General features: G+C 42.8%; 58 protein-coding genes and 2 riboswitches (1 of these 60 running past the window's edge). Of the genes, 43 read left to right on the plus strand and 15 right to left on the minus strand.

Going from position 1 to position 57,671, the window contains the following annotated elements:
- The first annotated feature begins 467 nt into the window (after positions 1-467).
- Positions 468-579, plus strand: a riboswitch (SAM riboswitch).
- A 98-nt stretch (positions 580-677) separates the two neighbouring features.
- The 10 genes from N8M93_RS12060 (at position 678) to N8M93_RS12105 (ending at position 12,018) form a co-directional block, all read left to right on the plus strand.
- Complete coding sequence (locus tag N8M93_RS12060) at positions 678-1,760, plus strand: homoserine O-acetyltransferase (protein ID WP_261132168.1); 1,083 nt, start codon at positions 678-680, stop codon at positions 1,758-1,760.
- 34 nt (positions 1,761-1,794) lie between these two features.
- Complete coding sequence (locus N8M93_RS12065) at positions 1,795-3,114, plus strand: O-acetylhomoserine aminocarboxypropyltransferase/cysteine synthase family protein (RefSeq protein ID WP_261132170.1); 1,320 nt, start codon at positions 1,795-1,797, stop codon at positions 3,112-3,114.
- A gap of 54 nt (positions 3,115-3,168) precedes the next feature.
- Positions 3,169-4,404, plus strand: coding sequence for a homoserine dehydrogenase (locus tag N8M93_RS12070; RefSeq protein WP_261132172.1), 1,236 nt, complete (start codon positions 3,169-3,171; stop codon positions 4,402-4,404).
- 444 nt (positions 4,405-4,848) lie between these two features.
- Positions 4,849-6,288, plus strand: coding sequence for an MDR family MFS transporter (locus tag N8M93_RS12075; RefSeq protein WP_261132174.1), 1,440 nt, complete (start codon positions 4,849-4,851; stop codon positions 6,286-6,288).
- 367 nt (positions 6,289-6,655) lie between these two features.
- Positions 6,656-8,275: a PhoX family phosphatase gene (locus N8M93_RS12080; protein WP_261132683.1), complete on the plus strand. Its 1,620-nt coding sequence runs from the start codon at positions 6,656-6,658 to the stop codon at positions 8,273-8,275.
- Positions 8,276-8,293: 18 nt separating this feature from the next.
- On the plus strand, positions 8,294-8,476 hold the full coding sequence (gene tatA / locus N8M93_RS12085; protein WP_221563447.1) for a twin-arginine translocase TatA/TatE family subunit: 183 nt from the start codon (positions 8,294-8,296) through the stop codon (positions 8,474-8,476).
- A 221-nt stretch (positions 8,477-8,697) separates the two neighbouring features.
- Positions 8,698-9,429, plus strand: coding sequence for a twin-arginine translocase subunit TatC (tatC, locus tag N8M93_RS12090; RefSeq protein ID WP_261132177.1), 732 nt, complete (start codon positions 8,698-8,700; stop codon positions 9,427-9,429).
- A gap of 338 nt (positions 9,430-9,767) precedes the next feature.
- On the plus strand, positions 9,768-10,274 hold the full coding sequence (locus N8M93_RS12095; protein WP_261132179.1) for an SRPBCC domain-containing protein: 507 nt from the start codon (positions 9,768-9,770) through the stop codon (positions 10,272-10,274).
- Between the two features lie 150 nt (positions 10,275-10,424).
- Positions 10,425-10,862: an NUDIX hydrolase gene (locus N8M93_RS12100; protein ID WP_261132181.1), complete on the plus strand. Its 438-nt coding sequence runs from the start codon at positions 10,425-10,427 to the stop codon at positions 10,860-10,862.
- Positions 10,863-11,037: 175 nt separating this feature from the next.
- Complete coding sequence (locus N8M93_RS12105) at positions 11,038-12,018, plus strand: aldo/keto reductase (RefSeq protein ID WP_261132183.1); 981 nt, start codon at positions 11,038-11,040, stop codon at positions 12,016-12,018.
- A 296-nt stretch (positions 12,019-12,314) separates the two neighbouring features.
- Here N8M93_RS12105 and N8M93_RS12110 read toward each other — a convergent pair whose 3' ends face one another.
- Both N8M93_RS12110 and N8M93_RS12115 read right to left on the minus strand, forming a co-directional pair.
- Positions 12,315-13,007 carry a diphthine--ammonia ligase gene (locus N8M93_RS12110; RefSeq protein ID WP_261132186.1) on the minus strand — a complete coding sequence of 231 codons (693 nt, stop codon included), beginning with the start codon at positions 13,005-13,007 and terminating at the stop codon, positions 12,315-12,317.
- 241 nt (positions 13,008-13,248) lie between these two features.
- Entirely contained in the window at positions 13,249-13,875 is a 627-nt protein-coding gene (locus N8M93_RS12115) for a metal-dependent hydrolase (protein WP_261132189.1), read from the minus strand.
- Positions 13,876-14,164: 289 nt separating this feature from the next.
- On the opposite strand from N8M93_RS12115, the gene N8M93_RS12120 reads away from it, so the two are divergent.
- Positions 14,165-14,422 (plus strand): hypothetical protein, encoded by a 258-nt coding sequence (locus N8M93_RS12120; RefSeq protein WP_261132192.1) that lies wholly within the window; start codon positions 14,165-14,167, stop codon positions 14,420-14,422.
- A gap of 420 nt (positions 14,423-14,842) precedes the next feature.
- On the opposite strand, the gene N8M93_RS12125 is transcribed toward N8M93_RS12120, so the two are convergent.
- Positions 14,843-15,265: a hypothetical protein gene (locus N8M93_RS12125; RefSeq protein ID WP_261132194.1), complete on the minus strand. Its 423-nt coding sequence runs from the start codon at positions 15,263-15,265 to the stop codon at positions 14,843-14,845.
- Positions 15,266-15,458: 193 nt separating this feature from the next.
- Between N8M93_RS12125 and N8M93_RS12130 the strand changes: the two genes are divergently transcribed.
- The 6 genes from N8M93_RS12130 to N8M93_RS12155 all read left to right on the plus strand — a co-directional run bounded on the left by N8M93_RS12130 (position 15,459) and on the right by N8M93_RS12155 (position 22,332).
- On the plus strand, positions 15,459-16,700 hold the full coding sequence (locus tag N8M93_RS12130) for an MFS transporter (protein ID WP_261132685.1): 1,242 nt from the start codon (positions 15,459-15,461) through the stop codon (positions 16,698-16,700).
- A gap of 13 nt (positions 16,701-16,713) precedes the next feature.
- Positions 16,714-17,850 (plus strand): serine hydrolase, encoded by a 1,137-nt coding sequence (locus N8M93_RS12135; RefSeq protein WP_261132196.1) that lies wholly within the window; start codon positions 16,714-16,716, stop codon positions 17,848-17,850.
- Between the two features lie 14 nt (positions 17,851-17,864).
- Entirely contained in the window at positions 17,865-18,425 is a 561-nt protein-coding gene (locus tag N8M93_RS12140) for a pyridoxamine 5'-phosphate oxidase family protein (RefSeq protein WP_261132198.1), read from the plus strand.
- A gap of 107 nt (positions 18,426-18,532) precedes the next feature.
- Positions 18,533-19,786 (plus strand): MFS transporter, encoded by a 1,254-nt coding sequence (locus tag N8M93_RS12145; RefSeq protein ID WP_261132200.1) that lies wholly within the window; start codon positions 18,533-18,535, stop codon positions 19,784-19,786.
- A gap of 20 nt (positions 19,787-19,806) precedes the next feature.
- A complete protein-coding gene (locus N8M93_RS12150) occupies positions 19,807-20,520 on the plus strand; it encodes a hypothetical protein (protein WP_261132202.1) in 714 nt (237 codons plus the stop codon).
- Positions 20,521-21,063: 543 nt separating this feature from the next.
- The gene (locus N8M93_RS12155; protein WP_261132204.1) at positions 21,064-22,332 is read left to right on the plus strand and encodes a glycosyl hydrolase family 18 protein; all 1,269 of its coding nucleotides are present in this window, start codon (positions 21,064-21,066) and stop codon (positions 22,330-22,332) included.
- Between the two features lie 218 nt (positions 22,333-22,550).
- On the opposite strand, the gene bioB is transcribed toward N8M93_RS12155, so the two are convergent.
- From bioB to N8M93_RS12170, 3 genes are all read right to left on the minus strand, one after another.
- Entirely contained in the window at positions 22,551-23,543 is a 993-nt protein-coding gene (bioB, locus tag N8M93_RS12160; protein ID WP_261132206.1) for a biotin synthase BioB, read from the minus strand.
- A 14-nt stretch (positions 23,544-23,557) separates the two neighbouring features.
- Entirely contained in the window at positions 23,558-24,136 is a 579-nt protein-coding gene (locus N8M93_RS12165) for a biotin transporter BioY (protein WP_261132208.1), read from the minus strand.
- A gap of 331 nt (positions 24,137-24,467) precedes the next feature.
- On the minus strand, positions 24,468-25,331 hold the full coding sequence (locus tag N8M93_RS12170; protein WP_261132210.1) for a LysR family transcriptional regulator: 864 nt from the start codon (positions 25,329-25,331) through the stop codon (positions 24,468-24,470).
- A 106-nt stretch (positions 25,332-25,437) separates the two neighbouring features.
- Here N8M93_RS12170 and N8M93_RS12175 point away from each other — a divergent pair, with 106 nt between their 5' ends.
- A complete protein-coding gene (locus N8M93_RS12175; RefSeq protein ID WP_261132212.1) occupies positions 25,438-26,751 on the plus strand; it encodes an MFS transporter in 1,314 nt (437 codons plus the stop codon).
- 24 nt (positions 26,752-26,775) lie between these two features.
- Positions 26,776-27,384 carry a class I SAM-dependent methyltransferase gene (locus tag N8M93_RS12180; RefSeq protein ID WP_261132214.1) on the plus strand — a complete coding sequence of 203 codons (609 nt, stop codon included), beginning with the start codon at positions 26,776-26,778 and terminating at the stop codon, positions 27,382-27,384.
- Between the two features lie 30 nt (positions 27,385-27,414).
- On the opposite strand, the gene N8M93_RS12185 is transcribed toward N8M93_RS12180, so the two are convergent.
- The 3 genes from N8M93_RS12185 to N8M93_RS12195 all read right to left on the minus strand — a co-directional run bounded on the left by N8M93_RS12185 (position 27,415) and on the right by N8M93_RS12195 (position 31,192).
- Positions 27,415-28,146 (minus strand): DUF4396 domain-containing protein, encoded by a 732-nt coding sequence (locus tag N8M93_RS12185; protein WP_261132216.1) that lies wholly within the window; start codon positions 28,144-28,146, stop codon positions 27,415-27,417.
- Between the two features lie 185 nt (positions 28,147-28,331).
- Positions 28,332-30,260: an LTA synthase family protein gene (locus tag N8M93_RS12190; protein WP_261132219.1), complete on the minus strand. Its 1,929-nt coding sequence runs from the start codon at positions 30,258-30,260 to the stop codon at positions 28,332-28,334.
- A gap of 359 nt (positions 30,261-30,619) precedes the next feature.
- On the minus strand, positions 30,620-31,192 hold the full coding sequence (locus N8M93_RS12195; protein ID WP_261132220.1) for a TIGR00730 family Rossman fold protein: 573 nt from the start codon (positions 31,190-31,192) through the stop codon (positions 30,620-30,622).
- A 255-nt stretch (positions 31,193-31,447) separates the two neighbouring features.
- Between N8M93_RS12195 and N8M93_RS12200 the strand changes: the two genes are divergently transcribed.
- Positions 31,448-32,011, plus strand: a complete 564-nt coding sequence (locus tag N8M93_RS12200) for a carbonic anhydrase (protein ID WP_261132222.1) — start codon at positions 31,448-31,450, stop codon at positions 32,009-32,011.
- A gap of 138 nt (positions 32,012-32,149) precedes the next feature.
- Here the strand turns inward: N8M93_RS12200 and N8M93_RS12205 are convergent, their stop codons facing one another.
- The gene (locus N8M93_RS12205) at positions 32,150-32,953 is read right to left on the minus strand and encodes an MBL fold metallo-hydrolase (protein WP_261132223.1); all 804 of its coding nucleotides are present in this window, start codon (positions 32,951-32,953) and stop codon (positions 32,150-32,152) included.
- A gap of 465 nt (positions 32,954-33,418) precedes the next feature.
- Positions 33,419-33,569, plus strand: a riboswitch (cyclic di-AMP (ydaO/yuaA leader).
- A gap of 129 nt (positions 33,570-33,698) precedes the next feature.
- Here N8M93_RS12205 and N8M93_RS12210 point away from each other — a divergent pair.
- The 9 genes from N8M93_RS12210 to N8M93_RS12250 all read left to right on the plus strand — a co-directional run bounded on the left by N8M93_RS12210 (position 33,699) and on the right by N8M93_RS12250 (position 45,587).
- Positions 33,699-34,364 carry a TrkA family potassium uptake protein gene (locus N8M93_RS12210; protein ID WP_261132225.1) on the plus strand — a complete coding sequence of 222 codons (666 nt, stop codon included), beginning with the start codon at positions 33,699-33,701 and terminating at the stop codon, positions 34,362-34,364.
- Between the two features lie 15 nt (positions 34,365-34,379).
- Positions 34,380-35,696 (plus strand): TrkH family potassium uptake protein, encoded by a 1,317-nt coding sequence (locus tag N8M93_RS12215; RefSeq protein ID WP_261132228.1) that lies wholly within the window; start codon positions 34,380-34,382, stop codon positions 35,694-35,696.
- Between the two features lie 285 nt (positions 35,697-35,981).
- Positions 35,982-37,334, plus strand: coding sequence for an aspartate aminotransferase family protein (locus tag N8M93_RS12220; protein ID WP_261132230.1), 1,353 nt, complete (start codon positions 35,982-35,984; stop codon positions 37,332-37,334).
- 42 nt (positions 37,335-37,376) lie between these two features.
- Positions 37,377-38,897 (plus strand): pyridoxal phosphate-dependent decarboxylase family protein, encoded by a 1,521-nt coding sequence (locus tag N8M93_RS12225; protein ID WP_396125580.1) that lies wholly within the window; start codon positions 37,377-37,379, stop codon positions 38,895-38,897.
- A complete protein-coding gene (locus N8M93_RS12230) occupies positions 38,894-40,675 on the plus strand; it encodes an IucA/IucC family siderophore biosynthesis protein (protein WP_261132234.1) in 1,782 nt (593 codons plus the stop codon). The genes N8M93_RS12225 and N8M93_RS12230 overlap by 4 nt, the downstream gene beginning before the upstream one ends.
- A 22-nt stretch (positions 40,676-40,697) precedes the next feature.
- Positions 40,698-41,264 carry a GNAT family N-acetyltransferase gene (locus N8M93_RS12235; protein ID WP_261132687.1) on the plus strand — a complete coding sequence of 189 codons (567 nt, stop codon included), beginning with the start codon at positions 40,698-40,700 and terminating at the stop codon, positions 41,262-41,264.
- Positions 41,227-42,573 carry a lysine N(6)-hydroxylase/L-ornithine N(5)-oxygenase family protein gene (locus tag N8M93_RS12240; RefSeq protein ID WP_261132236.1) on the plus strand — a complete coding sequence of 449 codons (1,347 nt, stop codon included), beginning with the start codon at positions 41,227-41,229 and terminating at the stop codon, positions 42,571-42,573. Before N8M93_RS12235 ends, N8M93_RS12240 begins: the two co-directional genes overlap by 38 nt.
- The gene (locus N8M93_RS12245) at positions 42,552-43,754 is read left to right on the plus strand and encodes an MFS transporter (protein WP_261132238.1); all 1,203 of its coding nucleotides are present in this window, start codon (positions 42,552-42,554) and stop codon (positions 43,752-43,754) included. The genes N8M93_RS12240 and N8M93_RS12245 overlap by 22 nt, the downstream gene beginning before the upstream one ends.
- Before the next feature lie 24 nt (positions 43,755-43,778).
- Positions 43,779-45,587: an IucA/IucC family siderophore biosynthesis protein gene (locus N8M93_RS12250; RefSeq protein ID WP_261132239.1), complete on the plus strand. Its 1,809-nt coding sequence runs from the start codon at positions 43,779-43,781 to the stop codon at positions 45,585-45,587.
- A gap of 410 nt (positions 45,588-45,997) precedes the next feature.
- Here the strand turns inward: N8M93_RS12250 and N8M93_RS22805 are convergent, their stop codons facing one another.
- Entirely contained in the window at positions 45,998-46,237 is a 240-nt protein-coding gene (locus N8M93_RS22805) for a hypothetical protein (RefSeq protein ID WP_314728282.1), read from the minus strand.
- Positions 46,231-46,614 (minus strand): class I SAM-dependent methyltransferase, encoded by a 384-nt coding sequence (locus N8M93_RS22810; protein ID WP_314728283.1) that lies wholly within the window; start codon positions 46,612-46,614, stop codon positions 46,231-46,233. Before N8M93_RS22810 ends, N8M93_RS22805 begins: the two co-directional genes overlap by 7 nt.
- A gap of 102 nt (positions 46,615-46,716) precedes the next feature.
- On the opposite strand from N8M93_RS22810, the gene N8M93_RS12260 reads away from it, so the two are divergent.
- Genes N8M93_RS12260 through N8M93_RS12275 form a run of 4 tightly spaced genes read left to right on the plus strand, consistent with a single transcriptional unit; the run spans position 46,717 to position 47,900 of the window.
- Positions 46,717-47,214 carry a DinB family protein gene (locus tag N8M93_RS12260; protein WP_261132241.1) on the plus strand — a complete coding sequence of 166 codons (498 nt, stop codon included), beginning with the start codon at positions 46,717-46,719 and terminating at the stop codon, positions 47,212-47,214.
- Positions 47,186-47,326 carry a hypothetical protein gene (locus tag N8M93_RS12265; RefSeq protein WP_261132243.1) on the plus strand — a complete coding sequence of 47 codons (141 nt, stop codon included), beginning with the start codon at positions 47,186-47,188 and terminating at the stop codon, positions 47,324-47,326. The genes N8M93_RS12260 and N8M93_RS12265 overlap by 29 nt, the downstream gene beginning before the upstream one ends.
- Before the next feature lie 3 nt (positions 47,327-47,329).
- The gene (locus tag N8M93_RS12270) at positions 47,330-47,719 is read left to right on the plus strand and encodes a hypothetical protein (RefSeq protein WP_261132245.1); all 390 of its coding nucleotides are present in this window, start codon (positions 47,330-47,332) and stop codon (positions 47,717-47,719) included.
- Entirely contained in the window at positions 47,712-47,900 is a 189-nt protein-coding gene (locus tag N8M93_RS12275; protein ID WP_261132246.1) for a hypothetical protein, read from the plus strand. Before N8M93_RS12270 ends, N8M93_RS12275 begins: the two co-directional genes overlap by 8 nt.
- 28 nt (positions 47,901-47,928) lie before the next feature.
- Here N8M93_RS12275 and N8M93_RS12280 read toward each other — a convergent pair whose 3' ends face one another.
- Entirely contained in the window at positions 47,929-48,381 is a 453-nt protein-coding gene (locus N8M93_RS12280) for a flavodoxin (RefSeq protein ID WP_261132248.1), read from the minus strand.
- A gap of 281 nt (positions 48,382-48,662) precedes the next feature.
- Entirely contained in the window at positions 48,663-50,162 is a 1,500-nt protein-coding gene (locus tag N8M93_RS12285) for a flavin monoamine oxidase family protein (RefSeq protein WP_261132249.1), read from the minus strand.
- 342 nt (positions 50,163-50,504) lie between these two features.
- On the opposite strand from N8M93_RS12285, the gene N8M93_RS12290 reads away from it, so the two are divergent.
- The 8 genes from N8M93_RS12290 to N8M93_RS12325 all read left to right on the plus strand — a co-directional run bounded on the left by N8M93_RS12290 (position 50,505) and on the right by N8M93_RS12325 (position 55,145).
- The gene (locus tag N8M93_RS12290; protein ID WP_221563517.1) at positions 50,505-50,603 is read left to right on the plus strand and encodes a putative holin-like toxin; all 99 of its coding nucleotides are present in this window, start codon (positions 50,505-50,507) and stop codon (positions 50,601-50,603) included.
- 156 nt (positions 50,604-50,759) lie between these two features.
- Complete coding sequence (locus N8M93_RS12295; protein ID WP_261132252.1) at positions 50,760-51,035, plus strand: hypothetical protein; 276 nt, start codon at positions 50,760-50,762, stop codon at positions 51,033-51,035.
- A 64-nt stretch (positions 51,036-51,099) separates the two neighbouring features.
- Positions 51,100-51,321: a hypothetical protein gene (locus N8M93_RS12300; protein WP_261132253.1), complete on the plus strand. Its 222-nt coding sequence runs from the start codon at positions 51,100-51,102 to the stop codon at positions 51,319-51,321.
- A gap of 333 nt (positions 51,322-51,654) precedes the next feature.
- Complete coding sequence (locus N8M93_RS12305) at positions 51,655-51,843, plus strand: hypothetical protein (protein ID WP_261132255.1); 189 nt, start codon at positions 51,655-51,657, stop codon at positions 51,841-51,843.
- A gap of 37 nt (positions 51,844-51,880) precedes the next feature.
- On the plus strand, positions 51,881-52,753 hold the full coding sequence (locus N8M93_RS12310) for a CPBP family intramembrane glutamic endopeptidase (RefSeq protein ID WP_261132256.1): 873 nt from the start codon (positions 51,881-51,883) through the stop codon (positions 52,751-52,753).
- A 28-nt stretch (positions 52,754-52,781) separates the two neighbouring features.
- Complete coding sequence (locus N8M93_RS12315; RefSeq protein ID WP_261132258.1) at positions 52,782-53,315, plus strand: GNAT family N-acetyltransferase; 534 nt, start codon at positions 52,782-52,784, stop codon at positions 53,313-53,315.
- A gap of 455 nt (positions 53,316-53,770) precedes the next feature.
- Entirely contained in the window at positions 53,771-54,343 is a 573-nt protein-coding gene (locus tag N8M93_RS12320; RefSeq protein WP_261132259.1) for a competence protein ComK, read from the plus strand.
- Positions 54,344-54,884: 541 nt separating this feature from the next.
- Entirely contained in the window at positions 54,885-55,145 is a 261-nt protein-coding gene (locus tag N8M93_RS12325; protein ID WP_261132260.1) for a VVA0879 family protein, read from the plus strand.
- A 360-nt stretch (positions 55,146-55,505) separates the two neighbouring features.
- Here N8M93_RS12325 and N8M93_RS12330 read toward each other — a convergent pair whose 3' ends face one another.
- Positions 55,506-56,741, minus strand: coding sequence for an aminopeptidase (locus tag N8M93_RS12330; RefSeq protein WP_261132261.1), 1,236 nt, complete (start codon positions 56,739-56,741; stop codon positions 55,506-55,508).
- A 147-nt stretch (positions 56,742-56,888) separates the two neighbouring features.
- Between N8M93_RS12330 and N8M93_RS12335 the strand changes: the two genes are divergently transcribed.
- A complete protein-coding gene (locus N8M93_RS12335) occupies positions 56,889-57,212 on the plus strand; it encodes a hypothetical protein (protein ID WP_261132263.1) in 324 nt (107 codons plus the stop codon).
- An 18-nt stretch (positions 57,213-57,230) separates the two neighbouring features.
- Positions 57,231-57,671: the 5' portion of a DUF402 domain-containing protein gene (locus N8M93_RS12340; RefSeq protein WP_261132265.1), read on the plus strand. 114 nt of this gene lie beyond the right edge of the window; only the first 441 of its 555 coding nucleotides appear in the window; its start codon is at positions 57,231-57,233; its stop codon lies off the right edge, out of view.

Raw genomic sequence — 57,671 nt, forward strand, 5'->3', positions numbered from 1 at the left:
CCTGTCCCTTAAAGAGCTGTTAAGGGACAGAGATACGCATTTTGCCCTTGCCCCTGTCCCTTAAAGAGCTGTTAAGGGACAGAGATTTGCATTTTGCCCTTGCCCCTGTCCCTTAAGGAGCTGTTAAGGGACAGGGTTATGCTTATTCCTCTTGCTCTTGTCCCTTAATGAACTGACTTCGGCCAGAGTGGAGCTTGAATCCTTTGATCGTGTCCGAAGAAGGTCCACCTTCGGACGGAGTGCAGCTGAAATCTCTCCACTGTGTCCGAAGTTGGTCCAACTCCCTCATTCTTTTTTTAAAAATTAATTTTCTGAGCTCTATAAAGACTAAGAATCCCCCTTTAAAACTACGGAAGGACAAGGATGACAAACGCTAACGATCTGGATAAAAAACATAAATTCGATATTGACACGTTTTTTGTAGCATGCTAAGATTCAAATAATTTAAAAATTAAATTGATTATCAACTCTTATCAAGAGAGGCAGAGGGACTGGCCCGATGAAGCCCGGCAACCATCAAACTTCGGTTTGAAAGGTGCTAATTCCTGCGAAGCGTTTGTGCGCTTCGGAAGATGAGAGAGACAAATGTATTTATAATTTGGCCTCTCTGTCTTTATCAGAGAGGCTTTTTAATTTGCAAAGAAATGTTCAAATCCAAGTAAAGGAGGCACCTTGCAGTGGGGAACCCTAATTTTTATAAAACTGGCGCGGTTCAAATCCCGAATTTCACACTGGAATCCGGTAAAAAGCTTGATGAGATCGAGCTCGCCTATGAAATATGCGGGCTTCGTAATGCCCCCGTCATCCTGGTCTGTCATGCGTTGACCGGTAATCAATACACTGTCGGTACAAAAGATGATCCAGGCTGGTGGGATGGCTTGGTCGGTGATGGAAGTTATATCGATACGAGACGTTATCAGGTCATCACATTCAACGTGCTCGGCGGTTGTGACGGATCAACCGGACCGGCGTCCACGAATCCTGATGACGGTGAAATTTATCGAGGAAAATTCCCTGGTTTGACAGTTCGCGATCTGGTTGAAGTGCAGTTCGTAGCATTGAATATACTAGGAATCAATCATTTGAGAGCGGTTATTGGCGGTTCGCTCGGTGGGATGCAGGTGCTTGAATGGGGAATCATGTATCCAGATTTCCTCGACAGCATCTTTCCGATTGCGGTCACACCAAAGTTCAGTGATTACGCCATTGCATTCAATCATATTTCGAGCGTAGCGATCCAGCAAGATCCAGCCTGGGATGAAGGACAGCTTCCGAAACATGGGTTGAGTCTGGCGAGGATGATTGGGATGATCACATACCGATCCGACGTACTTTTTGAAGAGCGTTTCGATCGGAATCATATCATAAAAGATGGCCTGTCCACCTATGACATTGAATCATACTTATCCTATCAGGGAGAGAAGTTGACCGAGCGTTTTGATGCGCATAGTTATCTCCGACTTCTTGAAGTGATGAACAGTCATGATCTGGGTCGTGAGCGAGGCGGTCTCGAAAATGCATTGCATCATCTTCATGTTCCAGTGTTTGCGATCAGTTTTACACGGGATTTGCTCTATCCGCCTGAAAAAATGCAGGAGTTCGTTACAAGGATCCAACAGTTAGGTGGTGCTGCTGAGTTTTATGAAGTGGATTCGAAATTCGGTCATGATGGATTCCTGGTCGAGTTCGAGAAATGGGGGCACATCATAGAGGACCGATTGGCTGAACTAGCCGTTGAGGATACAAGATTAGAAGCATAAGTGATTTTAAAAATAATTATGAGGAGTGATTGAGATGAGTGAAAAGAAAAAGTATCGTTTTGAAACAGTCGGGGTACATGGAGGTCTTGAAGCGGATCCGGTAACAGGAGCGAGAGCACTGCCGATCTACCAGTCGAACGCCTACAAATTCCAGGATACCGACCATGCTGCAAATCTTTTCGGACTGCAAGAAGAAGGCTATATCTATTCACGGATCGGGAATCCAACGGTCAATGTAGTGGAGGAGCGGGTTGCAGAGCTTGAAGGAGGACCTGCGGCATTAGCTTTCGCAAGCGGTATGGCAGCGATTTCGGCTGCGATATTCAATGTTGCGGAGTCCGGTGATGAAATCGTATCGGCATCCACGTTATACGGAGGAACGTACAATCTGTTTTCGACGACACTGCCGAAACATGGGATTACAACGCATTTCGTCGATCCAAAAGAACCAGAGAATTTCCGTCGTGCCATCACTCCGAATACGAAAGCGATTTTTGCTGAAACGCTTGGAAATCCAGGGCTGCATGTCCTCGATATCGAAGCGGTCGCGAAAGTCGCGCATGAAGCTGGCATTCCGCTTATCGTCGACAACACACTAGCAACACCTTACTTGTTAAGACCGATTGAACATGGTGCAGATATCGTTGTCCATTCAGCAACAAAATGGCTTGGCGGAAACGGAACAACAATGGGAGGAATCATTGTCGATGCTGGGAAATTCGATTGGAATTCTCCGAAGTTCCCTGGATTTACAGAACCTGACCATAGTTATAACGGAATCGTGTATGCCGAAGCGCTACCGGAACTTGCCTTCATCATAAAAGCACGCGTCCAACTGTTACGGGATACTGGGGCAGCGTTAAGTCCTTTCAACGCTTTCCAACTGGCACTTGGCCTGGAAACGTTGCATGTGCGAGTGAAAGAACATGTTGCGAATACTCGGAAAGTCGTTGCGTATCTCGAGGAGCATCCGGGAGTCGATTGGGTGCTTTATCCAGAGCAGGAAAATCATCCGTCCAAGCAGCTTGCCAATAAATACTTACCGAAGGGCGCTGGCTCGGTGGTCGTTTTCGGAATCAAAGGTGGTCGGGATGCAGGTGCAGCGGTGATCAACAATGTCGAGTTATGGTCACACCTTGCGAACGTCGGGGATGCGAAAAGCTTGATCATACATCCGGCAAGTACGACGCACCAACAGCTGCGACCGGAAGAACTTCCATCCACTGGCGTTACAGAAGACCTCATCCGTTTGTCTGTCGGCATCGAAAACGTCGACGATCTGATCGAAGACCTTGAACAAGCGATTGAAGCAGCAACAGGATTAACATCCAAGGTTCAACAAGTGAACAGCTGAACTTTTTGAAAAAATATCTGCCAAAACAATCACACTGATATAGGAGGGGAAAGAGTGGGGAGCATTAAAGTTGGGCTGCTTGGATTTGGAACAGTCGGCAGCGGGGTTTATGAAATCATCGAAAACTATCAGGAACGTTTGGAGTCACTTCTTGGCAAGAAGGTGGAATTGGCAGGGATTCTAGTCAATGATATTACGAAGGAAAGAGGAATTGCTCCAGAGATTCTCGTAACAACTGATTTTGACGAAATCCTCGCTATTCCCAATCTAGATGTCGTAATCGAGGCGATTGTCGGGATCGAGCCTGGTTATACCTACCTATCGAGAGCGATTGACAAAGGCTGCCATATCATTACTGCGAACAAGGAACTGTTTGCACATAAGGGGCGCGAACTAAAGCAAAAAGCGCAAGAGAAGAATGTGGAAATCTCATATGAAGCCTCTGTTGCCGGCGGCGTTCCTGTCATCGGGACACTCCATCAATTGCTGCAGGTAAATTCCGTGGTGAAAATCGAAGCGATTCTGAACGGCACGTCCAATTACATTTTGAGTGAAATACGCAATAAACGGTCGGCCTTTTTGGACGCGCTGCAGTCAGCACAGAACAAGGGTTACGCCGAGGCTGATCCATCAAATGATGTGGATGGATACGACGCTTTCTATAAAATCGTCATCCTTACTGAATTATTGTTCGGACAGCGGCCAGAATGGAAATGGATTGAACGGAAAGGGATAAGAAAGGTTTCCCTGAACCATATCCGGTTAGCCGAATCGTTCGGTTTCCGGTTGAAGCATGTCGCTTCGCTGGTTTATAAAGATGGTGCTTTGAAAATTGATGTGGAACCGAAAATCGTTTCAGAAGACCATCCGCTTTTTTCGGTGGAAGGTGTAGATAACGCTGTTGTCATTACGGGGGATCTCGTCGGGCAGTTGAAGCTGCAGGGACCAGGTGCAGGAAAGCTGCCGACTGCAAGTGCGATCATCGAGGATCTTGTGAACGTGTTCAATTCCGTCCATCATGCACCGGTTGCAAAAGTAGTGAAGCTCCTGCATGATGTGGATGAGCAAGAACAGACATGGTTCGTGATCGGCAATTCCACTGAACAATTCGAAGGGATTACACTTGTGGAGGAAACAATCAAAGATCAGAATGATTTGGTTACCGGAAAACTCATCCAGGCGACAGGGCGTGAAATCAAAAAACTGAAAGCAAAGGACAATGACCTGACAGTCTACCCGTTCTCAGGCACACCAACACAACCAGTAAAAAAAGCTATCGCAACAGCATGACGAAAGAACAGCTCTTCATTCTCGGATGAACGAGCTGTCTTTTTTATTTACCTAGCGTTAGTGCATAAGGAGAGCGGTAAATAAAAGGGAAAATCGACCTATCATTCAAGATTGACTTTATTGGTGAATGTCTTTATCATGGAACTATCAAAAAATGGAAGGGTGAAAAAGTACATGATTTCATAATCCTATTGACAGGAAAAACTTCGTCACCGATACGAAATGATTCTGAATAGGATTAATCTGTACTTTTTTCATGCAAATATATTCAATAAGGAAGTGAACTTCGAACTTAGCTTTCTTGTTGTTGTATATTCGTTTGACCTCCTATTCAGATTGAATAGGAGGTTTTTATAATGATTGAGGTTTATTACTTGCAGTCCGGATTGAAATAATGGATTATGGATAAGTGTTTAATTATGGTAAAACGTTTCGGGGGATAATATGGAAACAAAAATCAATACGAGAATCATTCTTGTCACCTTCATGATTGGTGCTTTTTTCGCTGTTCTTAACGAGACGCTTCTTAATATCGCCTTGACCGAGCTGATGCATGTATTCAACATCAAAGCCCCTACTGTCCAGTGGATGGCGACGGGATTCATGCTCGTAATGGGTGTGTTGATGCCGATTTCCGCATTGCTGATCCAATGGTTCACGACAAGGCAGATGTTCATTGGGGTCATGTCGATCTTTTTAGCGGGGACGGTGATAGCTGCTTGTGCAATGAATTTTCCTATGCTGTTGACGGGACGGATGGTCCAGGCGGTCGGAACGGGCTTGTTGATTCCTGTCATCATGAATGCCTTGCTGTTGCTGTACCCGCCTGAGGTACGCGGGCGGATCATGGGGATATTCGGCCTCGTCATCATGTTCGCACCAGCCATTGGACCGACTCTTTCTGGCGTTATCGTCGATTTCTTAGGTTGGCGTTGGCTGTTCATCACTGTCATCCCTTTCGCAGTATTTTCAATTCTGTTTGCAATGAAATACTTAGAAAACGTTGGGGAAGTCACACGCCCTAAGGCGGATGTGCTGTCGATCATCCTTTCCACGATCGGGATCGGCGGAATCGTCTATGGGTTCAGCAGTGCAGGGGAAAGTGGAGAAGGTTTTTCATCTGTCAAAATCCTTTTAATCATAGGGATCAGTTTAGCAAGCATCGTTTTATTCGTTTGGCGGCAATTGAAAATCGATGAGCCGTTGCTGGATGTCAGGGTTTTTGCTTATAAAAATTACGCGCGTGGTGTCACAATCTTTGTGGTTGTCATCATGGCGATGTTCGCCTCTGAAATCGTCATGCCGATGTACCTTCAGGGACCTCTCGGATATTCGGCTAAAATTGCGGGATTATTGCTGTTGCCTGGTGCCTTGTTGAATGGTTTGATGTCCCCTGTAATGGGGACGTTGTTCGATAAATTCGGGCCAAGAAAGCTGATCATTCCGGCTTCGCTCGTTTTGGTTGGCGTGATGATTTTCTTCAGCAACATCAATCCGTCCATTCCAATCTGGTGGTTCATCGTTGCATATATCGTCTTGATGCTGTCAATCTCAGCAATCCTGATGCCGGCCCAAACGAATGGACTGAATGAATTGCCGAAACATCTGTATCCACATGGCACGGCGATTGCGAATACGTTGCAGCCGATAGGCGGTGCGCTTGGTGTATCGGTTTTCGTCAGTATCATGAGCCAGGGACAAACGAGTTATCTTGAAAGACAAACAGGTCGAATCACACAAGAAGTACTGGATAAAGCGATGACAGCAGGTGTACATCACGCCTATTGGTTCGCACTTGCGTTGTGTATCGGAACATTTGTGGTTGCACTCTTCATCAGAAAAGCCATTGCACCAGATTTTACAACAACAGAAGTGAATCGGTAATGATTAGACCACCTTCACAAAGTGAGGTGGTCTTTCCTCTTAAAGGAGTGAACAGAATATCCAGAAAAGCGAACAGATTAATCGATTTCCCAAGTGTTCTACGCAATATTAGTAATCCTTTCTTAAGAATTCCTTTACGTTCTAAACAATAGCTGATAGATTTTTGGACAAAAATCCTCTGATAGAATTTTTTTCAAAAAAATACCGGAGCTGAAACCCTGATTCTGCCTTGAATCTGGTAAAAAAATACCCACAACACCCTCCATCCATCAATCTTTTAAACTTCCTCAACATGTACTTAACAACTTCACTCTATCATTTGATTTGTAAGACATAGAATAAGGAGTGGATAAGGTTGTCAACAAAAATGGATCGAAAAAAATTCCTCACATATCTAGGTACTGGTTCGGTGGCGTTAGCTGCAGCCAGCACTGGACTAGATGGAATCGCAGATAAAGTCAATGCACGGCAAGGCAATTTCCACAAACCGAATAAAAAGATACCGAAGATGGGTCCTTTGAAGTTCAAACCGATCGAACCGACAAGTAAGGACGACCTCGTTTTACCAAAAGGATTCTCTTATAACGTCGTCGCGGCTTATGGTGACAGGATCAACTCAAAAGGTGACACTTTCGGGTTCAACAATGATTTCACATTATTTTTCCCGATTGAAGCTGAAGACGAGCGCGGACTGTTATGGGTAAACCATGAATACGTCGATGACAAGTTCGTGTTCGGTAAAGAAATAGAAGATGGCTACTCGAAAGCACAAATTGAAAAAGCACTCTACAACCAGGGTGGATCAATCATTGAAGTCGTCAAAGGTAATGACGGATGGAAAATGGATACTGCTTCACAATATGCCCGCCGTGTTACTGGTTTGACACCAATTGCCCTCACCGGTCCTGCAAAAGGATCAACAGCGGTTGGAGGAGCTTCGAAAGTACAAGGGACATTTGCGAATTGTTCCGGCGGAAAAACACTTTGGGGCACGTTGCTTACTTGTGAAGAGAACTACGAGGATACTGCGGAAGCAGCAAACCTCGATGACACACATTACGGCTGGGTCGTTGAAGTGGATCCTTTCGATGATAAATTCCAGGTCCGCAAACACACGGCACTTGGTCGTTTCAACCACGAAAATGCAAGCATGGGACTCGCGAATGATGGTCGTGTCGTCGTTTACATGGGTGATGACAAGAAGGATGCTTGCGTGTACAAATTCATCAGTGAAGGAAAATACGATCCGAAGGCTGGTAAAAAGAACGCGAAACTTTTAGAAAAAGGAACGCTGTATGTTGCTGATTTCAGTAAAGGCGCGTGGGTTCCGCTCACGATTGAAGAAGTCAAAAAAGCGGCAGGAAATGACAAATCAGCATTGGACAAGTTCCATACCCAGGCTGATGTAGTCGTCAATTGCCATGATGCTGCGCTTCTAGTTGGTGGTACACCGACGGATCGTCCTGAAGATGTGGAAATCAGTCCGTTTGACGGGACGATCTTCATCGCTCATACAAACAATGATAACCACGGAAACATGCACGGACACATTACAAGATTTTTTGAGAAGAATGAAGATCACTGTTCGCTTGAATTCCAATTCTCGATTTTTGCTGCAGGTGGAATCCAGAGCGGGTTCAGTGCACCTGATAATCTGACATTTGATGAAGATGGAAACCTTTGGACAGTCACTGATATTTCAAGCAGCAAGCTGAACAGTACGATTTGGGAGCCTTTCGGGAACAACGGCATGTTCGCAATCCCGACACAAGGGCAAGATGAAGGTGTTGCGTACCAGTTCGCTTCAGCCCCGGTTGAAGCGGAGTTGACAGGACCATCATTTACTCCTGATGAGAAAACATTGTTCCTATCTATTCAGCACCCAGGTGAAGAAACCGAAGACCTTACAAAACCGACAAGCAAGTGGCCGCATCGAGCTGGGGATTCTATGCCTCGTCCTGGTGTTGTCGCAATCACAGGCTTTTAATAGAAAGGAGAATGCATCATGCCATTCAATATAGGAATTCCAGGATTGATCCTGATCTTGATCATTGCACTCGTCATATTCGGACCAGCTAAATTGCCAGAAATCGGACGCGCATTCGGAAACACTTTGAAAGAATTCAAAAACGCGACGAAAGACCTCGTCTCTTCAGATGACTCCAGCGCAAAAGAAAAGAAAAATTAACTCTAATCTGTGAGAAAAGAGGGCATCCTCTTTTCTTCTTTTACACTTGAAGAAAGTATGAAAGTACTTTCTTCAGTATAAGTACACAAGATGGTGGCTTCGGAAGCAATACAAAGCACGAAGGAAAAGCAATTGCTTTTTCGAGGAACTTATGGCTCAGCCTAAGGCTTGGCCAAGCTCGAGTTTTCTTTATAAGGTACAGGTAGAAAGGAGCTGAGAAGATGGCTCAAGAATTGGAACTTGTCGATCATCTTGGCGAGTTGAGGAAACGGATCCTCATTGTCGGAGCAAGTTTCCTGGCATTTTTCATAATTGGATTCATTTTCGTTGAACAAATCTATCAATGGCTTGTACGAGATTTGAATACGGAGCTTGCCCTGCTCGGTCCGACTGATATTCTATGGATCTATTTTAAGATTGCCGGCGTGGTGGCGATCAGCCTCACGATCCCGATGGCCGCTTATCATACGTGGCGATTCGTTGTTCCAGCTTTAGAGGCAACCCAGCAGAAGGCGACGCTGATGTTGATTCCTGCATTATTCCTATTGTTCATCGTCGGGATCGGATTCGGTTATGCGATCGTATTTCCAACGGTGCTCAATTTCCTGCAAGGACTATCGGATGATGGATTCCAGATGTTCTATACGACAGAAAAATATTTCAATTTCCTTTTCCAAATGACGGTGCCATTCGGGTTCCTGTTTGAAATGCCAGTGGTCGTCCTTTTCCTGACAGCATTGGGGATCTTGAATCCTGCACGTCTGAAAAAATCAAGAAAGATCTGTTATTTCGTCTTTACGGTTCTAGCGGTTGTATTGACACCGCCAGACTTTTTATCTGATATCTTAGTACTCGTCTGTCTTGTCGTTTTATTCGAAATCAGTATCACGATCTCTGCTTTCGTCTATCGGAAAAAAATAAAGCGTGAACAAGAATGGAACGCGGAATACTAAAGGAATATGTACAATTTCACCCAATACGCAGGTGGTTTCACTACGAAATCACTTGCGTTTTTTTGTGCGGGGAAACTTTCTGCAATAAAGGGCAACAAAGGCTCAGCCAACGCTAAGACTTGGTTTTGCCAAGTTTTCTTCTAGCATTTAATCCGGACAACTTATATAAAATTCCTTTACGGGAATATTCCCTTAGTGGTATATTAAATATGTAGAAAAATATTTAAAAAAGGTAGGTGTTGTATGGAAAGTGAAAACTAGAAGAAAATTCGACAGCTTTGTTTTTTATTTTTTGAGTTTACAAGAATGTGAAAACTAAAATTACTGGAGGAAACACAATGTCAACTCAAGTCAAAATCACTCATACTTTCAATGCTCCACGTGAACTTGTGTTCAAGGCATTCACCGAATCAGAACATTTACAGAATTGGTGGGGGCCAAAAGGATGGACGTTTAATGTTTATAAATCGGATTTCCGTGCGGGGGGTGTGTTCCATTACAGCCAGAAAACTGCTGACGGTGATGAAATGTGGGTCAAATTTGTATACCGTGAAATTATTGTACCAGAGAAAATCGTCTATACCAGTTTCTTTTCTGATGAGGAAGGTAACATTGTACGTGCGCCCTTTAACGCAGATTGGCCTTTGGAAACCTTGAATAGCATGACTTTCATCGAGGACGAAGGGAAAACAACGGTTACAGCGATTGTGACTCCTTTATCAGCAACCGAAGGGGAACTTAAAACCTTTGAAGAATCTCAAGATATGGTTCATGAAGGATTTTCAGGTACTTTTAATCAATTAGAAAATTATCTGTCAGAGGAATCAGAAGCAAACCTGTGGTAAGCAATGGTGGACCACCGGGCGCAATTCAAGATTCGGATTGCGTCCATTTTTCTTATTTACGATTAAGTAGTTTTGTAACTAATTAAACATAGTTTCGTCTATCTATAGAGACAAAAAAACGAAATTCACTTAAAAGGATGGGGACGTTTCATGATTTCCAAACAAAATATTCAAAATACATATTCACCACCAAAACATATCGTTTCAGCAGCAACGATCGTGATCAATGAAAAAGGGGATATTTTATTGATCAAGGGTCCTAGAAGAGGCTGGGAAATGCCTGGTGGACAAGTTGAAGAAGGAGAGTCTCTAAAAAAGGCTGCAATCAGGGAAACTAAAGAAGAAACAGGTATTGATATTGAAGAATTAGAATTTTGTGGCGTGTTTCAAAATGTCAACCGTTCAATTTGTAACACATTGTTCTTAGCTAGACCAGTGGGTGGTAAACTGACTACGTCTCCAGAAAGTTTGGAAGTTGGTTTCTTTCCCATTGAGGAAGCTTTGGAAATGGTGACCTGGGGAAACTTCAAACAAAGAATCGAGTACAGTTTGAATAAAAACAAACACCCATTTTATGTAGAATTTTAAATCTGTTTTCCAGATGTGGCGTTGATCTAAAAGGATCACGCCTTTATTTTTGGCAGGATTATGGAGATGTCTAACGTTTAATTATTTGGCTGAGCAGGTATAAAAACTAAACAGGCTTCTATTAATAAGTCTCTTTCGAAATGATTCGAAGTCAAGTGCTAGGAGGATGAATGAAATGAACGGTTTAATAAAGGGTAAAATAGGTCTGGGAACTGCTCCTTTAGGAAATATGTTCAAGGAGGTTCCGGAAGAAGAAGCGTTGGAAACCATCAGTACGGCATGGGACGAGGGTGTGCGATATTTTGATACTGCCCCGTTTTATGGTGCTGGTTTAGCTGAGAGTCGGCTTGGTGAAGTCTTATCAAAGCATGATCGGGATGACTATTTATTAAGTACCAAGGTAGGTCGGGTGATATCAGATAAAATGGAAGATAAAGAAGGACTTTTCGAATTTGGTCGGAAAAATAAAATCATTGAGGATTATAGTGAAGATGGGACCCTGCGATCCATCGAACAAAGCCTTGAACGTTTGAAAACAGATCGTTTAGACTTCGTTTATGTTCATGACATTTCTCCGGACTTTCATGGAGATGATTGGGTTACAAAGTTCGATACAGCTAGAAAAGGAGCTTTTCGTACGCTGACTCGCCTCCGTGAAGAAGGTGTAATCAAATCCTGGGGATTAGGCGTCAATCGAACCGAACCGATTGAAATGGCCATTGAACTGGAAGAAACGATTCCAGACCTTTGCTTACAGGCTACTCGTTACACGATCATGGACCATGAACATGCGTTACGAAAATTAATGCCGTCAGCTTCGGAGAAAAATATCGGCATCGTCGTTGGAGCACCGTACAGTTCCGGTGTGCTCGTAGGAGGAAATCATTATGAATATCAAGAAGCGCCAGATGAAGTTGTTTCGAAGACACAGAAAATACAAGAATTGGCTTCCAAATATCAAGTAAGTGTAAAGAGCGTCGCGCTGCAATTTTCAATGGCACATCCTGCCGTAGCGGCGGTCATTCCAGGAACTACTCGTTCCGCACATGTCAAAGAGGATATTGCAGCATTGCAGGAAGTTATCCCATCTGAATTGTGGCAGGAACTCCGAAACCAAAACCTGGTCTCACCTTCTGCACCCCTGCCGATCGATTAATAGAATCGTGCAAACGTTACGACCGCTGTAAAGGGCGGTCGTATTTTTAAAAAACGTCATCCTATCATTTGATAAAGCAAAAAAGAGCAGAGCATAGAAAAATCTAAAGGACGCTAGAAAAATGATGTTGAAAGATTGGTAATCGTTTTCAGCAAACGGACAGGGTAGTGGAAGATATCCAATGCTCTAAGTGCGAGATGAAGATAAAAACCAGGTAACCACGCCCATATTAAGTATGGTAGGTGCATGTAGAGCACAGTATTCAGCTTAATTTACAAGGTGACCATATGCGATCTCTACTTCTGAGCAAGTTCCAAAGGCAAAAACGCATATTCACCGTCTTTAATAATTTCACGTTTTCGGATTGGAATGGGATGTTTGAAAATCGGTCCATCTATCACCATGGTATGGAACTCTCCACCTTCTCCGCAAGGGTCAATATTTCGAGCTTCAAGCTCCTTTATGTATTCATGGGTTAAAGCTCGCCCTAAATCGTCTTCCCGCATTCCAAGTGATAAATTAACAGTTACGATGATGCTTACAAATCCTAGATTCAGAAACTCATCGACAGCTTCACGATGATCCATTTCCCATAAAGGCATACCAAGTTTTAAACCTGCATTCTTCGAAACTTTTTCATGCCAACAGCCGTGAGCAGGCATGTCCAGGTCTCCAGTCACTAGTACTTCTGCTCCTTGAATTTTTGCTTTTTCTAAAAGATTCATAAATGATTCTTCATAATCTTTCCAACTTGCAGCTGCAGTATATAAAGGTAGACCTATAGATTTTGCCTGGGCATGTATAAGCTCGGGAGGCGTTCCGTGGGATCTTGAACGGTTCCCTTCTTCTTCAAGCATGACCATAAGCCCAATCGCTTCTCCAACCAGCATTGCTTCATATAGAGCTAAGACACTATCCTTTCCACCGCTGAAAGAAGTTATGAATCTATGACCGCGAGCACCATTTTTCCAATCCATGCATTCTGCCATATATATCTTTCTCCCTTACGTTTTTCACAGTATTTCGGTATTCTATCCCGTCAAGACATAAATGGAACAAGCCCCTTCGGTTTTTCTAAAAATAGCTTTGTCAAATAATACTGTTGATATTTTCTAAGTAAAAGAGCTTAGTATTTCAAGCCCTTTGGTTACAAAGTATAAAATACTTTCTTCAATAAAGTGCAGCTAAAGATCAGCCTGCGCTAAAGGCTTGGAATTTGCCAAGCTTTCTTTATAGTTCCACTTTAGAAAATGGCAGGAAGAGTTTCACGCCTTTCTTATTGACGGGAAGGAATTTCATATCCCCGATCATATGACTCGCATAGCCTGCAAGACTCGCAATGAAGATCCCTTCGATTCCGATAGAAGCTTCAAATTGCCGAGCAATGACACCGAAAAACACGATTCCGAGTATCGAATGCGTATAACTCCTATGGGGCACAAATGAGGCAACAATGATATAGATACCGAGCAGGAATAACCAGTTTTCTTGCAGCATGAAGCCTCCAATCAATACGCCGAAACCGGAAACCGTCAGCATATGCCTCCTCGTCATGAATGTAGAAAGAGCTATGATTCCAGCACCAGTTCCCATGCCATACCACTTCTCAGTCCCGGTTCCTTCTACAAAGCTGTATACGATCAATAAAATGCCGATGATCTGCGCAAGTGTTTGGATGAATTTGTGCGTATTCGTGATTTTGTTACTTAACGTTCCATCCACATCAATGTCTGGAAGCAGCCCCGTAATTCCTCCGCAGGCTATCAGAATCCCTGTCGTCATCGGATCAGTCTCCAATGCATTGGATGTGACTAACCCTGCAACCCCGCCAACAAGTAGATGCGATGTTCCTTTCATGATGATTCACCTGTCTCTCTATTTTATTGTGAATGTGGCAGTATTCATCATTGTATAGAAAAAGCGTTCATGAAGAAATGCCAACAGGTGTTTTTGTGTCCTTGTACTCATGAAGCATTAGGACATCCGTCACGTGTCGTGTCTACAGGAAAGAGGTGAAAATCCGGAAATCCAGGATGATAGATCAAGCCGAAAGTACATGGCGCTATAAATCTGAAAATTGGTGCTTGTCCACCAGATTCTTTATAATAAAACCTAGAAAGTACAATTATTTTTGGGAGGTATACAGATGTATACATACTTGATGATTGTTGTCATTTTGGTAGGTGTCATTTCGTTAATTGGAACGATCATTGTCGGGAAGAGAGTAAACAAAGTTAGTAAAGATTACGAGATGGAAGATGACCGGACCTCTGCTCAATTGAAACGTTCTCATGAATATGAATCACAATCTTTGAAAGTGAACTTGAAAGTGTTGACAGTCATTTATGTTGTAACGTTCCTTCTCAGCATCATTGCTTTGATTGCTTATATCTTCTTAAGATAACAAGGTGTGTTCTCAAGTAAGCACATTCATGAAATCGACACAATAGTAGTGATAGAATGGAAGGTTATGCACTCATCCTTATCATTACATCAGAGGTCCTATTCGTTATTTTCATAACGGCAAAATTGAAAACTACATCCATTCATATCATTATTGATTACTGCATTCGTTATTGGGCTTTTCGCAGGTCCCCCATTCCCTGATGTGGCAGAAGATGCTGGCCAAACGGCTGACGACTGCAGCCCTCCTCCAGGGGGTTGTCTCCCTTACAGGCATATTCATTTATGGTTGGGCTTTGTTTGAAGAACTATGAAAATATCATTCATAGAGAGTGGAACGAGTAAGGATGAACCCTACCCGTTCCGCTCTCTTTTTCTATTTTCTACTACTCTTTTTCTTTTAAAAATAGTATATTCGCCGTTACAAATCTACCTCCATTTTAATACTATGTAACATCTGATAGAGAAGGGAGGAATGTTTGTGAGCGAAAAGGACAACCTTATCGAAGTAATGTCTTATCATGGTGATAAATGCGACTGCAAAAAGAAGGACGATAAAAAGAAAAAACGCAAGAAACATCATAAGAGCAGTGGCAAGCATAGCAGCGGTAAACGTAAACACAGCAGTGGCAAGCGAAGCAGCGGCAAGTGCAGCTGCGGAAAGCGTAGCAGCGGCAAACATGACGATCGCAAGAAAAAGCGTAGCTTCGAGTACAATCCAAGCTTTGTTGTAGATTCTAAGAAAAAGTGCGACAAAAAGCGCAGCAGCGGTAAATTTGAATGCAAATGTGAGTGCAGAAAGAAACACAGCAGCGGCAAACACGATGACTGTAGAAAGAAGCACAGCAGCTGCGGCTGTAAACGCGTTTGGGACCTATTCTAATCTCCTATCTCTAAACAACGAGTGTGACGCTCCACACTCGTTTTATTTATACTTAGCCAAGTTTTCTTTATATACAAAAACTTCAAATAAACTATTGTGAAAATGTGGAAGTTGATGTAATGTAAATAGAAATCTCTTTGGAAGGTGTGATGGAATTGGGGCAAATTCATGGAAAAAGGAATGGAAGGACCCGTCTTTACTTTTAGCTGGAATTGGTATTTCCAACCTAGGGGATTGGATCTATCTGATCGCTCTGAACTTAATGATACTGAATATGTATGAGTCGGCAGTGGCTGTAGCGGGTCTATATCTTTTGATACCAGCAGCCGCGATTTTGACTAGTTTTTGGTCAGGGAGTTTCATAGACCGGTTCGACAAACGACGGATCATGATCGGACTTGATGTGATACGAGCTGTATTCGTCGCTATCATTCCATTGTTCACCTCGCTTGGACTTATATATTTGTTTGTATTTTTAATCAATATGGCAAGTTCATTTTTTCATCCAACCGCCACGACGTATATTACCAAACTCGTACCTGAAAAACGGAGGAAAAGGTTCAACTCCTTACATAATTTGATGTCATCAGGCGCGTTTGTGATCGGTCCAGCAATTGCCGGGGCTTTAGTTTTTGTAGGATCACCCGACCTTGCAATCTATATGAATGCACTTTCTTTTTTACTTTCAGCTCTGGTCCTATCACTGTTGCCTGGTATGGATGATGATGTAAATGGAGTTGATCGGCTCTCAGTAAGAATGATTAAAGAAGATTGGAAGGCAGTGATAGCGTTTAGTAGAAAAGCGGTGTATGTCATGGCAGTCTATGCTCTTTTTGAGATTGTCATGGTATTCACTGCTGCATTGGATTCCACTGAAGTAGTGTTCACAAGAAGGGTACTTGGACTGTCTGAGAGTTCTTATGGGATATTAGTGAGTGTTGCTGGAGTTGGTTTTATTGCGGGTTCGATATGTGTCACACTCTTTGTTTCTATCCTTCCATTACGATATCTTATTGGAACGGGTACGTTGATGACCGCCACAGGTTATGTTATATACGCTTTATCGAATTCATTTTTGGGGGGCTCCATCGGAGTGTTTGTGCTATCATTTGCCTTGGCAGGCGCCAATACTGGATTTATCACCTTTTATCAAAACAATCTACCTATTGAAATCATGGGACGTATCGTAAGTACAGTCAGTGTTTTTCAATCCATTTTTCAAATTGTACTCATTGTTGCCATCGGATCGATCGTCGAAATTATTTCGGTCCAGTTTGCCGTAGTCACAGGATCATTCCTTATGCTATTCATGGCAATAGTGTTGATATCGTTGACCGCTATGCCGGCGAAGTCAAAATATTTCAGGGATTCCAATATCGCAACGCAAGGTCATTAAAGGGGGAAAAAGATTGTCAAAGAAAACGAAGAATCTTGAACAGTTGTTTGATTATCTTGAAAACGAAAGGTTGATCAGCGGGGCCATTTTAGCATCAGAAAAAGGGAAACCTATTTTTGTCAGAACTCTTGGAAAAGAAGATGTGGATATAGATGAGGATATTCAAGAGAATACCATGTTCGAAATCGCTTCACTGTCAAAAGCTTTTACAGGAATGGCGATCATGATATTGCAACAACAAGGAAAGTTGAATTCACAAGATCCGTTATTTACTTATATCCCAGAGTTTCCTTATAAGGAAGAAAAGATCACCATACATCATCTACTTACGCATACTTCGGGTCTTCCTGATTATATGGAGATATTTGAAGAACATTGGGACCGGGATCTGATAGCATGCAACAAGGATATCATCGATTATTTCATTGAAAATCAGCCCAATTTAATTGCGCAACCGGATGAAAAATTCGAGTACAGTAATACAGGATACATCTTATTGGCTGAAATCATTGAAAGGTTGAGCGGGCAAGCATACGGGGATTTTGTCAAAACTCATATTTTTGATCCTCTAGGAATGTCAAGGACCAGAGCTTATGCTCAACGCTTGGAAGAACCAATCGATAGCTATGCAAAGGGTTATATTTATTTTAAAGATGAAGACAGATTCGAACTGCCGGATGGAATCGATGAGCACGCATATGTCTACTTCTTGGATGGAGCGAAGGGTGACGGACAAATCAGTTCTACGGTCAAAGACCTGTTTAAATGGACTGAGTCATTAACAACTTCCAAAATTGTAAGCAAGGAAACGCTAGACCAAATATTCACGCCTACACAATTGAAGGATGGTCGTCAATCGCATTATACACATGGCTTTCATCACGGAATGAAAGCTGGTTATGGTTACGGATGGAAACTTGAAGATGATGAGGAGCTTGGTAAAATCATCACTCATGATGGGTATGGTGCAGGTTACAGCAGTGGCATCGTCATCTATCCTGATCATGACATCACACTGATCTATATGAGTAATCTGGATTATAGTGAAGGTCCACTGAATAAAATCCACCATGAGGTGATGCTTGAGATGGAAAACATCATGTTCGATCGTCCTTTCAAATTTCCTGAAATTAAAGCTGTAAAATTCTAAGGGGGCATATCATCATGGGGAAGCAATTTTCAGAGATTCAGAATGAACACATGGAGTTTATCCAGAAGCAGCATCTCTTTTTTGTCGGTACGGCACCACTATCTAAGGGAGGGCATGTCAATTTATCGCCAAAGGGGTATGATACTTTGCGTGTTCTTTCGGCGACAGAGGTCGCGTATTTGGACTTGACTGGAAGCGGAAATGAAACGAGCGGCCATATTGAGGAGAATGGTCGGATCACTTTCATGTTTTGTGCGTTTGAAGGACCGCCTCGAATCCTGCGCCTCTACGGAACCGGCAACGTCATCCTGCCAGATTCAGAAAACTGGGATACATACGTGAAGCATTTCGACCTTCTTCCAGGTACTCGGCAGATCATCACAGCAAACATCCATAAAATCACAACCTCTTGTGGATATAGTATTCCGTTCATGGATTTTGCAGGAGAACGGGAGACCCTGAACATCTCCAATACGAAAAAAGGGCCAAAACTCGAAAACTACAGACGTGAAAAGAACGCAAAGACGATTGATGGACTGGAAACAACGCTAGGGAAGAAGTTGACTGGGGAATAATCGAGTCCTACATCCAAAGTTGTAGAAAAGTTGATACCGTAACATGATTCGGAAATGACGGGAAAACCATACAATTGAGGTAACAAATAGAGAGAGAAGGTCATACTATGAGATTCAGAGATTTTCACAAGAACATCAAAATCCGGATCATCGAGACGTTCATGAGTCGTTTTGTCGGAAGCATGATTTTTCCATTCATGTCGATTTATCTAGCGGTCCATTTCGGTGCAAAAATGGCTGGATTGTTATTGTTGGTCAATGTTTTCATTGGGATTGGAATAAACTTCATAGGCGGGTATTTCGCTGATCAGTTCGGTCGGAAGAAGATCATGCTGTTTGCGGAAACGCTGCGGTTGCTTGCCTTTTTCGTCATGATGCTCTGTAACTCCCCATGGTTCTTTTCACCTGGAGTCACGTTCATGATGATGACAGTGAACAGCATTTGCTGGGGGCTTGCTGGACCCGCGAACTCTGCAATGCTTATTGATGTAAGTACACCCGAGCAGCGTAGGTTGATGTATTCGATCACCTACTGGGCGAATAATCTATCGATCGCAATCGGTGGGATCTTGGGGGCATTTCTTTTCAAGGATTATTTGTTCCAGTTATTTCTGGCTTTGACTGTCGTAACAGGAGTGGTGGTTTACCTTGTCGCCTTTGTTATCGATGAAAGCTATGCGCCTGTCAGCACAATTTTGAAACCGCAAGAACATGTCCTGCAATTATTTTCGAATTATAAAAAAGTGCTGCACGACAAGTTGTTTGTTCTTTATGTAATCGCTGGGGTACTGATTTTATCAATGGAGTTCCAGTTGACGAACTATGTCGGTATCCGTTTGAGTGCGGAAATGCCGGTTCAACAGTTCTTGTTTTGGGAGATTGACGGAGTTCAGATGATGGGGTTTTTACGTAGTGAAAATACGATTCTTGTTGCGTTGATGGCATTGTTTGCCACGAAACTGATCGCCCCGTTCAAAGACAGATCCGTGCTCGTGGGAAGCTGCTTCATTTTCACGGTCGGGTATGGTGTAATCGCCTATTCGAATAGTATCGTCCTGCTATTGATCATGATGGCGATCCTGACAATCGGAGAAGTTTGCCGGGTCCCAGTGGAGCAGTCATACATGGCTTCAATTCCACCTGATGATGCAAGAAGTTCGTATATGGCTTTTAACGGGTTGCAATACAACCTGGCAATGCTGATCGTTTCCATTACTGTCACGCTCGGCGCAATCCTTCCGTCAGGTATCATGGCAATCCTGATTACAACTGTCGGACTGAGCGGCACACTGATTTACTACATGATCACACCTGGGCTGGATGCTCGTAAACAACAGGTTGAAATGAAGCAAGCGGGTTAAATGATAGTAGGGGGTATTTTATGAAAAAGTGGATTGCTGGATTGGTAGTTTTACTCGTTGTGTCCAGCGGGTATTTTGCTTACGGTAAAATGACGAATGATACATATGAAGGGATGTCGATCATTCCTGAAAATCGTGATGATTTACCGTTATACAAAGGATTGCAACCGTATCGAAATTCTTACATCTTAAAAGATGATCATTGGGAAGATATCTATAAATTTTATTTGGAAAAACTACCTGCAAACGGCTGGGTGCTGGAACATGATAGTTCCTCGCTTGATGATTCTGATGGAGAAAATGACTGGAGCGGATTTCGTTCGACCTGGATCAAGGATGGATTTGATGGCGTCCTTAACTTGTCGGCTTCTTATAATAAACATAATGACGAAACTGAAGTGAACTTTGACAAGACGATGCACTATACCTCTACTGAATGGATTGGAGTAAACCCTGAATCGATTTGTATCTATGAAAAGGTAGACGATCAGGAATGCCGTGAAATAGAAGATCAGGAAAACATCGAAGAAATTGTTCATCTTATCAATTCCAGCTTGGATTGGAACGATGCAATCGAAACGAGGGAGAAGAAAATCCTCCTGGAGATCGGTGGTTTAAAAGTGGAGGTTCATTATGAATCTGATAATGAAGTGTATCTGCGCTCACATAAAGGGACTAAAATAATGAAACCAGAAGCTGAATTTTTTGAGCACACGAAGTTATCTGTTGAGTGATTTAGCTGTTGAATGGTTTGGGTCTGCCTAAACTATAGAGGCTATTGATTGATTCTCGTGTAATTGCATTTATTTGGACAGGGAGGCGATTTTTTTACCAGAATCTATCCGAAACGCACTAATACGGGACAAGAGAGCGATGTTTTCTCCAGTCTCTGTCCCTAAACGCACTTATATGGGACAGAGAAGCGTTGATTTTACCAGTCATTGTCCCGAAATGCACTATTACGGGACAGTTTCCCGCTGATTTCATCTCTTCCTGTCCGAAGAGGGTGTAACATCGGACAGTTTCCCGCTGATTTCATCTCTTCCTGTCCGAAGAGGGTGCAACATCGGACAGATTGTCGCTGATTTCATCTCCTCCTGTCCGAAGAGGGTGCAACATCGGACAGTTTCCCTTGATCCCCCGATCCCTGTCCGAGCATACCCCGACTGAGACTATGTTCGAGTACTTAATCTCCAAGTTTATCAGATTGCCAGCATGACCTTCATCTTTTTCTAATAAACTTATAAAAGAGGGCAGAACGCTGATGGAGGTTGGTCATGGCAATTCACTCAGTTGTTTACGGGGATACATTGTGGCGGATATCAAGTATGTATGGGGTGCCGATCCCTACGATTAAACAGGTGAACGGACTAGTGTCGGATGCGCTCGTTCCCGGTTTGAACCTTTACCTCCCAGATCTGAATCCGCCAGAGAGGTTTTATCAAATAAGGGCGGGGGACACATATTGGAGGCTAGCCCTGCAATTTCAAACAACCATCCAGGCTATCATCTCAGCAAATCCCGGAATCGATCCAAATGCCCTTCGAATAGGTGAAAGAATCCGCATTCCAACAATATTGAAATACCCGATGCAATCTCTTGTTTTCATAGATGCTTCGGATCAATCCCCTTATCAGGACTACTTAAGAGAAATTTCCGGAAGTATCACCTACCTAGCGATTTTCACTTACACGTTCAACCGCGAAGGAGCTCTCATCCAGCCGAATGATGAAACGATCCTCCAGACGAGTAAACAGTTGAATATCAAACCATTGCTGGTCATCAGTAATTACGAAAGAGGTACTTTTAGTCCTGAATTGGCGGATGAGGTCTTACAAAATACTACAACCCGAAGTGTCCTTATCAGAAATCTAGTCACAGCAGTGAACACCAAAGGTTTTGCTGGAGTCAGCATCGATTTTGAATTCGTTCCTCCAACGAGAAGAAATGAGTTCACAGCCTTTTTACGGGAATTGAAAGCAGCACTTGGTATACGGATCCTGCAGGTCAATGCTCATGCAAAGAGCAGTGATCTGCCGACGAACAGATTGGTCGGATTTCTCGATTACAGAGCAATTGGTGAAATAGTCGATATTGTTACGGTCATGACATATGATTATGGGTACTCGATCGGCCCACCGGATCCGATTGCACCGACATGGTGGGTCGAACAGGTATTGATGTACGCGACAGGTCAAATTAACCGGCGAAAAGTAATGATGGCGATGGCGCTTTATGGATACGATTGGACTTTGCCTCATCAGGAGGGGAGTGTGGCTGGATCACTTACGGCCAACAATGCACAAAACCTGGCTATCGCTAATTGGTCACCGATCCAGTATGACCTTCAATCTGAATCACCAGGGTATAGGTATTGGAAAAATAATGTTGAACATGCCGTGTGGTTCGAGGACATCCGAAGTTTTGTCGCAAAGTATAAACAAATGGAAGTCTATAATCTGCTCGGCGCTACCTATTGGCGACTGCGCTATCGATTTCCCCAGAACTGGGCGTATCTCGCAAAAAATATTGAAGTCATTAAATGATTTTCACGATCACACACAAGAAAAAGAGCCTCCTTCTCAAGGGGCTCTTTCCAATTTAAAAAACACATTCGTGTTTTTTCAAAATACTTCCTTCAGTATTAACAAGCTGGTGACTTCGGAATCAATACACCGCACGAAGGAAAAGCAATTGCTTTTTCGAGGAACTACGGCTCAATATGTAACCATGGCTTGGCTTTGCCTGGTTTCCTTTATAGGATTCAGTTAACGGGCATTTTGACATAGTCGATTTCAAAGCCGAGGTCTTCGAGCATTTCATGATCCTTCGTGCTTTCCTGGCCGGCTGTTGTCAAGTAGTCTCCGACGAATATGGAATTCGCTGCATAAAGACCAAGTGGCTGTAGACTTCGTAAGTTCACTTCACGACCACCGGAAATGCGGATTTCTTTTGTAGGATTGATGAAGCGGAACAGCGCCAGCACTTTCAAGCAATACCTCGGTTCCAGCTCATGCGTTCCTTCCAATGGTGTTCCATCAATTGCATGCAGGAAGTTGACTGGGATTGAATCTGCATCCAGCACTTTCAAGCTGCGTGCGACATCGACGACTTCCTTTTTCGTTTCCTTCATGCCGACGATGACACCGGAACATGGAGAAATACCTGCTTCTTTTGCAATATTGACAGTCGAGACACGATCATCGTATGTATGGGAGGTCGTGATGTTATCGTGATTCGTCTCGGCGGTATTCAAGTTATGATTGTAACGATCGACGCCAGCAGCCTTTAATCGTGCGGCTTGTTCAGGCTTGAGAATCCCCAAACATGCACAAATTTTCAGATCGTAATTTCCTTTGATTTCTTCGACGGCAGACACGACGGTATCGACATCGCGATTCGTCGGACCACGTCCGCTGGCTACAATACAATAGGTACCGACGTTCATTTTATGGGCCTGTTCTGCTCCATCCAGGAGGGTCTGTTTTTCGACCATGGGATAAGAATCGATCGGAGCCTCCGAAACGATTGACTGCGCACAATAGCCGCAGTTTTCTGGGCACAGACCTGATTTTGCATTCATGATCATATTGAGCTTCACTTTATTTCCGTAGTAGGTTTTCCGGATTTGATAGGCTGCATGGAGTAAAAGCAACAGTTCTTCATCTGGAGTATCCAAAATCGACAATGCTTCCTCATCTGTAATTTCTCCGCCAGCAATGACACGTTCTGCTAGATCGTTCCACTTTGTTGTCATATCTACACTCCTTTTTATGCTGCAGATTTTTTAAACGTACTGGAGGTTTTCGAAAGGGTACGGTGAAGCCTTGGTGCAATCAATCCCGCGCACACTGATAGCATGATATCTTTTGGCAGCGGTGCAAGCATCCAAGCCCATGCCATTTCATACGTGAAGCCTTCCGGAGCCGCTGCCCAGACCTTCATCGCCATATACATCCAGTTCGTTCCTGCTATATAGTTGATCGCCATCCCGACTAATGCAGCGATTAAAAAGTTCTTCTTGGTAGCTTTCTTTTCAACGATTTTACCTGTGACATAGGCTACGAGAATAAAAGAAAGGATGAAGCCGAATGTCGGTTTCAATACCATTCCGAATCCGCCGCTGAATTGAGCAAACACAGGTGCGCCTGCCAGTCCGATCAAGGCATAGACTGTCATTGAAATCGCGCCGAGACGGCTTCCTAAAATCAAGCCTGCCAATACGCTGAAAAAGGTTTGTAACGTGATCGGAACACTGCCGATCACCAGAAGCGAGGTCAGGTTTGCGCCGACCGCCATTAGTGCTGCGAACACAGCGGCAAGTGTAATATCAATTGGTTTCAGTTTCATAATAGTCTCCTCCAAATTCATCGTCGTCTCTCTAGTAGAATATCGGAAACTACGAAAATATGTCAACCTGAATTTAATGAAGGTTAACAATATGGCTGGAAAAAGTCTCGGAGAAATTCAGTGGGAAAGAGAGATGGATGTGTGGAGAGATGTACAGATTAGTGAAAGGATAATGACCGCGTTATCGGACACAGAAGATCTTATTCTCCCGAAAATCGTTCACTTGAAAAAAATAACGGACCCCAGAAACCTCAATTCATGAAAAACAGGGCGAATCAACTGTTTTGTTCACAAAGAACGGCTCTGGTGTCCGCTGAATTTTCGCATACGTCTAAGAATGAACAACTGCCTCGACCATTTCACCATCTGTCCGATAATGCTGGATCATCTTGTACACGAGATCGGATTTAGTGACGAAGTGGAGAGTTCTCTTTAATACAGCAGGCTTTATGCGTCGATAGACGACCCCATGGTGCTGGACATGTTCTGCCTGGATTTCAGGTATGAACGATAGTCCGATTCCCTCAGCAGTATATCCAAGTATCGTTTCATAAGGGGTTTCGAGCGCCAATTTAAATGAAATACCGTTATCCATGTACATATTTTCTATTTTAAGCCGTGTTTCACATGGCTTCAATGGAAGTATGATTTTCGCATCATCCAGGTCATCAAGTGTAATCAAGGTCTTGCGCGCAAACGGATGTGCACTTGGAATCGCCACTAAGTATTCTTCCTCAAATAGCGAGAGAGCCCGAATGCCCTCATCCTCAACAAAGTCCTGGACGAACGCACCATCAATTTCCCCTCTGTGAAGTGAATTCAGCAATTGGGAGCTTCTGCTTTCAAGCACCGTACACAGTTGGTGCGATTCAATCTGTTTGGCGATTTTCGGAAAATAATAGGAAGCAAGAGTCGGCAATGATCCAAAGCGAAACGTCGTCGGATTGAGGGTTTCACAAATGACGGAATCCAGTTGTTCGATCAAGGGTTTTATTTTCTCAAGAAAACGTCGTCCTTGGTCTGTTAATTGAATACCGATATTCGTCCGGACGATCAACGTTTGGTTCAATGATTTTTCCAGCTGCTTCAGTTGTTTGCTTAAGGCTGGCTGTGAGATGAATAGACTGTTTGCCGCTTTTGAAATACTGCTTTTTTCTGCGACTTCGATAAAGAAACGCAATTGTTGTAATGTCATCCTAATCACCTTCCTGGTATAACGAATTGTTATAGCGATTATATCATAATGATTCTTCCAGAGGCCTAATATATGGATTATGATGGAACCAGATGGGGGTGATCCGATGAAAAATACAACAGCATCAACGAAACAACCGATACAAACTGTAACGAATAAAAAGATACATTATGCCTGGGTGATTCTTGGGCTTTCGTTTCTGACGCTTCTGACCATCCAGGGAATCCGTTTATCATTTGGGGCGTTCATCCAGCCTTGGGAAACGTTTTTCCAAACAAATCGTGGTTTGATATCGATGATCGGGATGGTCAGTTATATCATATTTGGCATCTCTCAGCCAGTCGTAGGACGAATCACCGACCATGTAGGTCCAAGGAAAATATTTACCATCAGTGTGGTATTCGTCGGCTCATCGATGCTTTTCACGACTTTTACAACTCATCCCTGGCAATTATTTCTGTTATACGGTTTTCTTGCTTCGATCGGTTTCGGCGGGGCATCGCAAGTGGCAGGGACTGTAGTCATATCCAATTGGTTTCAGAAAAAACGTGGCTTGGCTCTCGGGATATTATCAGCAGGCACGGCTGCCGGGCAGCTGTTAGTGGTGCCATCAACGCTTTATTTCATAAGCTGGACCACCTGGCAGACCACGGTATTAGCCTATGGTTTGTTTTTAATGTTTGTTTTCCTGCCATTGATCGTGTTTTTGTTAAAAAACAAGCCTGCAGAAATGGGCCTGCACCCTTATGGGTATACCGTCAAGCAACCTGCTAAAACGGTTCAACTTCCAGTCCATACCAGGGGTTCATTCGTTTTTATAAAAGTGTTGAAGAAGAAAGAATTCTGGTTTCTCATGCTACCTTTCTTCGTATGTGGTGTAACGACAAGCGGATTAATCGATACACACTTGATTCCGTTTTCCAAGCATCACGGTGTTTCCAATGCTGTCATCAGCTGGACAATCGGCCTATTGGCTGCATTCAATTTCGCTGGTACGATAATATCAGGTTATTTCTCAGATAAATGGGATTGCCGAAAAATGCTCGGTTACTTGTATAGTGTCCGAGGGCTTACTCTGGTCTTTCTGCTGATCATCGCCGGATTTTCAGATCTGACCGCTGTCCTTCACCAAAATCCGACTTTACTGATCATCTTCGGAATCTCGTTTGGAATCGTCGACTTTTCAACTGTCGCTCCAACGATCAAGCTTGCTACCGATTATTTTAAAAGTTACAGCATCGGGCTAGTAGTCGGGGGAATCTTCCTCAGTCACCAGATCGGAGCTGCACTCGGGTCCTATTTACCAGGATTGCTCTATGACATGACGGGGAACTACCAGCAGTCGCTCTTCTATGCGATCGTCGTCCTTATCGCTGCGGCGGTAATGAGCTTTATGCTTCCAAAACCGGAAAATGGGTAAAGAAAATGAAATGAGGGAGACGTTTTGAATAAAAACGCGCATATCAGGAAGTTCGATAAGCAGGCAAAAAAATATGAGAGAATGCAACAGAAAGACCCGACGGCGAAGTTCCGGAAACGGATCATTCCTGATGCAGAAGGGGAGGTCCTGGAGGTGGCCATCGGTACAGGACTTAATCTTCCCTTCTATAAAAATGTAACTGCGTTGACAGGGATCGATTTCAGTAGGGAAATGCTGGAGGCGGCAAGCAAGGTCACGGCACGTTATCCTTATTCGATCGAATTGAAGCAAGCTGACGTTGAAACGGCTACGTTTGAAGAAAATCGTTTCGATACTATTGTGTCGTCATTGTCATTTTGTTCATATGAAAAACCTGTCGAAGTTTTGAACCGATTCGGGAAATGGTGCAAACCGGATGGTAAAATCCTCATGCTTGAGCACGGGAAAAGCACGAATCGATTGCTAAGAGGATTGCAGAAGGGGATTGATCCACTTGCTTATAAAATGATAGGTTGCCATCAGGATCGCGACATTCTCGGATATGTAATAGCATCTGAACAACTTGAAGTCGTAAAAGTAGAGAGGGCTCTTGCGGGATTTTTTTATTTCATATGGGCCAGACCGAGAAAATAGAAAAGTACTGACCGCTGAAGTCAGCACTTTCTACATACTATGTTTGATTCCCTTCTTGACGAGCAGCCAATTTGCCGGGAAGCTAGTTGCTGTTCCAAGGAGCATTGCAATCTGCATCATGAACCAATAGGTCATCGTATCTGGTTTTGGTGGTTGGGCAAACAAGTAAAAATGAACGATTGCCATCCAGCCGAACATTCCGATTTCAAAGGCGATCAATGCGAATGTATCAGCCTTAATCGCTTGTAAGAATCCTTTTCCCCAGCTTATCCTCTCTCCCATTTTCCGGCTCATCGGAACGATTGAAAAGACCTGGAAGAAGATTCCGAACAGATAAGCAAGGATGAATTCAACTGTGTAATGTGAAAAAAGGACAGAGCCCGCGATCGTCAAACCAGTCATTGTGACAATCGGTACACCGACTGCGTCACCGAAAGCACAACCGCTTGAACAATGGCTCGTGGAAACGAAGACTCCTTGCCAACGTGGTTTATCTCTATGCATACCTTTATGATCGTCTTCATCACCATGCTCATTATGGTGGTGTTCTTTTTGTTCGCCCCGACCGATTTTCCAATAAGCCAAAATACCAAGAGGCCCCAGGTAAAGACCGTTGATCGGCCAGACGATATTCATGATCCCCATCGGTTGGGGTTTTTTTATGACATCGATCAAGATGAAAAGGGCAGATAAAATACCAAGAATGACTGCGATATAGGAAATGATGGTTAATAGAATGACTGATCCCTCCTGTAAAGCCATACTACATAAAAATTACCCCATCGAAGTATTGATTAAACGATGTTGAATATCATGTCCGATAGGTCTAACAAAGCTTTTCAAAAAAATGACCTCCCTTTTCATCAATAGAGAGAAGGGAGGTCGCGTCAGTATAAGCGCAAATAAGGCTCAGCCAGCGCTAAGGCTTGGGCTTTGTAAGGTTTTAACTATTTGGTTTGATCTTCATTATAATCATAATCGGAAGGGTCTACTGGCTTGAACCCTTTTGGTTTGTGGAAACGAAGCAAATCACTGTAGACGATTTTATCCGATAGTTCGAGTTCTTTTCTACCGAATTGTACTGCATCCTCACAGTTGTTATTCTCAACCTCATCTCCATTTTTATTGTCATAACATTTATCACTGACCGAAGAATACTCTGGCGTGATTACATCACCGTTCCGGAATGGTACGATTTCATCGTGTTCAGGTGACAACAAATCTGAACCGAAAGTGAGAAACTGCTCATCCTTGATTCCTAGAAGATGCAATACGGTCGGACGTACATCCATATGACCGCCATATTTATGAACTTGTTTCCCTTTCACACCTGGTACATGGATATAAAGCGGAACTCTCTGAAGCTGAGCGTTTTTATATGGGGTGATCGGTTCTCCAGTAACCTTTTCCATCGCTTCATTATGATTGGTCGAGATTCCATTATGGTCCCCATACATGACAATCATTGTATTGTCATATAGTCCAGCTTCCTTCAGATCATTGAAAAATTGCTCGAGTGCTTGATCCATATAATGGGCTGTTTGATAATAGCCATTCACGACATCATCATCTGTTTCAGGTGTGGGAAAATCCACATCCCCTTCATGCGTTTTAAATGGAAAATGGTTTGACAATGTAATCATTTTCGCATGGAATGGCTGCTTCAAGTTTTTCAAATAAGGAATGGATTCCTTGAAGAATGGTTTATCCTTCAATCCATAGTTGATTACATCTTCATCATTCATGTCATAGTAGGCCGAGTCAAAAAATTTCTCGATTCCATATCCCTTATAAATTTGATCACGATTCCAAAATGTCTTGTTATTACCATGGAAAGAGGAAGTCGTGTACCCATGTTGGTTCAATATCGCCGGCTGTGCCTGGTACGTATTTTGTGCCTTTTCCATGGATACAGCTCCACTCGGTAGAGGATAGAGGGAATTGGCCATCATAAATTCCGCGTCTGAAGTTTTCCCTTGCCCAACCTGATGGAAGACATTATCGAAATAGAACGTATTCGTGTCATTCGTCAGTTTGTTCAAGAATGGTGTGACTTCCTGGCCGTTGATCTTTTCATTGATGACGAAAGTCTGTAAGGATTCTAACGAAATGTAGATGACATTCATATTTTCAGCTGCACCGAAATATTCCTCATTAGGTGGTGTTTTGTTGTCTTTGATGAATTCCTCTATTTCAGACAGATCATCACTGCTTGCCATCGCACGTTGAGTAGATGACTTCGCCGTTACAATGGCATCATAGATTTGATAATTGTATTGTCCAAGATATTTCACCAAATAGTTCCGATCAAATGAACGTGTAAGCAATTGCGGACGATCCATTTCTGCCAGGCCAAGATTTGTTGAAAAAATCAAGATAGCGGAAATGAAGACTAAACCGACTTTTTTCCTTGGAATCGGTGTATGGTGTGCTGTGACTTTGAATAATACCAATCCAAGAAGAATGAATGTATCGAGGAAATACAGGACATCGCTGAACTTCATCAGAGCCAATGCACTGTCACCAAGTTCACTTGCACTATTCGTGTGAAGTACTGTCGGTAACGTTATGAAATCATTGAAGAATCGGTAGTACGCAACATTTGCATATAAAAGGAATGACATTAAGAAGTTGATGGATATCATCGTCCAATTTCTGCGTTTCCCGTTCATCAATAAAGCGATTCCGAAGAACAATAGCGCTGAACTGATCGGATTGATCAGCAACAGAAATGATTGTAATATATTTTTGATACCTAATTCGAATTCGATTTGATAAACGACATACGTTTTCAACCAAAACAATAAGACTGCTATAAAAAATAACGTAAAGGGTTTATTAAAAAAGTTTTTCCAATCATTATTCATTTGTTCCATACCTTTCACCTACTAGGTTGATTTCAAATTTTAATAAACATTACCCAGCTCTGTGTAGCTGTAAACGAATTTGTTTTTACTCAATAATATAAAGTCTTCGTACCTAGGCGAAGAAAAGAGAGGATATGGAAAAAATAGGTTGTTTTCGCAAACTTTGTTGCAGTTGATCGGCAGCGTTTACATCGCACGAAGAAAATGTGATTTTCATTTTCGGAGGAGTCTCACACCTTGCTCTCCAATCAACTTGCACAAGGTGAATTATTAAAAATGACTCAAAAGCAACAATCTTTTAGAAAATAGCCAAAAAATAAGAACACGAAAAAGAAGGACTCGATAGGTCCTCCATTGGTGGTGCCTGTTCAAGACCATTTATCGATTGAAGTAACTTCCTGTTGGTTCAATCTTTGTAAAAGTTCCATAGCATCTTCTTCGATAACGGTTTGTTCAAGGTGTTGTTTTTTCACAAATCCTTGATTGTACATGTGATGGAGCATTTGATGTAGAGGATCATAGTAATGATCGATGTTGAAAAGCCCCAGCGGTTTTAGATGATAGCCGAGCTGATTCCATGTCATGACCTCAAACATTTCTTCCATCGTTCCGATTCCGCCTGGAAGTGCGATAAAAGCATCTGCAAGTTCGTACATCAATGCTTTCCGTTCGTGCATCGTATCGACGATTTTTAAATCTGACAGCTCCAAATGATCGACTTGCTCATATATTTTTCGAGGGATGATGCCAGTCGCTTTCCCTCGGTTGCTCATCACAGCGTGAGCAAGTTCACCCATCAATCCAGAGTTACCGCCGCCATAAACAAGCTTGATCTCATTTTCTGCCAGCAGACTCCCCAATTTTTTGACGTGTTCCCGATAGATCTGGCTCGTCCCAAAGCTGGATCCACAAAATACACAGATTGATGAAAACTTGTACATATCGCTTGTACCCCCTTAAACAATTATACTCGTTATACCTATTTTATACTTGAAGGAAGCATAACAGTACTCTCTTCAGTTAAGTGCAACCAATGGCTCAGTATGCGCTAAGGCTTAGCTTCGCCGGTTTTTTCCTTATCAATATCAAGATGAATAAGAACGACAATCCGGCCTTAACCTTTGAAATTCGTCAAGATTGACTATATATTATTTATAAGTGAACTAGACTAATCTTACACAAGAGAGGGACTTATTATGAAGTTATTGAATGAAATCTTGAACTATAATTCATCGTTCATTGAAGAAAAAGCGTATGAACCTTACAAGACGTCAAATCTTCCAGATAAGCGTATGGTCGTCGTTTCATGTATGGACACGCGACTCGTGGAATTGCTGCCGCGCTCAATGAACCTACGTAATGGCGATTTCAAATTGATCAAAAATGCTGGAGCGGTCATTTCCCATCCATTCGGTAGTGTAATGAGAAGTATACTCGTTGCAGTTTATGAGCTGAACGCCGATGAAGTGTTTGTAATCGGTCACCATCAATGCGGTATGAGCAGTATTGAACCTGAAAAAATGATCGGACACTTTAAAGAGAGAGGAATCTCTGAAGACACGATCAATACGTTAAAGCATTCAGGACTTGACCTTGAAAAATGGTTGAGCGGTTTCGATAGTGTCGAAGAAAGCGTACAAAACAGCGTCGATATGGTACGTAACCATCCATTGCTTCCAAATGATACCCCCGTGCATGGTCTGGTCATAGCACCAGATACCGGGAAACTCGACCTTGTCGTTGATGGATATGAGAAATGAACAATGAACAACGTAAGGCTGAGCACTGATCCTGATGTGGCTCAGCCTTTTTCAATTTGTTGAATCAGGGAATACGTAACATCCAACAATTAACCATAAACGCCTCCATTTCAGACGTAGGAATTCCCCCTTAAATATTCACCGCAGACACGGCTCATCCTCCACAAGCGACCGAACAAAATGGACAGAATCCCATTCTTTCTCGGAGATGTGTATGATCGGGGATTCTTTCGGATACAGTTGCTGGTTGATTTCTTCAATGGAAAACCCTTTTTGATGCAGTCCTGTAATTTTTTCATTCGTTTCAATCAAGTAATCCAATTTCATTTGAAGCATGTCTTTACCATTCGGAACATACCCGGCATGCGCACAAAACATTTCTTTAACATCATAGGAAAGGACCGTTCGGATCGAATCCATCAAGGTTGGCACAGATTCCTGCCACATACAGACTTTCGGTTTAGGTGTCACGAATAGATCTCCTGAAAATAGGATTCCCGTTTCATGATTGAAAAAAGAGAGATGATCCCTAGAATGACCTGGAGTATGTATCGCTTCCCAAGCAAGGTTTTCTGACTGAACGCTCGTTCGAATCGGACTAGCATGAAACGCTTTTCGTGGTCCCCAGAAGCTATGTCGATAGTCTGGATATATCCCATCTCTTTTACAAAGATCGATTGACATCGGATGGATGAACAATTCAACCCCCAACTCCGTTTCAACCCAATTCGCATTGCCCGTATGATCTTCATGGAAATGGGTAAGGGCAACCTTATTGATTTTTTTCGATTTCAAAAAAGGTAGAATTTCTTCCTGACAGCTGCTCGGTCCGGTATCGATCAACAATCCATCTACATAATAAAGATAGTAATTCAGATACATTTGTCCGGCGGTAGCTTTTACGTGCAGGGTTTCTACATCTCCATGCTTTGAGTGTTTCATGTATGATCGTCTCCCTATTGTTGGATTAGCCTATATTACTCTTCAATAGCAGACAGAAAAATCCTTTTAATTGATTTAACGGACACAGGGGACGTTATTTGGGTTGAAAGGTCATGTTTAGAAAAATTAACGGACACCAGAGACGTTATTTACCCAAATTATGAGGATATCTTTCGGGATTTGCATAAATAAGGTCCGTGGTGTCCGTTAAGTGCAGGGAAATCGGCTATTTGTCACAAATAAGCGCTCTCGTGTCTGTTATGATTGTACAAGTACTAATTTATCATCAATAACGCTGAAATGATAAATAAATTAAAGGAAATCACATCTGTGTTCAGTAATTGGAAGGTATATCTTGATTTTGGATGAAAATAACCTCAAACCAAGAAAAATGACATTATTTGATGCTTTACATCTTCTAACAGACAGGAGTAATATTAGGGGCATCTTAATTTAAAGTTCTTAATTCGTTAATCGCTGAATTCGTAATGAAGCGGGGGACCCAATCTTCATGTGGCGGGATGTCACTTGGGGTGAATCCTTTGTTAGAAAGGTAGGGCGACTCTTTACGCCCGAACCCGACAGCTAACCTCGTAAGCGTTTGAAGAGAGGATGGTGAACTTGTGATCAAAATACAATGACCACAGGTCTTTTGCCTCTGTGGTTTTTTCTATGCTTAAATTTCAACATAGTCCATGGTGAAATGAAGCACTATAAGAATAACAGCAAAGAAGGAGCAATTGTCATGGCTACCAATCAGAAACAAATCGGTTTGATCGGTCTAGGGAACTTCGGAGGAAGCTTATGTAAAGAATTTGCGGAATTGAATGCTGAAGTTCTAGCAATCGACCGGAATGCAGACAAAGTTGATGCTTATTCATCATTAGCAACACATACAGTGGTAGCTGACTCGACAGACGAAGGAGTCTTGAAATCACTAGGTGTCCGAAATTTCGATCTCGTCATCGTTTCACTTGGAGATGACATCCAATCAAGCATATTGACTACACTCGTTTTAAAAGAAATCGGTGTCAAAACGGTATGGGCTAAAGCACAATCAAAATATCATCGCATGGTATTGGAGAAAATCGGGGCGGACAGGATCATCCATCCGGAGCGGGATATCGCAAAACGACTTGCGCATCATGTCGTCTCAGAAAAAATCATCGACTATATCGAATTGTCCCCGGATCATAGTATTGTCGAAATAAGCGCTACAAGAAAAGTGAATGGAAAATCTTTAGCAGATCTAAACATCCGCTCGAAATATGGTTGCACGATCGTCGGGATCAAAAAGGGAGTCGAAGTCATCATTTCTCCTGATGCGGAAGTGCGGCTAGAGGAAGGGGATACGCTTATCGTCATAGGTAAAAACACAAACTTGAACCGATTTGAGGAGAAAGGATTGTAGATTATGGGGGGATTTATGACCAAGATCAAACTGACTCCACCGCAGTTTTTGGTCGTCGTATTCTTGTCATTCATCTTATTCGGAACATTATTATTGAAATTGCCGTTTGCAAGCAATGAACCGATCAGTTGGACTGATGCCTTGTTTACCTCGACATCCGCGATGACTGTGACAGGTCTGATTACGGTCGATACAGGAACTGCTTATTCTGTTTTCGGTGAAATGATCATCATGTTCCTGATTCAGGTGGGTGGGCTTGGGATCATGTCCTTTGCGATCTTGATTTTCATGATGATCGGGAAGAAAATCGGTATGAGGCAACGGATGTATGTACAACAGGCTCTGAACCAGACAACGATTGGCGGGGTCATTCTGCTCGTCAAAAGGCTTTTCATCTTTTCAATCATCATCGAATCGATCGCTGTTGTCTTTTTGACTCTTAGATGGGGACCAGAAATGGGATGGGGAGAAGGTTTGTATGCTAGCATATTCCATGCTGTTTCGGCTTTCAATAATGCAGGGTTTTCAATCTGGTCTGATAGTTTGATGGGTTATGTCGGAGACCCGGTCGTCAATATCATCATCACCTTTCTATTCATTACAGGCGGAATCGGTTTTACCGTGTTGTCGGATCTTTGGGCAAAGCGGGAATTCCGTCAATTAAGTCTTCATTCGAAGTTGATGCTCATCGGTTCACTCATCATCAATGTGATCGCTTTTTTGATCATTTTCATTTTCGAGTTCAATAATCCAGCTACTCTTGGACCGATGGCAACTGGTGAAAAAATTTTCGCAGCGTACTTCCAGGCTGTTACCCCACGCACAGCAGGATTCAATACATTGGATATCGGCAGTATGGAAGATCCTTCGATCATCTTGATGCTGCTTCTGATGTTCGTGGGTGGTGGAAGTGCTTCAACAGCCGGAGGGATCAAGGTTACGACTTTCCTGATCATCTGTTTTGCGGTTTTTACATTTTTGAAGGGGAAGTATGAGATCGTCATCATGCGCAAAACGATCGCTCCGCATCTTCTAGTAAAGGCGTTAGCGATTTCAACGATTGGCCTTGCTTTTATTTTTTCAGCAATCCTTCTGTTAAGTATCACAGAAAAAGAAGCACCGCTCCTGACTGTCATCTTCGAGGTGTTTTCGGCATTCGGCACGGTCGGATTATCAATGGGATTGACCTTTAAGCTAACAGTGATCGGTAAACTGGTGATCATTTTCATGATGTTCATCGGAAAGATCGGGCCATTGACTTTAGCATTCTCATTAGCACGTCAAAGTGTTGAGAATATTCGATATCCAAAAGAAGATATTCTCGCAGGATAACTCAACAGGTAATGGGACTTTTGAATCAGTTAACTGTGCACCAAAATCGAATATCCTTCAAGGAACGAAAGGCACTGTCCTAAGAGGCAGTGTCTTTTTTATGTAAAAAAACACTCTGGCCATTAACAGGGACTTTTGAATTAAAGAAAATCAATGATAAAACGACCGTTTAACTGAGAATAGTTCTCAAGTATCATTGACGATGATAATCATTTTCAATTAGTGTGGTTATATCGCAAATGAAAATCATTATCAATAAGATTCAATAAAGAAAGGAAGATTCATATGACAGTAATGGAGCAAACATCGAATAGATCATTATTAGCACAACAGGAGCGCCGTGAGTCGAATGCGCGGTCTTATCCTCGCAGGATTCCGATTGCGATAGAAGAGGCAGAAGGCATATTTGTCACCGATGTCGAGGGGAAACGATATTACGATTGTCTCGCTGGTGCAGGAACACTTGCACTCGGTCATAACCATCCGGTTGTCATTGAAGCGATGGAGCAGGTGATCCGGGATAAGCGACCGTTACATACACTGGATCTTACCACACCTGTAAAAGAAGAGTTCGTCAATGAAATCTTTTCCTCACTTCCTGAACCGTTGAAAGATCGTGCGAAAATTCAATTCTGTGGTCCAACGGGCGGAGATGCGATTGAAGCTGCCTTGAAACTCGTAAAAACAGCAACCGGCAGAAGCTCGATCTTGACTTTCCACGGTGGATATCATGGGTCGACGCATGGGACGATGGCAATCAGCGGGAATCTTGGTCCGAAAGAACGTGTCCAGGGACTGATTCCAGATGTGCACTTTCTCCCTTACCCGTACACATACCGTTGTCCTTTCGGGTTCGAAGGGGAAGAGGGGCATGAAATCAGCAGTCAATACATCGAAAATCTTCTCGATGATCCTGAAAGTGGAATTTTACCACCTGCAGCCATGATTTTAGAAGTTGTCCAGGGGGAAGGCGGATCCGTCCCAGCGCCCATCGAGTGGCTCAAGGAAATGCGCAGGATCACTAAAGAACGTGGCATTCCATTGATCATTGATGAAATTCAAACTGGTATAGGCCGTACTGGTAAATTCTTTGCCTTCGAGCATGCCGGTATTGTCCCTGATGTAGTCGTCCTTTCTAAAGCGATTGGCGGCAGCCTTCCGTTGTCCGTCGTCATCTATGAAGAAAGTCTGGATCAATGGGGACCCGGTGCTCACATCGGAACATTCAGAGGAAACCAGATGGCGATGGCAGCAGGAACGGCAACGCTCCAATACATCAAAGAAAACAATCTATCAGAGCATGCTGATCGAATGGGGGACAAGCTTCAAGCCGAGCTCAAAGACTTGCAAGCTGGATACAAGGAAATCGGAGACGTCCGGGGGCGCGGGTTGATGCTTGGTGTTGAAATGGTGGACCCTGCGAAAACTCAGGCACCGAATGGGAGTTACCCAGCAGCTCCGGAGCTTGCAAGTAAAATCCAGCGTGAGTGCTTTGACCGGGGGTTGATTCTTGAGGTCGGTGGCCGTCATGGTGCAGTTGTCCGTATCCTACCTCCGCTGATCATCACCGAACAACAGGTAGATGAAGTGGCTGTGATTTTGAAAGATGCAATAACGGCAGTATTGGGACAACGGTGATGCATGATGATTACAAAAGTGATCAAACCTGCTGCATTGCAAATGGAAGAGACTGTTGCACGGGCCACTGATGATTTCAACTCCTTGTTTTTCCATGGTGGAGAAGAAGGGGTAGCAGCTTATCACCATGCAAGCCAGCTGGTGACAGAGAAATTGACGGAAGTGTTCTCGGATCTATCGAAACCTTACATCGGAAAAACACCCGATAAAATCAAAGAAGAAGTCAGAAGACTCCAGCTTGCAACAGAAAACGGAGAATCCTTGTATGAACTGCTCGGGGAAATCCAGGAACCACTTCTGAATAGCAATATCAACATCAGCAATCCGAAAAGCATTGCCCATTTGCACTGTCCGCCATTGCTCCCGTCTATTGCGGCTGAAATGATCATCACCGCCTTCAACCAATCAATGGATTCATGGGATCAAAGTACAGCGGCCACTTATCTGGAGGAGGAGCTGATCCGCTGGCTCCTGCCGAAGTTCGGTTATGGCAAACAGGCAGATGGGACGTTTACGAGCGGTGGTACACAATCGAATTACATGGGATTGCTGCTCGCACGGGACCATTATTGTTGGGAACGGTGGAACCATAATGTCCAAAAAGATGGATTGCCTTCACAATCCAATAAGCTGCGGATCCTTTGTTCTGAGGATGCTCATTTTACCGTGAAAAAATCAGCATCCCAGTTAGGTTTAGGAGAAAATGCAGTAATTGCCGTCAAAACGGATGAGAACCATCAGATGAGTAAAGATGACTTGAAAGAAAAATTGGAACAGCTTGAAAGTGACGGATCATTGCCTTTCGCAATCGTGGCTACCTGTGGAACAACTGATTTCGGCAGCATCGATCCAATGAAAGAATCAGCGCAACTTGCGAGACAACATGGACTTTGGTTCCACGTCGATGCGGCTTATGGTGGCGCATTGATCCTGAGTCGAAGTCATTATCATAAGCTTGCGGGGATTGAAACGGCGGACTCGATCACTGTTGATTTTCACAAACTATTCTATCAGCCGATCAGCTGTGGGGCTTTCTTAGTGAAGGATCAACAGTCATTCCGGTATATCCAGCATCACGCCGACTATTTGAACCCGAGTGGGGATGAAGAAGATGGCATGCTGCACCTTGTTACGAAATCGACACAGACGACTCGACGCTTCGATGCTTTGAAATTGATGATGTCGTTACGGATGGTCGGTACGAAAAAGTTCGGCGAAATGATTGATCATACATTCAGGCTTGCAAATGCGACCGCTCAGGAGTTAGAGCATCGGGCCGGCTTCACAGTTCTGAATCGGATGCCAGTCTTGAATGCAGTCGTGTTTAGATATGAACCGGTCACGGCTGTGCCGATTGATCTGGATTTACTCAATAAGAACATCCAAAAAACACTGCTTGAAAGTGGTGAAGCAATCATGGCGAAAACTATTGTGGATGGAAAGACGTATTTGAAATTCACATTGCTGAATCCTCGAACGAAAATGAAGGATATCAAAGAGATTCTGACATTGATTGAACAATACGGAAAAACGCAAACAAGTAAATGGGGGTTGAACCATTGAAAAACCATAAAACGATTGCTGAACAAGCTACCATGCAAAGTTTTCTGAACTGCTACCTGAGAGAAACAAGGAATTTTGAGGAGATTGAAAATGAGCCGGGAAATCACTTGAATGGCCAACAGGTAGACAGGACGATTAAATGCGTTCTGCAAAACCAGGCTATAGAAGTGATCATTCCAGTCAGATATTGGTCTTTGACTGGACGCCATTTGTTCGCCTATCCAATTTTTTATCGAAGCAGCGGAGATGAGGTGCTGAATCAGTTGGACTATATCACGCTCGTTTCCTTGATCACGAAGGAGCTGTTGATTGAACAGAAGCGTGAGGACGCAGAAGATGAATTCATGTTGAGGGTGATTTTAAGCTGCCGTAACGTAACCAAGTATATTGAAGGACGATTGGATGATTCCGAACGTTTATCCGATGCGAACTTCTCCTATATCGAAGCAGAACAATCCCTGTTATTCGGACACTTGATGCATCCAACTTCTAAAAGTAAACAAGGGATCACTGAAGAAGAGGAACATCTGTATTCGCCTGAGTTGAACGGAGAATTCCAGCTTCATTATTTCTTGGCCGATCCATCGATTGTTGTTCAGGATTCCAGTTTGGAGGAAAGTGCTGCCGCCATCGTAAGAGAGGAATTGGAAGAATCGGGACAAGCATATCGCCTTGGCGATAAGGAGGGAGACGTCTTCCTCCCAACTCACCCATTGCAGGCGAAGCATTTGATCGAACGTGAAGATGTACAATCATTGATCGCAAAAGGTCTGCTTGCATACATCGGTCCTATGGGCAAAAAATTCACAGCAACTTCTTCATTCCGGACGGTTTACAGCAAGGAATCGAAATTCATGTTCAAGTTTTCTGTGCCGATCAAAATTACGAATTCTTTACGTGTAAGCCAGAAGAAAGAGCTTGACCGGGGCGTGGAAGTTTCAAGATTGTTAGATTCGGAGGTTGGCCAGGATCTACGGGGACGTTTTGATAGGTTCCATATCATGGAGGATCCAGCATATTTGAATCTTGATCTGGACGGAGATTCTACCGGTTTCGAGGTCATCATCCGGGAAAACCCATTTTATGAGAATGATAACGATGCAAGTCTGATCGCAGGTCTCTGCCAGGATCAACCGTATGGAGGGAAGACAAAGATCCAGGCAGTCATCGAAAACCTTGCACACCAGGAAGGAAGAAGTACAGAAGAAGTGAGCTTGGATTGGTTCGACAGGTATCTCTCAATCTCACTCGATCCGATTCTATGGCTCTATGAAACGTATGGGATCGCACTCGAAGCACATCAACAGAATTCAGTGCTCAAACTGGACGGAGGTTATCCTGGAACATTCTATTATCGTGATAACCAGGGTTATTACTATAGCGAATCGAAAGCGGACCTGCTCGTCACCCAGCTTCCGGATCTGAATCGTAAAAGCAATACGATCTGCAGTGATGAAGTAGCAGAAGAACGTCTTCGTTACTATTTCTTCATCAACCATCTGTTCGGTCTCATCAACGGGTTCGGTGTAAGTGGGCTGATTACAGAGGAAAAGCTCTTGCAACTCCTCAGAAACAGATTGGAAAAACATCTGGATGAAGGGACGGCTGTCGGTTTGATCGATAGTCTGATCAATGTGCCTGTCTTACCTTGTAAGGCGAATCTGTTGACTCGTTTTCACGATATGGATGAGCTTGTCGGTTCATTGGAGACACAATCGGTTTATACGATGATCCGAAACCCGATCGGACAAGAGGTGGGGTTGGTTCATGGAAAATAGCTACGACCATTACGACGAGAGAATCCAAAAGCGGATATCGTTTGAAAAAGTTGACTATGTCCGAGACCTCAACATGATCCATAAGTGGATGAGTGAAGACCATGTCATCCCTTTCTGGCAGTTGAATCATCCAATCGGAAAGTTCGCAGCTCATTTACGGAAAGCACTGGATGATGACCATCAAACCCTTTATTTAGGGAAACTGGATGATGTGCCGATGAGCTATTGGGAGGCGTATTGGGTCAAGGGAGATGTCGTTGAGAAATGTTATCGGGCTGAAGCGTTTGATCAGGGTATCCATCTTTTGATCGGTGAGCCTGATTATCTTGGTAAAGGCTACTCCCTTCCATTACTTGAAGCAATGGTCGATTTTCAATTCCAAGTATCTGAAACCAAAAAGGTCATCGCTGAGCCGGACATCCGAAATGAAAAAATGATCCATGTGTTTGAACAATGTGGATTCGAACGTGTAAAACCGATTGAATTACCTGATAAAACAGGATTGTTGATGTTTTGCCATCGGGACGTTTTTGAGAGGAGGCGCAAACTACATGACAGAAACAGTGAAAAAACCGAAACCCATTCATGATGTCATCGGTATCGGAATCGGTCCGTTCAACCTGGGTATGGCTGCACTTTTAGAAGAGGTTCCTGAAATTGACGGACTGTTTTTTGAAAAGAAGGATGAATTCAATTGGCATCCTGGAATGTTGATTGATGGAACAACCCTTCAGGTACCGTTCTTTGCTGATCTTGTCAGTATGGCAGATGTGCGGAGTAAATACAGTTTCCTTCATTATCTACAAGAGCACGATCGGATGTATCACTTTTATTTCCTGGAGAAGTTCCACATACCGCGGAATGAATACAACCATTATTGCCAATGGGTAGCGGGACAACTCGATAACTGCCTATTTGGAAGGACCGTGGAACAGGTCCGTGCGTATGAACAAAATGGTGAGCAGAGTTATGAAGTCGACGTATTAAATACAAGTGATCAATCAATAGAGACATACCATACAAGGCACTTGCTGCTGGGAATCGGCACTACGCCATCTGTTCCATCCTTCATGAAAGAGCATCTTGGCGATACCGTCTTCCATTCTTCGGAATTTTTGAAGCATAAGGAGCGTTGCCTTGAAGCTGAGTCTATCACGGTGATCGGCTCGGGACAGAGTGCAGCGGAGGTGTTCTATGATCTGGCGAAAGAGCAGGAACAAGCTGGTTACTCCCTTGATTGGTACACTCGTTCGAAGGGGTTCTTCCCGATGGAGTACTCGAAGCTTGGTCTCGAATATTTCTCCCCGGATTACACCGATTTCTTTTACAAGCTTCCACAGTATAAAAAAGACAGGTTGATTGGAGAACAGGACCTCTTATACAAAGGGATCAGTACAGAGACGATCGCCGATATCTATGACCTTCTTTATGAGCGGACCGTCGGTGGGGGGAAACCGGAAATCCGGCTGCAAGCGATGACGGAAGCGTCCGATCTCTGCAGAACTGAGCAAGGCTGGGAGCTGGAGCTGATCCATCGCCTGACAGAAGAAACGCATACGAAAAGAACCGAGGTGATCATACTCGGAACAGGATACCAACCGACTATTCCCGCTTTCCTGGATGGTATTGATCACTTGATCGACTGGGATGATGTCGGTCGCTATCGGATCCAGGAAAACTATGAATTGAAAATGAAGCAACCAATGCATAACAAGATTTTCATACAGAATGGTGAGCTGCACACACATGGAGTTGGTGCACCGGACCTCGGAATGGGTGCTCATCGCAATGCGGTCATCATCAATTCCATCGCTGGTCGGGAAGTGTATCCAGTCAAGACGAAAAATGTGTTCCAGACATTCGGAATGGAAACATCATGTATGCCGGCCAACGTTTAAACACATTCATCCTGTTCGGTTGCATCTTTCTGTTTGTCGGAACGGAAGTCTTATTATCGCCGTTCTATCCCCAGTTTTTTGAAAAAGTTTTCGGAATAGAGGACTTGAGCTTTACAGGAATGTACGTGTTTTTATGCAGATTGACCGTCGTATTAATTTCACCGATCTGGGGTTTGCTTTCAAAAAGGTACGATGCTAAGCGGTTGCTATTGATCGGTCAAACCGGAACAGCGATTGCGTGTGTGCTGATGGCGATGTCACAGACGGAAATGCAGTTTCTCGTCTTTTCAATCTGTCTCTTGTTTTTTAAAAGCAGCTACCTTTTGTTGTACACGATTTTGCTACAGCACGCTGGTAAAGCTAGAAAACGTGTGACAGGGCTATATCACGCTGTTTTTCAATCGTCAGTGATCGTGGCGACACTTGCGAGCAGCTGGGTGATCCAGCTCGATGATCCCCTCATCGTTTTCTGGTGGGCGGCAGCGTTGGATGCTGTTCAGGCGATCATTTGCTTTTTCGTTTTTAAAAGGTTGAGAGCGTATGTTGCGGTTCCACAAGACAGGGATATGACAAGTAACCGCTTGGTCAGCTTCGGATTTCTCATGAAGATGGCGCTCATCATTTTCACGCTCCACTTTTCAGTAACACTCATCCGTCCATTTTTCACATTATTTTCAGAACGGGAGCTGAATACTTCGGTATTCATGAGCAGTCTGCTGTTCTTGGTTCCGAGTCTCATGGCCGTTTTAGCAGCACCGTTTATCATGAAGTGCAAGTCTGAAAAGCTGCCGTTCTTTTATAAAATCGCTGGCATTACGCTGGTCATCAGCTTGTTGGTTCAAGGATTCGTAGTGACGATCCCAGCGTTCATCCTTTTCAGATGTCTGTTCGGATTGTCGCTTGCGATCTGTCAGGCAAGCCTGGAAATCGTCCTTTTCAAGCGGGACGGGAACGTGCACTATCAGTATGGAATCGTGTCTGCTTTTCAAAATATGGGGCTATTGCTTGCGCCGTTATGCGCGACTTATCTTGTGGAAAGCTATTCACTGCAACAGCCTTTCATTTTTGCAAGTGTAGCGGCTGTCCTTCATTTAGGTCTCGTTTTGCTGACGATTTATAGCAAAGCAGGTGTACAAGAAGAGAAAAGGATTGAAGAGGAAAATCATCGAAATGTTGGATAATTCACGAATGAAAGTAGGGATAACATGTTATACAGCAAGGAAGTTGAACGGGTTTTGAACGAAAAGAACTGGCTTGTGGCCAATCAAAATTTACTTGCGAAGATGTTAGCAGAGTATACGTATGAAGATATGATCCATCCTGAAGTAGTCGGGGAGGATGGTATTTGGAAAAAGTACGAGCTGCCCGTATCTGAGAATAAAAAATATCGGTTCAACGCCCAGCCACGAATGTTCGATAGTCTGGACGTAGATGCAGCGTCGATCGAAGTCACGGTGGATGAATCATGGACAGATGCTAAGAGTGCAATCGAGTTTCTGCTTGATATCCAGCCGAAGATCGGAATGTCTGCTGAAACGGCTGGGCATCTGATCAAAGAATTGAACCATACCCTGCTTGCAGATGCGCATCTGCTTGCAAAGGACTCAAAAACATCCGATGAATTGGTGAATGAAGATTACAGCATGATTGAAGGTGAGATGAGCGGTCACCCCTGGATTACATACAATAAAGGGCGGATCGGGTTCGGCTATGATGATTATCTTGAATTTGCACCTGAAAACCAGCAGGAAGTGAATCTGCTATGGATTGCTGTCCACAAAGAAAGTGCCACCTTCCAATCCGTTGAAGGACTTGCGTCTGAAAACGTGCTGGCAGATGAGTTGGATGAAGCGGAAGTTGAGCGTTTTCAAAAAGTATTAGTGGATAGAGGATTGGAGAAGGCGGATTATTTCTTCATGCCGATCCATGAGTGGCAATGGAAGAATGTCATCATCCAAACCTTTGCAGAGGAGCTCGCTAAGAATCGCATTGTGGCGTTAGGTGAGGGAGAAGACGTATACCTGCCGCAGCAATCGATCCGGACGTTCGCCAATCAGACGGACAAGAAGAAGCATCATGTGAAAGTGCCGATGAGCATTCTGAATACGCTTGTCTATCGTGGCCTTCCGTCGGAGCGGACGTTGATTGCACCGAGGATTACCGAGTTCATCAAAGGCATCTATGAAAAGGATGCATTTTTAAAAGACCAATGCAGGGTGATTCTGCCTGGAGAGATTGCGAGCATCAACTATGGTCATCCACAATTCGAAGCGTTGAAGCATGCCCCTTATCAATACCTGGAGATGCTCGGGGTCATATGGCGTGAAAGCATTTATACGTATTTGGAAGATGAAGAGCAGGCGATTACATTGGCGGCTCTCACTCATGTTGATAAAGAAGGAAAGCCGTTCGTACAGAGCTTGATCGAGTCTTCCGGTTTGACGGCGGAAGAATGGATGAAAGATTTCTTTAAGACGGTTATGAGCCCGTTGCTTCACTATTTGTATCAATACGGAACGGTGTTTTCGCCACATGGGCAGAATACGATTCTTGTGTTGAAGGATCATAAGCCGCATCGGTTGGCGGTGAAGGATTTCGTCGATGACGTCAATATCAGTGATCAGCCATTCGAAGAGCTTTCTGTTTTGACCGATGATCTAAAGGCGGTGTTAAGGAGTGAGCCTCCTGAAGGGTTGACCCAGTTCATTTTCACTGGCCTGTTCATCTGCCATTTACGCTATTTAGGGAATGTTCTTGTGCGTAATGGAATAATGGAAGAGGGAATGTTCTGGGGTTTGTTGGCACAGTCGATCCATGAGTACCAGTCGATGTTCCCGGAATTAGAGGAGCGTTTCCATTTGTTCGACTTCTTCCCTCCTCAGTTGACGAAGCTGTGTCTGAACCGGAACCGCATGGTCGATTACGGATATGCGGAAGGCGACGACCGTCCGCACGCATCTGAATACGGAAAAGTGAACAACGTCCTTGCGCAATATCAGTTGACTGAAAAATGAGTGATGAAACCACCTTCTGTTTGGGAGGTGGTTTTTCCTTTTCCATTTAAAGAAAGTAACGCTCTTCCAACGATAAGGCTTGACCTATTTAAAACCAAGCATAAAATTTTGGGATAGGCCGGTTCTTTTTGCCGTTATTCATCTGGTAAAAGGGTGAACGTGAAGATTAACGGACACTAGAGCCGTTATTTGGGAACAAAATTAGTATTTCTGAATTTTAACGGATACCGCAGCCGTTATTTGAGAACAAAGCACCTGACATTCTATGATATTTGCATAATAAGGTCCCTGGTGTCCGTTAGGATTGTAAGAGCCCATGATTTTAGTCAAATAACGGCTCTCATGTCCGTTAGGATTCAGAGTTGGAGGTTTTTCCTCAAGGGAGTGCAATTTTTTTTGCGAATGCCATTCTATTGCTCCAAGTGCTTCTTCAACACGATTTTACGGTACATGCCATTCATCATGACCGGCCTATCCTTTATTTTCATCATTGTAAGGTTATTTTTCTGAAACACTTTTTCAAAGTCAACGCCGATATCGGTCCCGAGTGCTGAAATGATGGGGCGGATCAACCTTTTCCAGAACGATAACTTTCCATCAGGAGGGGTGAATTTATCGAAAATGATCAACTCACCGTTCTTGTTCAGCACGCGTTCCATTTCTCGAAAACTAGCGCCAGGATCCGGAACGACTGATAGTATACGACATAATCAAATGTCTCTTCTTTAAAAGATAGATTTTGGGCATCCATTTCTAAAAATAGGATGTGACTATCCTTGAATTTGGCCTCAGCCTTTTTCAACATATCGCTCGAGTAGTCCACAGCCGTAATGTCCAAATGGTCAAGATCAATCAACTCCAAATCAGCCCCAGTCCCCACTCCTACAAAAAGAACGGTAGATCCATCACGAAAAGGGGCATCACCAAACACGTTCAAACGAGCTCTACGGAACATCCCATCATTGAAGATCGAATCATAGATTGGCGACGCAGCTTTATAGATGATTTTGTTCCATGAATTGTTCATTGCATTTCTCCTACTCTTCATCTACTTTTCAATATACACTACATTACCGTAATCTGGTAATATGAGAGTGGAATGTCTTTAAATGATAAGGGAGGCGGCAAAATGAATATGCGTCCACAGTGGCTTTCGACATTCGAGGAAATGTGTGAGTGGGTCAGTTCTTTACGTAGTACACCAGGTGAATTATGGCTTAAGCCAATTAAGGAAGGGAAATGGTCGATAGGAGAAATCATCAGCCACTTCTATTTTTGGGATCAATTCATCTATACTGAAAGACTATTAAAATTAGAAAGCAACGCCTTCGAAAGTGCAGACGTTGAGGAGATGAACAAAAATGCTGCAGACTTCGCAAGATCCGGGATAAGCAAGGAAGGGCTCATCTCAATGTTCATCCAGTCCCGAAAAGAGATCTGTCTTTTCATTCAAGGTTTGCCCCGTGAGCAACTGGAAGCTCCGTTCAAGATTGGTAAGAATCCGATAACGATCAAGGGATATATTGAAGGGATGAGCGAACACGACCTGCATCATAAAAAGCAAGTTGAAGATTTCTTAACCCTTGAAGAAGGTCACAATGTCAAAAATCCAGGCAGTTTTCATTGACCGTGACGGAACGATCGGTGGAGGGACGGAAGTGGAATACCCAGGGGAATTAATTCCTTATGCAGGAGTTCTTGAAGCCATTCAACGATTAAAACAGAAAAACGAGGAGTAGAACATGAAAAAACGATTAGGTACTTGCCTCATTCTTCTCCTCACACTCATTGTCATTTATTCACCTGCACGATTCCAAGAGGGGAATCCGATACCGATTCTTTTGGCGATTATCAAATTAGAACAATCAGACAAAGACTACATACAGTTTGCTGAAACGGAAACCCATATCCGTTACATATCAAAAAACAAGAGAGTACACCGATATGATGTCATAAAAGAAATGCTGCAAAAGAAAGGGTGGTCCTTCAAGGATCAACTCGGCTCAGGTTTGGTTTTTGAAAGTGGGACCGAAACATTAACAATCGAGACAAGGCTCTATTCGAAGCTCTATTATTTATGGGAACTACCAAAAGAAATACAACAAGATTCAGGAGGAACCGCACATGATTGAGGGATTATTTTTATTTGGTTTTGTATCAATGATCTGTACGATCTTCATAGTCAATTTGATTAGATTAGCGAAAAAAATTGTAAGGGAGGACGAAAGAACACTTCGTCCAACCATTTGGGTCACTGTTTCTTTTATTTTCATCGTTTATATGATCATGATAAGCAATGGGGCGATTCATTAGACTAAACTCGATAATGATTCAATACAGATCATTTGTCCAAAGCCTCTTTAAATCTTTTTCCGAATTCCAGGCACGCTTGTTCATCCTCATCCTCCGGTGTCAGTTCGACTTTTAACCCTTCTAGTACAATCTCTGCTCCAAGTTCAGACAGCTTGTCCTGTAAAATATCAACTGCTGCACCGTACTGGGGATACATGGAGTCACAAGATCCGAATGTTGCAGCACGATTACCTGATAAATCTACATCCTCAAGGTCATCATAAAAGTCTTCCATCTCATCCGGAAGATCTCCATCCCCCCACGTATAGGACCCTAATAAGAGCCCATCATACGTTCTCAACTCATCTACCGAGATGTCATCAATATCGATTTGTTTTTTCACGATATCTATGTTGTCACTACCTGATCCACGTTCAATCAAGTCGGCCATTTCTTCAGTATTTCCTGACATACTTGCATACAGAATCAATACACGTTTCATAGCTACCACTCCTGTTAGATTTAAACTTATCAACTGAGAATGATTATCAATATCTGTAGTATAATTGAGAACCGTTCTCATTGTCAACAGGAATAAGAGAATAATAAAAACGTCTCAAGTTTTTTATGAATGCTTCATACGACAATTCAAGCGAAAAAACCCTGCATATTTGTCCGTATGAAGGGTTCATACAACCACTCGAGCGGAAAAGCCGCACATATTTGTCTTTATGAAAGTCATCTGGTTTAAGAGAAGTAGGAAACCAGAACAGAGGTAGGGCATCATTCTTCGAGTGTTAGAGAATTGACTTCTGCTGCTGCGCGAATACCGGATTCAATTGCACCTTCGATCCAGCCATGGAAAGAAGAGGTGTGTTCCCCGGCGAAATGGATCCGTCCTTCTGGTTTTTTGATCACTTCATCAAACTCTGTATATTGATATGGTTTGAATAATGTAAAACATCCACCGGAGAATTGATTTTGTCCCCAGCTGAAGGACGTTCCATTAAGGAATTGTTCGAATACGACTGGTCCGTGGACATAGGAAAGGATTTTCAATGCTTCGTAAATCCGCCTGCCTTCCGGTAACGCATCCCACAACGCAGTGTTATCTCCCCATGAGTAACTGCCGAGCATGACGCCTGGTCCTGGAACGCCGATATCATGACTTGGGTAATAGGCGAATTGCGTCGGTAGATCAGTAGTCAGGCTTCCGCCGAAAAGCTTTTCCTTTTCCCAGAACTTATGCTTGAATTCAAGACCGATTTTGGTCGAAGCGACATAATTCAGTTCAGCAATGGCTTCTCTTTTATAAAAAGACATGGATTCATACGGCTCAACCCGGACGAATTGGAAAATCGAAAATGGGATGGTGGTGATGACATAATCGCCTCTTACCTCTTGTTTTTGACCAGTCAATGGATTAATGCCAGATACGATGACGCCATCGGAGTATTGTTTAATTCTTTCGACCAGGTGGTGGAAGAATATATTTCGTTCCAGTTGAGGCATGAATGACCAGGGCAACCGGTCGTTACCACCCTTGATCTCAAAATACTTCAGATCGGCACTGTACAAGTTCGTGACGATGTCTGTGACGATATCGCTGAATGATAGTTCGGGGAATCCTTCAATACCTAATAGAACCTGGATGAAACGGATTTCTTCTGTATTCAGGGATCTTCCGAAAGGATTATTTTTCAAGAATGTTTCAAATGAGTACTGATCGTATTTTTCTCTGAGCTTCTTCCGTTCGGCAGGTGTCGCGCTTTGATATAACTCGAAAAAGGGTTCGACCGCTTCGGTGAAAATCGCAAATGCGGTTTGATTTTCATAGGCTTCTTGTACAGGAAACTGGAGGATTCCAGGGTCTTCTTCATACGCTTTTTTCCGCGTCAGTACGTTATTGACATAAAGAAGGTCGTTCGGGGTACTGTTGATGAACTCGTTGACTGGCAGCTTGAACTTTTCAATGTATTCCAGTACCAATGGTTGTGTATTCGGGATCCTCATCGCCCCTGCATCAAGGTAATTCCCTCTTGTGAAAGGTTCGCGGAGTGTATAGACCCTACCGCCGACCCGGTCATTCCCTTCCAGGATGACAACTTGATGACCGGCCGATTTCAAAAGTGAACCAGCAACGAGACCAGCCATCCCGGCCCCCAGGATAATGATTCTTTTTGGATTTGCAGTGGCTGGAAGACCTTTGCGGATGATGGATAACATTTCATCAGGGTAAGAAGGTTCATCTCTTAAGAAAGATGTAATAAACCGTTTGGCCATACGAATCCCCCCTTTTCTTTAAAAGTCTATTTACCATAAAATAGGAATATTACTATAGGACGTATGAAAGGGATTAGTGAAAAATTATTTGGGCGAAATTTGCGACACTACTACGGGAAAATCGAGCCAGGCGAGACCCCACAGCGAGGAACGAGCGAGGAAGCTTACGAATCGCTGTGTAAAGGGAGTGATCTTCGCAAAGAGGCAATCGTTAAGAATAAAAGAGCAAAATTTTTAAAAAGTCCGTTTGAGACAAGCTGATTTCAGACATCCTATTTCCTAAAGAGACAAAGTTGTGACGTCAATGATCGAGAAGGTCAAAAAGCGAAAGGGGAAATGGGAATGGAACCTGAGAAGGCAATCGGGTTGATGCTGCAGTTCGGTATGTACACGATTGGGGTAATTACAGTCACAATTTTGATTTTGAACGCGTTGACATGATGAATGCTATGTTTTTATGAGACCTGCTGCTGAGGTCTTTCTTTTTTTGTCTCATTTTTGCTTGAACATGTCGTAATTTTACTATCGATTGTTAAAGGAAGAGCGGGATCAAGGGAGAAAATACGTAATAAACAATCTGAAAAAAGGAGAGAGCTTATGAGTAGAACCCTGAATGTATGGTCATTTTTGATTATGTTTGTCTGTGTCGGTTTGTTTTTGACTCAATCACTCTTCCTTCAAGTGTTTCAGCCCTCCATCGGTTATCAGCTCATGCTTGCTCTTGCTCTGTTAGCATTCTTTTTGGGTGTGATCGGGATGTTTTCAATCGATAATTGGAAAGCAGCTTTCCGGAGTATTCTTACCATCTTTTTCAGTGCTTCTCTATCTGTCGTATTGACCTTCATTGTTTTTATTAGTCTGCTTTTTGGTTAAATAGGTGACGCGTGTGGGCTCTCCTTCATAAGATGTAGGAACGTTTTAAGAGGAGGGCTCAGGCATGGCCAAGAAACCAGCCAAAAAGACAAACAAGAAAGTGTCAAGATATGAATCGACCGTTAACAAGTATGAACATACAATGAAAATGGTGACCAGTGAGACGTGTATAGCCTGTAAAACGCAATGCGCACGGGGAATCAGTTATATGGAAAGAATGTCGAAGCCCGGAGCAGTCGGTAATGGAGTGCCATGCCATCTGACGAAAGGAAAAGGGATGAAATAGGCGGATGATTACAGAAAATTATTGATCAGAAGGGCTGGGAACCAGTCCTTTTTCTAGTTGTAAAAAAATTAAAAGGCAATCCGATAAAGATAGAGAAATATATAGAAAGAAGAAGGAGGAAATCAGGTTGGTAAAAGTATTAAAATTTGTATTTATCAGTGTAGCTTGCTGTGTCGGGCTGCTTTTTAATGGATGGAATTCTTGGAGAGTCATTGATGTGAAAACTACCGATTTCAGCCAGATAATCAATGGGCATTGAGCGGTACATATAAGTAAGTTGGTGAAACCTCCAGTAATTGAAATCGTAATACCTATTACATAGGAGTTGGGTTTATGAAAAAGTTCTTATCAACATATTGGGTATGGCTGTTTCTTGTACTTTTGGTAGTAGGTGAAGTTTTCAGTTTTGCCTATTTATATCCGTATACAGGTACTGATTACATATCTCTTGTATTTGGCATGTTCGGGACCAGCGCTTTGGTGTATCTCACTATTCTATCTAGGAGGAAACAGAAGGATTAGATTGTACAATAAATTAGGATGATTGGAGTACACATAAATGGACAACCGTTTTGCACAAATCAAGTTCCGGTATTTGATATTATGGTATATCTTAGCAATGGGAATTCTAATTTTTTCGGGTTTTATATATTCAATAAACACTGGCGGATCAATGACTGGTTTTATCACGGTTTCCCAATATGTCCTATATGGGGTGGCGATCATATGGTTGCAAAGAGCTTTTCGTAAGCATGATATGAGTGTGAAAGGACTCTTCAAACCGATACAAAAATCGAATGGAATAGGGAAAAAGGCACTCTTCACCATTTATCATCTGACCTTTTCACTAGCAGCCGTAACCTTCATTTTTTATTTATTTTCCTATTTACTTCCGGAGTTCCTGATTAATATGTTGGAGGACGGTGACACGACTCAGTCGTTCGTATCAGCAACATCGATCCCTTCGTTTTTCTTAATCGTACTGATTGCACCCGTAGTTGAAGAACTAGTGTTCAGAGGTACTTTACTGCAAAAGCTTCGTTACAAGTACGGAAACGTAGCGGGAATAGTAGTTTCCTCAGCGATTTTCAGTTTGATCCATATGAATAGCGGGATGATCGGTCATTTTACCCTAGGTGTTTTCCTGAGTATTTTCTATTTGCAGACGAAAAACATATGGGTACCGATCATATGTCATGCATTGAATAATTTACTAGCGTTTTCAGGGTTTTTGGTTGATAGCGGTTCAACAGAAACAAGCATGGCAGAAGCGATCATGGAAATCCAGCAAGTCGGTCAATATTTCGGTATCTATGCCTTCTTATCTATGCTTTTTCTTATTTGGCTTGCTGTTTCACAAATAAAAAAGCTGAACGTACAAGACAAAAGAAGCATGGAAACTACTGAAGGAGTGAACTTAAGTTCTAACTGATGCTATATAAAGAGAAGAGGTCGATTAAATGTTGTTTCAAGGGAAACGAATCAGGTTACGTAAAATGAAAATGGAGGACGTATCAATATACTATAAATGGCAAAATGATATGGAAATCGCGCCACTGGTGAATCCGTTCATCGACTCACTATCCTTTCATGAAGTAGAAGAGAGTCTGAAAGGAATGCTTCGTGCTGACAATCGTAAAAATTACATCATTATGCATCTTGAAGCTGACGAGCCGATCGGTTATGTGGGTTTATTCAACATCAATCATTATCATAAAAATGCAGAATGTTTCATTGCAATCTGTAATCCTGAATTTCATGGGAAAGGTTTTGGTCAAGAAACAATGGAGCTTTTGATGGAATACGTGTTCAAAGAAATGAACATGCACCGTCTTTCACTCAGGGTTTTTGCTGATAATGAACATGCGATAAAAATGTATGAAAAAATAGGCTTCCAGGTTGAAGGGCACCTTCGGGAAACACGATTCCATGATGGTAAGTGGCAAGACTCCTATATCATGAGTATTTTACAGAGCGACTATTTAAAAGGGTGAAATAAGAACTACTACATCAATTTGATTGTAGTAGTTCTTTGTTACGTTTAAAGAACGAATAAGTTTTCTTTATCCTAGAAACTTTGTCCGGGATTTCGCGATCTTCGGACAAGAGGAGATGAAAAGCACAAGCCAACTTCGGACAGGAAGCGAAGAAAAGAGCGTCATACTGTCCGAACATTGATCCAACTTCGCTCACGAAAAGGATAAAATAAAGAAATTGGTCTGAACCATACTCCCATACACACAAAGATACCGTTTTCTCCAGGCGGAATCATCCATAACTACAACAAAATGTATAAAATATTAAAATCATAAATAAAATTCAAAAAACTATACATAAAATTTACATTATATGGTACTATAATCCTATCTAATAGGAAAGGGGATTATAGAGTAAACGGGTTTTGCACCTTAGACCTTCAAACATATCATTACTTTGGGGGGATTTATTTATGGGGAAACTGAACGGTGGAGAGTATTTGATTAATGGTGAAACGATGGTGATTTTGCCGCATTTTGATGCTTTTGGAAATCTGCATTCGCTGGTGATCGAAGCCGAAAGAGAATTGATTGTCGAGCAGAAACCAATTGAAATCATGAAAGACAGCTGCTTGTACTATGGTTCGAGTTTACAAGGTAGAGTGGAAGGAGCCATCCATGTAACAAAGTTCAGTCGAATGGTTCCGATCATGATCTGTAACCGTGCAGGAATCTTTTTCTTTCCTACTCAATCATCAAAGAGTGAATCGTGTATTTGGATCGCTCATAGTCATGTGAAAGAAATCCTGCCACTTCATACAGAGCATTGTCAGGTTGTGTTGACGAACAACAAAACCGTTCCGGTACAAGTGAAGAAAGCGGTCATGGAATCCAAAGTCAACAGGGCAGCACAATATCGTCATCTCGTAAATCAACAACAATTGGATCGACAGTCAACGTGTGATCCAATGAACCTGGATCAACTAGTCGCTCTTGAATCAACAGGTGCATATACGTTTACACATGATCATCTCGAATTGAATTGACCCTTTCTAACTGAAACTTTTGAAGAATCCATCCGTACATAGAAGGAAGACTTGTTCTATAAGGGGTGAAGGGAAGTTGATCATTGGAGGAGCATTAATGATAGGGATTGGCCTTGTATTTATTTCACTTAAAGAAAGTACAAAAATACTTTCTTCAGTATAAGTGCAACTAATGGCTCAGCCTACGCCTTAGGCTCGGCTTTGCCAAGTTTTCTTTATCGACCAGGTCCAAGCAGGAACCTTATTAGGGTTAGGGGTCGGATTGTTAGTTGAGGGTAGCCTCAAAAATATTAAGAAAGGATCATGACAGCTGCAAACTATGTAGCTGTCTTTTTTAGCTTCTTTATGATGCGAAATTTACGACATTTTTAACAGTAAAAGCGAACGAGGCTTCATAAAAAGTTAATCAAATCTATAGGTTTCAGTCATATATGATTCATATTGATCAATTAACATTCAAGGTGACGTCATGACCATGGCACTGTTCTAAAACATTTGATGAAAAAATAGATTGGATTGTGGAGGAAGGTGTTAAGTGGCAATGCAAAAATTTTCAATTCATGAATGGGAAATGCACGGAATTCATTTGTATGGAAGAGAAAAACGATTTTGGAATTTTCAATGCTCCAAATGCTTTGGCATTCAATCAGTAGAAGATATTTTAAGGGCTGGTTATCCACCGAACCTGGCTTATTCCTATTGCCAGAACTGTCATCATGAAGCGAAGCAAGGAACGAACGGACAAGGAAAACTGATAGAAGTGGATGGCGATCTGCAAGTTGAGATATTCGATTTTGCTTAAAAAAAAGGACTGTACCAGAAGTTGTAGCTTGAACTCTGGCGGCAGTCCCGTTTTTTTGAAAGTCAACAACGAACATTATATTGAATGCAGAAGGAAGCCAGCAACAAAAATTAGAGGACATCTGTTCCGTTATCTGGGACAAAACAAGATGTTTTGGAAAATTAGAGGACAAATGCCGCTATTTAGGTTAAAACCAGGTGATTTCCCTTCGTTTTTCCTCAATAAGGTCTCTGGTGTCCTCTAATTTTTAGAAACAAGTCATTTTGAGGCAAATAAGACCTCCTATGTCCTCTAAATTGAAGTTGTTTGTTACGACATCTGTAACTGCATTCATGTTTTTGTCTTTGTAAAAGAATGATCTTAGATCGCCCAGTTTCCGTCTTTGAATAGTTGTACTTTCTCTCCGTCGTTTGTCTCAGCAACAATATCCAGGTCAGCTGACCCGATCATAAAGTCGGTATGACCACGGCTTTGGTTGACACCGCGTTCTTCCAGCTCCTCTTTAGAAAGTTTGCCGACATCTTTTACAGACATGGTAATGGAAGTTCCGATTGCAAGGTGGCAGGATGCATTTTCATCATAGAGCGTGTTGTTGAAAATGATTCCGCTGTTTGAGATCGGCGAGTCGTATGGTACAAGAGCAACCTCTCCCAGAAACTTCATGCCCTCATCGATTTCAAGTAATTGTTTTAACGTGTCATATCCCTTTTCCGCATTGAAATCCACAACCTTTCCATCCTCAAATGTCAAGCTGAAGTTATCGATGAGATTCCCCATAGCGGATAAAGGTTTTTTACTTGAAACTGTTCCGTTCACACCATTTTTATGTGGTGTTGTGAATACCTCTTCTGTCGGAAGGTTCGGTATGTATGACGTATTGAAAGTCGATTCATGACCGCCGCCAATCCATAGGTGTTCAGGATGCAAATCAATTGTAAGATCTGTACCTTCGGATTTATAATGCAGAGTTTTGAAACGCTTTTCGTTCAAGTAATCTACTTTTTCCGAAAGTGCTTTACCGTGTTCTTCCCAAGCGGCTACTGGATCTTCCTGATCGATGCGGACCGTTTTGAAGATCGCTTCCCAAAGGGCTTCGATGGCTTCGCTTTCACTTTTATCAGGGAACACACTTTTCGCCCAGCCAGCTGTTGGGACTCCTGCGATTGCCCAGTGAATATCACCATTAAGCTGTGCTTTTGAGAAGTTTTGCAGCTTTTCGCCGCGGTTCTTCTGTACCCACATCAATCGTTCTGGTGAAACTCCTCCATAAGCGTTAGGATCGTCTCCTGTAATGTTCAATAAGCAATCATTGTTTTCTGAGAAACTATTATACTTGTCAATTTCCCACTGAGGCAGGTCATTCTTCAATGTTTCCTCAGACGCACCTTCCAAGTGGAAACGGGAAGTTACCGTGTCCTTCCAGTCAACAAATACGCGCTTACATCCGTTTTCGTAAGCATATTTTGTAACTTTGCGCGTAAACTCTTTTGCTTCAATCGGAGAAAGGATCAACAAGCGTTGTCCTTCTTGTATGTTCAATCCGGTTTTTACAACGAGTTCAGCATATTGATCCAACTTTTCCTCAAACGTTTTCATAAAAAATCCCTCCTCTAGGAAAATATTATCATAGTTCGTTGAAAGGTGTTAGGGAAGAGGCAGCAAATTGGAAAATTTCTCAGTAACAAACCAAAAAATGGTACAATATAGAAAAAGGATGGGTGAGCGGAGCCATTAGAAGCGACTGTGTTTGGATTACTAGAAAAACGATATGTTGTGACCCTGGCTGCAATATTTTCAGTTATCTTATTGATGATGGTAAAAGATAATAAACAACGATCCGCATTTGTCTGGATTCTTATCCATATCTGTTTAAACTATGCTGCCATATTCTTTTTATCAAAAGCTCTTGCAACAAGTTATTTGCATGTTATGGCTTCTGAGGAAAATGCATTACTGATTGGAATCTCTGGTCTGCTCTGGTTTTTGAGCTTAATCTGTCTTGTAATCTCGGTTTTCAAGTTTTCAGTATCTAGAAATCAGGCAGTCTATCAGAAAGTGAATAGGTAGCGTGAAGGAGGAAGGGTTTTGCTGAAGAGGAAATCCGGGGACCGTAAAAAATGGGAGAGAATCAGGAAAAGACGTTACGCTCAATACTATCTTGATACGGAATCGTTTAAAGGACACATAACCTTATTGAAAATGGATGAAATTAAAGAACCGTTAAATGTACAGTATGGCGAGCTGGAGCTTTGTATCGCAGACAAAGGGTATAGTTGGCTTCAGCAGTTTCCAGATCACATGCATCATTCAGTGACGACTATGTTTGATGCAGAGGGCGAAATCATACAATGGTATATCGATATTTGCTCTGAAGTCGGACTGGATGAAAATGGTGTACCCTGGATGGATGATCTATTCCTCGATATTGTCGTATTACCTTCGGGTGAGATCATTCTTAAAGATGACCATGAACTTAAGGACGCACTGGAAAAGGGGACAATAAATCAAACTCTCCATCAATTGGCC

The sequence above is a fragment of the Bacillus sp. Marseille-Q3570 genome, assembly GCF_946151055.1.
In the GTDB taxonomy this organism is placed as follows: domain Bacteria; phylum Bacillota; class Bacilli; order Bacillales; family Fictibacillaceae; genus Pseudalkalibacillus.

Coding starts and splice junctions, on each gene's coding strand:
- N8M93_RS12300 (WP_261132253.1), top strand. CDS start 51,100: ATGGCCAAGAAACCAGCCAAAAAGACAAACAAGAAAGTGTCAAGATAT.
- N8M93_RS12320 (WP_261132259.1), top strand. CDS start 53,771: ATGGGGAAACTGAACGGTGGAGAGTATTTGATTAATGGTGAAACGATG.
- N8M93_RS12175 (WP_261132212.1), top strand. CDS start 25,438: ATGAAAAATACAACAGCATCAACGAAACAACCGATACAAACTGTAACG.
- N8M93_RS12270 (WP_261132245.1), top strand. CDS start 47,330: ATGAAAAAACGATTAGGTACTTGCCTCATTCTTCTCCTCACACTCATT.
- N8M93_RS12185 (WP_261132216.1), bottom strand. CDS start 28,146: ATGGCTTTACAGGAGGGATCAGTCATTCTATTAACCATCATTTCCTAT.
- N8M93_RS12075 (WP_261132174.1), top strand. CDS start 4,849: ATGGAAACAAAAATCAATACGAGAATCATTCTTGTCACCTTCATGATT.
- N8M93_RS12065 (WP_261132170.1), top strand. CDS start 1,795: ATGAGTGAAAAGAAAAAGTATCGTTTTGAAACAGTCGGGGTACATGGA.
- N8M93_RS12315 (WP_261132258.1), top strand. CDS start 52,782: ATGTTGTTTCAAGGGAAACGAATCAGGTTACGTAAAATGAAAATGGAG.
- N8M93_RS12325 (WP_261132260.1), top strand. CDS start 54,885: ATGCAAAAATTTTCAATTCATGAATGGGAAATGCACGGAATTCATTTG.
- N8M93_RS12205 (WP_261132223.1), bottom strand. CDS start 32,953: ATGAAACACTCAAAGCATGGAGATGTAGAAACCCTGCACGTAAAAGCT.
- bioB (WP_261132206.1), bottom strand. CDS start 23,543: ATGACAACAAAGTGGAACGATCTAGCAGAACGTGTCATTGCTGGCGGA.
- N8M93_RS12220 (WP_261132230.1), top strand. CDS start 35,982: ATGACAGTAATGGAGCAAACATCGAATAGATCATTATTAGCACAACAG.
- N8M93_RS12140 (WP_261132198.1), top strand. CDS start 17,865: ATGGGGAAGCAATTTTCAGAGATTCAGAATGAACACATGGAGTTTATC.
- N8M93_RS12265 (WP_261132243.1), top strand. CDS start 47,186: ATGTCAAAAATCCAGGCAGTTTTCATTGACCGTGACGGAACGATCGGT.
- N8M93_RS12200 (WP_261132222.1), top strand. CDS start 31,448: ATGAAGTTATTGAATGAAATCTTGAACTATAATTCATCGTTCATTGAA.
- N8M93_RS12190 (WP_261132219.1), bottom strand. CDS start 30,260: ATGGAACAAATGAATAATGATTGGAAAAACTTTTTTAATAAACCCTTT.
- N8M93_RS12305 (WP_261132255.1), top strand. CDS start 51,655: ATGAAAAAGTTCTTATCAACATATTGGGTATGGCTGTTTCTTGTACTT.
- N8M93_RS12095 (WP_261132179.1), top strand. CDS start 9,768: ATGTCAACTCAAGTCAAAATCACTCATACTTTCAATGCTCCACGTGAA.
- N8M93_RS12225 (WP_396125580.1), top strand. CDS start 37,377: ATGGAAGAGACTGTTGCACGGGCCACTGATGATTTCAACTCCTTGTTT.
- N8M93_RS12150 (WP_261132202.1), top strand. CDS start 19,807: ATGAAAAAGTGGATTGCTGGATTGGTAGTTTTACTCGTTGTGTCCAGC.
- N8M93_RS12100 (WP_261132181.1), top strand. CDS start 10,425: ATGATTTCCAAACAAAATATTCAAAATACATATTCACCACCAAAACAT.
- N8M93_RS12290 (WP_221563517.1), top strand. CDS start 50,505: ATGGAACCTGAGAAGGCAATCGGGTTGATGCTGCAGTTCGGTATGTAC.
- N8M93_RS12215 (WP_261132228.1), top strand. CDS start 34,380: ATGACCAAGATCAAACTGACTCCACCGCAGTTTTTGGTCGTCGTATTC.
- N8M93_RS12250 (WP_261132239.1), top strand. CDS start 43,779: ATGTTATACAGCAAGGAAGTTGAACGGGTTTTGAACGAAAAGAACTGG.
- N8M93_RS12120 (WP_261132192.1), top strand. CDS start 14,165: ATGTATACATACTTGATGATTGTTGTCATTTTGGTAGGTGTCATTTCG.
- N8M93_RS12240 (WP_261132236.1), top strand. CDS start 41,227: ATGACAGAAACAGTGAAAAAACCGAAACCCATTCATGATGTCATCGGT.
- N8M93_RS12310 (WP_261132256.1), top strand. CDS start 51,881: ATGGACAACCGTTTTGCACAAATCAAGTTCCGGTATTTGATATTATGG.
- N8M93_RS12245 (WP_261132238.1), top strand. CDS start 42,552: ATGTATGCCGGCCAACGTTTAAACACATTCATCCTGTTCGGTTGCATC.
- N8M93_RS12285 (WP_261132249.1), bottom strand. CDS start 50,162: ATGGCCAAACGGTTTATTACATCTTTCTTAAGAGATGAACCTTCTTAC.
- N8M93_RS12295 (WP_261132252.1), top strand. CDS start 50,760: ATGAGTAGAACCCTGAATGTATGGTCATTTTTGATTATGTTTGTCTGT.
- tatC (WP_261132177.1), top strand. CDS start 8,698: ATGGCTCAAGAATTGGAACTTGTCGATCATCTTGGCGAGTTGAGGAAA.
- N8M93_RS12195 (WP_261132220.1), bottom strand. CDS start 31,192: ATGTACAAGTTTTCATCAATCTGTGTATTTTGTGGATCCAGCTTTGGG.
- N8M93_RS12210 (WP_261132225.1), top strand. CDS start 33,699: ATGGCTACCAATCAGAAACAAATCGGTTTGATCGGTCTAGGGAACTTC.
- tatA (WP_221563447.1), top strand. CDS start 8,294: ATGCCATTCAATATAGGAATTCCAGGATTGATCCTGATCTTGATCATT.
- N8M93_RS12275 (WP_261132246.1), top strand. CDS start 47,712: ATGATTGAGGGATTATTTTTATTTGGTTTTGTATCAATGATCTGTACG.
- N8M93_RS22810 (WP_314728283.1), bottom strand. CDS start 46,614: ATGAACAATTCATGGAACAAAATCATCTATAAAGCTGCGTCGCCAATC.
- N8M93_RS12260 (WP_261132241.1), top strand. CDS start 46,717: ATGAATATGCGTCCACAGTGGCTTTCGACATTCGAGGAAATGTGTGAG.
- N8M93_RS12145 (WP_261132200.1), top strand. CDS start 18,533: ATGAGATTCAGAGATTTTCACAAGAACATCAAAATCCGGATCATCGAG.
- N8M93_RS12170 (WP_261132210.1), bottom strand. CDS start 25,331: ATGACATTACAACAATTGCGTTTCTTTATCGAAGTCGCAGAAAAAAGC.
- N8M93_RS12080 (WP_261132683.1), top strand. CDS start 6,656: ATGGATCGAAAAAAATTCCTCACATATCTAGGTACTGGTTCGGTGGCG.
- N8M93_RS12155 (WP_261132204.1), top strand. CDS start 21,064: ATGGCAATTCACTCAGTTGTTTACGGGGATACATTGTGGCGGATATCA.
- N8M93_RS12330 (WP_261132261.1), bottom strand. CDS start 56,741: ATGAAAACGTTTGAGGAAAAGTTGGATCAATATGCTGAACTCGTTGTA.
- N8M93_RS12165 (WP_261132208.1), bottom strand. CDS start 24,136: ATGAAACTGAAACCAATTGATATTACACTTGCCGCTGTGTTCGCAGCA.
- N8M93_RS12115 (WP_261132189.1), bottom strand. CDS start 13,875: ATGAAAGGAACATCGCATCTACTTGTTGGCGGGGTTGCAGGGTTAGTC.
- N8M93_RS12280 (WP_261132248.1), bottom strand. CDS start 48,381: ATGAAACGTGTATTGATTCTGTATGCAAGTATGTCAGGAAATACTGAA.
- N8M93_RS12110 (WP_261132186.1), bottom strand. CDS start 13,007: ATGGCAGAATGCATGGATTGGAAAAATGGTGCTCGCGGTCATAGATTC.
- N8M93_RS12105 (WP_261132183.1), top strand. CDS start 11,038: ATGAACGGTTTAATAAAGGGTAAAATAGGTCTGGGAACTGCTCCTTTA.